Raw genomic sequence first — 49,966 nt, forward strand, 5'->3', positions numbered from 1 at the left:
CGGCACCACAGCGCGCCGACGCCCAGCACGCAACGTCTGAAAAATCGGATCAGCGATCGATGACGACCATGTCTCTCTTGCTATAAGTAAGCTGTGATCAATTGAGATCGAGGTAGCGTGTTTAGAAAAGGAATGAACGAAAAATGGCTCGGACCCCTAAAGTAGACAAGCCCAAGTCCCGTATCGCTTCTTACATCGAGAAGAAGATCGACGCGATTGCGGCCTACAAGTCCCAGAAGGACATCGCCGAGCAGGCCGGCTACGAGAACCCCTCCATCATCTCCATGTTCAAGCGTGGCGATGCGAAGGTGCCCCTCGATCGCGTCTACGACCTCGCCAAGGTGATCGAAGCCGATCCTCGGTATATGTTCCGCCTCGCGCTGGAGCAGTATTGGAGCGGCAAGAACATCGATGAGGCGTTCGCCAATATCTTCGGGACCATCGTGTCCGCGAACGAGGTCGCCCTACTCGAGACGGTGCGCAAGGCTGCAAACGACGCTGACCCCGTATTCACGTCGGCCCAGCTCGAGCAGATCGCCGCTGTCGTCTCTGGTGGTGCGACCAAAGCCGCCCGCACGGCCTGATCCGGCCTACCACGCTACCTCGTAAGGGAGCCGCTACGCGCGGCTCTTTTTCACAATGCCGTGATAAGTAAACGCTTGCTTATTCCCGATAGGCAGGCTCCAGAAATCAAGACCATAGGTGACTTTCGCATGAGCAATGGCATCCAATCTTCCGCGAACCCCGACGACTTCTTCGCGGAAGTCTCCTTCGAGCAGGCATATGCGCTCGCAGAAGAAATCCCCGACGCCGTCATCAAGGAAACAGCCGAAACGAAAGTCGTGTCGGGGACTCACCCGACCCGTGGAGCCATCTACATTGTCATCCCCTCGTTCGGGAACTCGATGGTGCTCAAATCCTACGTGAAACCAGTAGTATTCCGCGATCTCGAAGCGTAAGTTACAGCTTACTTACTTTAGAGAACAAAGAAGAAACGGAGATCGGAATGAACCGCAGGATCGTAGAGCTTCGCGAGGCCATCACCAAGCTCGTCCAGCTTCTCGCTGGCAAGGGCCTGCGCGTCACGCAGATCGGCTCGCAAGCCTACGTGAAGACCGATCCCCGGACGCTGAAGCCCATCAGCGTCAACATCCCGAACATTCCGGACAACGCATCCGACGAGCTGATCGCGGCCATCCAGGGGTTCGTGGATCACGAGTGCGCCCACGTCCTCTTCACCGACTGGTCGATCGTGCTGCGCGCCTACGACTTCGATCGCCGCAAGGAGGGCGCGCGCAAGGGCGGGCGCATGGCCTCGCTCCACAACATCATGGAGGACTCCTTCATCGAGCGCCGCATGGGAGAGACCTTCCCAGGCGCCAAGTTCAACATCGCCCGCACCGGCCGGTTCTTCCTCGAGAAGGTCTCGACCCCTAACACGGCCGCGGCGATCGCTAAGGGCGATCAGAATACCGCGTTCGGCTACATCATGGTTCCGATGATGCGCGCGATCGCCGGCCAGGACGTCTTCCAGGAGTGGATGGACGACAATGGCTACTGGCAGCACCCGCACGCGATCAAGCTCCTCGCCGGCATGTCCGACGAGCTCAAGCGGAAGATCCCCCTCACCCGCACGTCGTCCGAGGTCTACGCGCTCGCCGAGGAGGTCTACGCGATCCTCTACCCTGAAAAGCCGCCCGAGCCGCAGGGCAAGGGCAAGGGCGAGAAGGAGCACCAGGAGGATAGCGATCAGGCGTCCGGCGACGAGCCCAGCGACGACCAGGCCGACAACGACGAGACGTCGGAAGCCGAGGGCGAGACCGGCGAGGGTGAAGAGCCCCAGGACGAGGGCCAGTCGGGCGATGCGACCGACGAGGATCAGGACGCCGACGAGGCGGAAGAAGCGGAAGGCTCGAGCGAGGATGCAGCGGAAGAAGACGAAGGCGACGGCGGCTCGGCGGACGAAGAGGACGACGACGAGGACGGCGCCGACGATGAGGACGAGGGAGCTTCGGGCAATGGCGACGAGTCCGACCCCGACGCTCCGGAGACCGACGAAGGGTCCGCTGGCGATGACGATGGCAAGGATGAGGGCGATCCCGACGAAGGCGAAGCTCCTTCGGCTGGCGATGGCGAGGATGAGGATGACGCCGACGACGCATCAGATCAGGATGCGGGCGCCGGCGATGATGACGAGGCTGACGACGAAGCTTCGGCCGGCGCGTCCGATGACGACGGCGACGACGAAGAGGTAGACGAGCCGGACGCCAGCGAGAACGAGGCCGCGGCCGGCAACGAGACCGACGAGGACGACGGCTCCAAGGCGAGCTCGGGCTCCGACAGCTCGGATGATGAGGCCGGCGACGAAGAGGATGGCGGGGCCGACGAGGAAGAGGGTGACGACGAGGCCGAGGGCGGCGGCAACAATGTCGAGCAGAACCGCGCCGACATGGACGAGGAGCCCGACCAGCCCGAAGAGGACAGCGGCTACGGCGAGAGCTTCTCGCCCGAGGAGGCGCCCGAGCTCGCCGGCATGGATCTCGCCAACCAGGTCGCCGAGCACATCCAGGAAGCGGCTATGCGCTCGATCGACGAGGCGACCTACTCCGTCTTCACGACCGACTTCGACATCATGGAGACGCTCGAGGTCGAGGCGCTCGCCTACCAGGACGAATGGCTCGTCTCGATGGACGAGCAGACGCGCACGATGATCGGGCAGATGCAGAAGGACGTCGAGCGCATGATGGCCTCGCGGTCGCGCTCGGTGAACGTGCCAGGCTTCCGGTCGGGTCGTATCCATTCGGCGAACCTGCACCGCCTGATGGCCGGCGATGATCGCGTCTTCCGCAAGCGCGAGGAGCACCGCTCGAAGGCGACGGCCGTCTCGCTCGTGTGCGATCTCTCCGGCTCGATGGGCGGGCCGAAGTATCAGACCGCGATGATCGCGGCCTACGCACTGGCGCAGACCCTCGAGCGCGTGAACGTCGCGAACGAGGTCATGGGCTTCACGACGGCCGGCTACCAGCAGATCCCGCAGAGCCTCATCGACGCCATCAACTACGAGGCCGGGCGCGGCATTCACTACTCGCGCCAGGTGCCGATGTGGTTGCCCCTCTTCAAGACGTTCGAGGAGCGCCTGACGCCGGTCGTGAAGAAGCGCTTCGCCTACGCTGCGAACCAGCAGCCGGGCATGGGCGGCAACGTCGATGGCGAGTCCATCGAGCGCGCGGCCGTGCGTCTCCTGCGTCGCCAGGAGGAGCGCAAGGTGCTGATCGTGTTCTCCGACGGTCATCCGGCCGGCGGCGAGCAGAAGGCGTGCGAGTGGCACCTCAAGCAGACCGTCCAACAGCTCGAAAAGTCGGGCGTGGACGTGATCGGCATCGGGATCATGGATGCGTCCGTGCGCTCGTTCTACACCAAGAGCGTCGTGCTCCCGCAGATCAACCTTCTGCCGAAGGTCGTCATGAACGAACTGAAGGCGATCCTCCTGAAATAGGGCTCGAGCGGTCGGCGCGTCCCGATCGAACACCCCGCTCGATCCCGTCACTTGCTCGCTTGCGTCCCATCGCGTCAGCAAGTAAACACTTACTTATCAGCAACAGCGCAGCGCACGAAGAAGGAGAAATTCGATGACGCAGGAAGCCAAGCAGGGCGACAAGATCACCTGCCATGTGGACGGTATGCTCGTCCACGTCATCAAGCGCCACCTCGAGAAGCACCATCCCGAGTGGACGATCGAGCGCTACCAGCAGACCTATCCGGGCGAGCCGATCCTGTCGGCCTACGCCGAGCAGGTGATCGCCCAGGAGCGCGCCAAGTCGCAGACCGCAGCCGCGACGCATTCCGTCACCGATGCGAACGCGGGCTCGATGCAGTCGGTCATGTCGACCTTCCGCGAAATTTTCGGCCTGCCCGACGTGCCTGCCGCCAAGAACGTGCGTGGCGAGGACATCAAGCTGGAGCGCTTCGAGAACCACAACGAGGAAGACGCGGCCATGGTGCCGGACGTCGATCCTCGCTACGTCTTCAACATCGATCTCACCAAGAAGATCATGGCCGGCATCCGCCTGCGCAAGAACGTCTACCTCTGGGGCCTGCACGGCTCCGGCAAGACGACGGCGCTGGAGCAGTATTGCGCTCGCACCGGCCGGCCGTTCTCGCGCGTCCAGCACACGGCCAACACCGAAGAGAGCCACATCCTCGGCCAGTATGTCGTGCGCGACGGCCAGACCGAGTTCCAGCTCGGCCCGCTGCCGATGGCGATGATGAACGGCTGGGTCTACTGCGCCGACGAATACGACTTCGCCATGCCCTTCGTGATCGCGGTCTACCAGTCGGTGATGGAGGGCAAGCCGCTCGTCATCAAGGACGCACCGCCCGAGTTCCGCATCATCCGCCCGCATCCCGAGTTCCGCCTCGTCGCGACCGGCAACACGAACGGCTGCGGTGACGAGACTGGCCTCTACCAGGGCACGCAGATCCAGAACGCCGCGAACTACTCGCGCTTCGGCGTCACCGAGGAGGTGAAATACCCCGAGAAGGACGTCGAGGCGTCGATCGTCTCGAGCCAAGCGCGCGTGAAGAAGCCCGAGGCCGTCAAGATCGTGGAGTTCGCCAACAAGGTTCGCGACGAGTTCCGCGAGGGCCGCTGCTCGATGACCGTCTCGCCGCGCGAGCTGATCACGGCCGCGGAGCTGGCTGTCGCGTTCGGCAACGACTGGAAGCTCGGCCTGCGCCTGGCCTTCACCAACCGCCTGTCGCGCATCGACCAGCAGGTCATGGGCGATTTCATGCAGCGGATCTGGGCGTAAGGGGCTCGCGATGCAGCGCTACGAGGACTCCAAGAAGGACATCACCTCCTTCGCCTGGAAGGTGCTGCGTCGCGCCCATGCGGCCGGCGCGCGCACCATCACGCTCGAGGACATCGTCTCCGAGCTCGGCATCGCCTGGTGCGAGGCCGCAAAGCGGTTCGATCCGACGGCCGGCGCCAGCTTCCGCACCTTCCTCTGGAACGGGATGCGAATGCACATCAACCGCTGGTTCGAGACCGAGGTCACGCGCCGGCACGGTGAAGCGGTCGCCGCGTCCATCGACGCATCCCAATCCGACGCCGATGATGGCCCGACGCTCGCCGACATTCTGGCGTCCGACGATCTCGATCCCGAACAGATCGCGGCGCGCGAGACCTTCTATGCCGCTGTCCTGCGCCAGCTCTCCGAGCGTGCGCGCCTCTTCGTCGTGATCCTGCGCGAGGAGCCCGAAGAGGTCATGGCCGAGGTCGATCGCCTGCGCGAGCGAGCGGACTTTGCCAAGTCCCGCGGGATCACGCAGCCCTTCTACAATCGCCTGACGGCCGCGCTCGTCTTCGACCTGATGGATGCGTCCGCGCCCGAGCGCAACGCGATCCAGGCCGAGATCCGCGCCGCGTGCGCAAGGCTTTAAGCAAGGAAGTAAGTAAATGCTTACGCAACAGCAACCGTCCGTCGATCTCGCGCCTGGCTGCTACGGCTCGGCGCTCGCCTTCAAGAGCGAAGCCGCGGCTTGCGCCTCCTGCATCTTCAAGGAGCGCTGCGAGCCGCAGTCCGTCGCCAATCTGACGGCCCTACGCGCGCGTTTGGGCGTGACGGGTGCTCCGCGTCGCAAATCGCCCGAGAAGAAGCCCACTGCCAACCTCGCCGGCCAGATGACCATTTCCGGCGCGGTGCGGGAGATGGCCGAGAAGATCGACGGGATGAACCTGTCGATCGTCCGCAACATGCAGGAGGGCATCAACCCCTTCCTCAAGACCAAGCTCGGTTCGATGCGCGTCGCGGCCGACGTGATCATGGGTCAGCGCGGCCCGCTCGCCGAGACCATGCTCATGGCCGCGTTCAAGACCTCGCTCGGCATGGACGAAGAGGGCGCAGCCAAGCGCGCCCGCACCGCAATCCAGATCCTCCAGCACGTCGGCGCCGTCGATGTCCGCGAGGGCTTCATTTCCATCAGGAGAGCCTGATTTGCATACCGCGCTCGCAGTCCGCACCGATTTCTCGATCGGCGAGTCGATCCTCAACCCCAAGGCCGCGGTGAAAGCCGCCAAGACGGCCGGGCAGAGCGTCATCGCCATCACCGACACCATGAGCGTCACCTCGATGATCGCGGTGACGAACGCAGCCAAGGACGCCGGCATGAAGCCCGTGATCGGGTGCCGCGTCATGCTGGTCGACGACCACACCTGGAAGAAGTCGAAGGAGCAGAAGAACCGGCCGGAGTTCTACGCGACCGTCTACGTGAAGACGAGCGCCGGCCTCCTCATGCTCTACCGGCTCCTGTCGCTCGCCAACTCCGACGAGCGCTTCTACTACAAGCCGCTCCTGTCCTTTGGCGACCTGATGGACGCGCTCGGCACCGTCACCGGCGATGACGTCGCGGTCACGACGTCCGACACCCATTCGTTCCTGCGCCACCCCGAGGCCGACCAGATCGTCGGCGAGCTCGTGCGCCTCATCGGCAAGGAGAACGTCTACGCCTCGATCATCGGCGCCCGCTCGGCCTATTTCGACGCGGTGAACACGATCGCCGGCGAGATGGTCGAGAAGCACGGCATCCAGCCCCTTGCGGTGCGTCCCGCGATGTATGGCAACGGCTCCATGCAGGCATCGGCCCGCGAGGTCATGGGCGCGATCACGAACAACAACAAGCTGTCGGACCCCTGGCACAAGAGCCCGTTCAACCGGGACTTCTTCATCATGGAGCAGCCGCTCTTCACGCAGGAGATCGTCGCAGCCGCCAAGCGCATGAAGCTGCGCGGCCGGGGCGATGCGGGCACGCTCGCCAAGGCAGCGATCGCCAACACGCAAGTCCTGGTCGACTCCGTCTCCTTCGAGTGGTCGAAGTCCCCCGTCTCGCTGCCGCAGATGGCGCCCGACGAGTTCGAGGCGGTGAAGGCCGAGTGCAAGAAGGGCTGGGCTACGCGCTTCACCCGCGAGACCTTCGGCCACTGCCCGACGCGCGACGAGCTCCTCGAGGTCTACAAGCCCCGCCTCGCCTACGAGCTCGAGGTGCTGAAAGCCCTGAACTTCTCCGGCTACTTTCTCCTGGTGCAGGACATCGTCGTCTGGGCGAAGTCGCAAGGGATCATGGTCGGCCCCGGCCGCGGCTCCGTCGGCGGCTCGCTCGTCGCCTATCTCATGGGCATCACCGAATGCGATCCGATCCGCTTCGACCTCATGTTCGAGCGCTTCATCAACCCGGATCGTATCGACCTTCCCGACGCCGACCTCGACTTCATGCGCGATCGGCGCCACGAGGTCTTCGACTACATCATCCAGAAATACGGGCAGGAGCGCGTGGCCGGCGTGTCGAACTTCGGCAAGCTGGGCGCTGCGTCCTCGATCCGCGACGTCATGCGCTCGTTCAATCGGCCGGAAGCGGAATACCGCTGCTCGAAGTATGTGCCCGACAACCATGGGCAGAGCGTGACGCTGGCTGAAGCCCTCGCGGCCGTCCCCGAGATCCAGGAGATGAAGGGCAAGAACGAGAGCGCCTGGACGATCATGGAAGCGCTCGAAGGTTCGATCCGCAACATGAGCCAGCACGCGGCCGGCGTCGTCGTCGGTGGCTGCGATCTCACCGAGCGCGCGGTCATCGAGCGGCGCAAGGGCGCGTCCGTCGTGAATTGGGACAAGCGCATCGTCGAGGAGCAGGGGCTCGTCAAGATCGACGTTCTCGGCCTCGCCACGCTCGACCAGATCATGCTGACGCTCGACTATATCCGCGAGCGCCACCCCAAGGTGCCCGACATCACCGCGATCCCGCTCGATGACGAGAAGGTGCTGGCGAACTTCGCGGCTGCGCGCACGATCGGCATCTTCCAGTTCCCGAAAAGCGGCGCGCGCAAGCTCCTGCGCGAGCTCGGCAAGGACGGCTGGATCACCTTCAACGACGTGACGGCCGCGTCCGGTCTCAACCGTCCAGGCCCGATCGAGGCCGGCCTCACCGAGAGCTACTATCGCCGCAAGCAGGGCGTCGAGGACGTCGAATACGATCACCAGCTCATGGAGCCGATCCTGAACACGACGTTCGGGGTCATGGTCTACCAGGAGCAGATCATGAAGATCTCCGTGGTGATCGCCGGCTACACGCCGGCCGAGTCCGACAAGCTGCGCAAGATCATGGGCAAGAAAGAGCCCGCGGAGATGGCGAAGCAGCGCGACAAGTTCGTCGCGGGCTGCGTGAAGACCGTCGGCTCGACGGAAGCCTGGGGCGCCGCGCTCTTCGACAAGATCGAGGGCTTCGCCGGCTACGGCTTCAACCTCTCGCACTCGGTCGAATACACGCTGATCTCCTACCAGGCGATGTTCCTCAAGACCTACTACCCGGTCGAGTTCTTCTCGGCCGCGCTGACGATCCTCGACGAGGCGGATCTTCCCGCGATCATCGACGAGGCCGAGCGCATGGGGATCGAGGTCGACGTGCCGGACGTCAACAACTCGACCGCGCGCTTCGAGATCGTCACCGACACCCGGCTCGTGATGCCCTTCCAGCGCGTGAAGGGTCTGACGACGCGCTCGGCCGACGCCATCGTGACGGCCCGCGAGTCCCTGCCCGGTCGCCGGTTCGAGGACATCGCGCAGTTCGAGAACGCGGTGAACAAGCGGCTCGTCAACAAGGCGAAGATCGAGACCCTCAACCAGATCGGCGCGTTCGCGCGCATCGAGCCGGGCCAGGTGCCGTCGAACGACCCCTCGCGCATCAAGGCGCAGATCGAGAACCTGCCCGGCCTCATCACGGCCGCGATGCCGATCGACCGCGATCTCCAGAACGACAAGGACACGCGGCTCGCGATCCTCGGCGTCGTCGCGGACTACCAGGGCCAGTTCGGCTTTGCCAACGAGGACGGATCGGACGGCGTGCCGGTGAAGCCCTTCTTCGGCAAGAAGGCCGGCGCCATGGTCATCACGGACGCACCGAATTGGGAGGAGGAGCAGCAGGGGCAAATGTCGCAGTCGAAGTCCTCCCGCGCGATCCTGACCGCGCTCGAGAACAACGAGCTCGACCGCGCCGACGTCTACTGGACCGGCCTCATCAAGCGGCCGAAGGAAGGCAAGCAGGTGAGCCCCGAGGAGATCGCCCGCTACATGCCGTTCCTGCGCCAGGAGATCGAGCTCCTCAAGCCGCCCGTGATCGCGCTCGTCGGCTCCCAGGCCGTCCGCACGTTCATGCCCGACTTCAAGGGCAAGGCGTCCGACGTCGCCGGCAAGGTCGTCTACTCCAAGGAGTTCGACTGCAATTTCGTGATCGGGTTCAACCCCGGCGAAATCTTCTTCGCGCCCGAGAAGGCCGACGAGATGGACAAGGTTTTCGCGTCCGTCCGGAAGCTGATCGGGCGCTGAAAAATAAGCGCAAATCCGTTTGCGATTGCGCTATAAAGTAAGTAAGCACTTACGCAACAAGCGAAGAGAGCCAATGAGCGACACAGCCGAACCCAACGAAACGCAAGACACGGGCGTCCCTGCAATCCAGGTGCGTCCCCTGATCGACGCCGCCCAGCTCAAGAAGGACATCGCCTACTCGACGACCGATCTGTCGACCGCGATGTCGAACCAGGCGTCCCTGTTCTCCGACTACGGCGTGATCGCGGCCAAGGCGTCGTTCCAGGTCAACCGCATCGAGACCACGCTCAAGCAGGTCGAGAGCGTCGTCTACCGCAAGCTGCGCGACGAGGCGTCCCAGGCGGGCACCAAGATCACCGAGGCGCAGCTCACGGCCAACGTCGCGATCCATCGCCAGGTGCGGGCCGTGAAGGGCGCGCTGAACGAGGCCAAGCAGATCGAGACGATCGCCAAGCACGCCGTCGAAGCCTTCCGGCACCGGCGCGACATGCTGATCCAGGAGGGCCTGATCTCCCGCGAGGAGATGAAGGGCGAACTCACCATCCGGCGCAAGAACATCGCCGAGGAAGAATCCAAGACCCAGCGCGACCAGGTGCTCGAGCGCCTGCGTCAGGCCGGCCAGGTCGACTGATCCGCGGCGTCCGGCGGCTCCGGACGCACCCAACATCCCAACCCTGTCTTAGGAGACTACCCATGGGCTCTGCCCTTCGTTCCCTCGCCTCCCTGTTCCGCCGTCTGACCGCTCGCCAGAGCGTCGAGACCATCACGGCGCCGTTCGCCAAGATGGCTCGTGACCTCGAGATCCACGCGGCGTCGCAGACCGAGCAGGCCAACCGCGACGAGGCGTTCGCCCTCGACCTGCGCATGTCGGCCGCTGACCGCAAGAAGGAGGCTGAGCGCGCCTTGAACCTTGCCGGCGCGATCGGAGGGCTGGCGCGTTGACTGGCAACGCCTTCTTCGCCCCGACCAAGAGCCGGGTGAAGGTCGGCATCGTCGCGCTGATCCTCCTGTGGGTCGGCCTCGCTCTCGGCGCCCTCGCCGCGACCGTCACGCACATCGTCGTGTGCATCCAGACCTCGAGCTGGATCCTCCTCATCATCGGGCTCTTCGCGTTCCCGGTCGGCTGGATCCACGGCGTCGGCACCTGGCTCGGGTTGTTCTGATCCCGAGCGACTATTCGACGAAAACCTCTGCTCGTCTTGCTATATAGAAATCGCGAAATCGAGAAATCTAGATTTCTAAGCTCGACGAGCAGCACCAAGTCAAAAGCACCAAGCGCTAAGCGCATGTTTGAAAAGGAACTACCCGAATGTCCGCATTGCCCGCAGAACTCCAGAGCCTCGTCGCCAAGGGCCGCGCCAAGTATGGTCAGAGCGGCTCGCGCGTGAAGCCGAAGGACGGCCGCAACCGCTACCGTCTCCTGCTCAACCCCACGAAGCCGTGGGTCGATCTCGGCGTTCACTGGATCAAGCCGGAGAAGGACGCCAAGCCGATCGCCGTTGTCGGCTGCGAGAGCGTCGTCCACGACAAGCCCTGCCCGATCTGCACGGCCGTCGACCGCGCCATCGGTGCGGCGATCGATGACGAGTCCAAGAAGTTCTACGAGGAGTGGAAGGTCAAGAAGTCGGTCATCATCAACGCCCTCGTCCGCACCAAGGGCGAGGAGTCGGATGACCCGCAGATCCTCGAGCTCACCCCGACGACCTTCGACCAGGTGCTCGCGATCGTCCAGTCGCACGCCGAGGAGGGTATCAACCTCTTCGACCCGAACGAGGGTATCGACATCGTGATCGAGAAGTCCGGTCGCGCCATGAACACCAAGTATCTGGTGCAGCCTGGCGCCGGCACGTCGAAGCCGGTTCCGACCGAGGCGATGAAGAAGCTCCACGACCTCGAGGCTCATATCGAGAAGGAGTTCTTCCGCGGCGACGAGACCAAGGCGCTGAACGCCATCGCGGCCACCGCGGGCGTCTCCGTTGCCGGCCTGCTCGCTTCGTCTCCGAAGCCGAAGGCGATCGCAGCTCCGTCGGCCACCAACGCGGCCGGCTCGAGCGTCGCCGAGGACGACGAGACCGAGACCACCGCACCTGCCACGCCGTCGGCGCTCACGGGCGCCACGCGCACCAAGCCCAAGCCTGCTCCCGAGCCGGAGCCGGAAGTTGTTGAAGAGGAAGACGAGACGGTCGAGGCCGAACCGGAAGCTCCGGTGAAGCCCGCCGCTGCGAAGCCGGCCGTTGCGCCGGCCGAGGACGACGGCATGGCCGACATCCTCTCGCAGCTCGACGACCTCTAAGCGTCGGTCGGCCCGGTTTCTCCGACGGGCCGATACCACAAAGAGCGACGGGGTTTCTCCTTCCCCCGTCGCTCTTTTCGTCTCCAGCACCGGCTTGAAAGGCATTCCCATGACGATGTTTCTCGTCGAAGCCGAGCACCCGACCGTTCCGGGCATCGTTCGCTCGCTTCATCACTCCCACACCGGCGCGCAGACGGCCGCTGGCGAGCTTTGCGACCAGATCGCAGCCGACATCGGCATCAAGGGCTGCACGGCCGTCAACGGTCTCGAGACCATGCAGCGCTGGATCGATGAATGGTGCGAGCGCGACGACGCCGACGCCGAGGACAGCGCCTACGTCTACATTCTCCCTCTCGTCCCGGCCGACTGATGCAGAAGACCTACATCGTCATCGACGGCAACTCGATCGGCCACGCCGCGCAGGCGTCCACCAAGCTCAAGGTCGGCGCCCAGGAGGTCCAGGCGATCTTCGGCTTCCTCCGTTCGGTTCGCCCGCTCTTCGTTCGCTACCCGTCGGCGCATCCCATTGTGCTCTGGGACGGCCGCTCGTGGCGCAAGGACGCCTTCACCGAATACAAGGCCAACCGCGATCGCGAGGAGACCAAGTCCGAGAAGATCGCAGCCGCAGAGAAGGCAGCGTTCCAGGTCCAGCGCCCCTACATCGAGAAGGCGATGACGCTGCTCGGCGTCCCGCAGCTCAAGGCGATCAACATGGAAGCCGACGACCTCGCCGGCATCCTGGTCGAGAAGTTCGAGCGTGAGGGCCACAAGGCGCTCCTCGTGTCGGGCGACAAGGACTGGATCCAGCTCATCGGGCCGTCCGTGACCTGGTTCGATCCGATCCGTGACAAGCGAATCTCGCCGGCCAACCTCCTCGAGAAGCACGGCGTCGCCACGCCCCGCCAGTTCCTCGAGATGAAGGCGCTGATGGGCGACACCGGCGACAACATTCCGGGCGTCGGCGGCATCGGCGAGAAGACGGCCGTGAAGCTCCTTTCTGAGTTCGAGAGCGTCAAGAACCTGTCGAACCTCATGCTCGAGGGCTCGCTCCCCAAGCAGGGGAAGATCGTGGAGCGGTTCCTGCGCGAGGGCCTAGAGCTTTTCGCGCGCAACGTCTCGCTGATGGACCTGCGCTCCGGCCCGCATCGGCCGGCGCCGATCAACATGCGCTTGAAGAAGGAAGCTCCGAACCTCGAGAACTTCCGCATCTTCTGCGAGCGGCTCGTGTTCCGCTCGATCCTGCGCGACTTCGACAACTGGTGCGCGCCGTTCTGCGGCACGCTTTTGGCACGCGAGGCAGCATAAGTAATGACTTACGTATCCGAGGACAAAGGGCGCAAGTCGGCGATCGAAACGGCCGTGCAGCGGGTCGCGACCGGGATCGCGGGCTTCTCCAAGACCGTCACCAAGCTCGGCATGAGCGTCGAGGACGTGGACAAGGTGTTCGCGCACTTCCAGCGCACGCTCTCGATCGCCCACGCCAGCGCCCGCGCGCTCGCCGGCGCATCCGAGGCCGCGAGCTTCTCGCTCGACGCGCTGATCCCGCCGCCCGTCGCCGGCCCGAGCGTCCTGCCCCCTCCCCTTTCGCCCGCGCCACCGGCCGGGCGCCCGCCAAACCTGACCGGCGTCCAGCGCTACGGCGGTCAGGAACGCCTCGTCGGCCAGCCGAAGACCGGCACGCCCGACGACATCGACTTCATCGAAGACGACGAATAGGAGAACCTCACATGGCATCTGCCAAGAACATCGCCGGCCTGCTCGCGGGTATCACGGGCGGCAACGACGAGCCGTCCACCGTCACGCAGTTCCTCTCGGTCGGCTTCCCGCCGCTCAACCACGCCCTGACGCACTCCTACGACGGCGGCTTGCCGGTCGGGCGCTGCGTCGAAATCTACGGCCCCGAGTCGTCGGGCAAGACCGCGCTCGCCACGATGGCGATGAAGGCCGCGCAGGACATGGGCGGCTTTGCGGGCTTCTCGGACCACGAGCGGTCCTTCGAGTTCGACCAGGCGGAAAGCATCGGCCTCGATACGACCGGCGCCTTCGTCTACAAGAAGCCCAAGACCTTCGAGGAGTCGATCGCGCTCTGCGTCTCGGTCTGCTCGCAGGTCCGCAAGGCGAAGGTCATTCCGGACGACGCCCCGATCTGCTGGGTGTTCGACTCCCTCGCCACGATGGTCCCGGACTCGGCCTACTACGACCAGAAGACCGGCAAGGAGAAGACCCCGGATCAGCGCTCGATGCACGACAACACGGCGCTTGCCCGCGCAACGTCGGCGCACTTCCCGGCCTTCGTGCAGCACTGCGAGGAGCTCGGCATCTGCGCGATCTTCCTCAACCAGATCCGCATGAACATCGGCGTCGTCTACGGCAACCCGGAGACCACGCCGGGCGGCAAGAGCCCGAAATTCTTCTTCACGCAGCGGATCTCGCTGTCCTCGCAGAAGATCACCAAGGGCTCGGGCGCGGACGCCGAGGTGCTCGGCTCCGTCATCAAGGCCAAGGTCATCAAGAACAAGGTCTCCCGGCCGTTCGAGACCGCGGAATATCGCTTCGAGTTCCAGGACGACGGTTCGGGCAAGTTCGCGGTCGCCCGGTCCCTGATCGAGTTCCTGATCGGCGAGAAGATCCTCAAGCTGTCGGGCGCCTACGTCGAGTGGATCGACGGCAAGAAGTATTATCGCGGGCCGCTCGCCGACAAGGTCGAGGCCGAAGGGCTCCTGCCCGAGCTGATCAAGCTCCTGCCGGCCGAATACGAGGCGCCGGTCGCCGTCGAGGAAGACGGCCAGGAAGAAGCGGCCTGACGCTTCGCGCTCACGACGCCGGGGCCTCGAGCTCCGGCGTTTTCCGTTCCGCACCAGCTCCGAAAGCTCGTCATGCCGTCCGAAAACGTCGCATCAGGATTCACTCCCTGCGCACCCGTGACTATACAGATCGTCACGAGAAAGGTTCGTGCGTATGAAGGTCATTTCCATCTGGCAACCGTTTGCGTCGCTCGCGGTCCACGGGTTCAAGTTCTACGAGACCCGCGGCTGGCCGGCGCCCGCCTCCCTGATCGGGCAGCGGATCGGGATCGCGTCCACCAAGAACCTCAAGCCCGAGCAGCGCGCGGCCGTCGAGGACGAGGAGTTCGCGGACTTCTACGCCGACACCAAGCTTCCGCCGCTGGACGAGCTTCCGCTCGGCTGTCTCCTTGGGACGGTCGTCGTGGACGGCTGCGAGCAGATCACCGAGGAGCTCGTCGACCAGGTGACGCGCGAGGAGCAGCTCTTCGGCTGGTGGGAGCTCGGACGCTACGCCTGGCGCCTGCGGGACCGGGAGCTCTACGCCGAGCCCATTCCGGTGCGCGGCAAGCAGGGTATCTGGACCTTCGAGGAGCAGCCGACCAACGTGATCTCCTTCGCTTCGCGGATGCCCGCGCATGGTGAAGGCTTCTTCGCATAAGGTCGAGCTGGTCAAGCGCGGCAGGCGCACCTACGGCGGCATCTACACGCTGCCGACCGGCGATCGGGTCTATCTCGCCCATCGCCGGCTGAAGGAGATCTTCCGCTCCGGCGAGAAGACGATCTCGGACGCGATCCGCAAGGGCGTCGCGTGCTGGGCGATGGACGACGAGACCCTCCTCGTCATGCGGTCCAAGGGCATCGAGTTCGTCGGCGTGAAGCTGCGCGAGACGGACGATGTCTGGATCACCCGGCTCGACTATTTCCGGGACTCCAAGTTCGCCAAGATCATGAACTACGAGAGCCGCGGCGGCGCGCTCCAGCGATACCTGCCGCTCACGTTCTTTCGCCACAAGCCTGGCAATCGCAAGCAGAAGCTCTGATCCCTCGCGCATTCCGATGACGCGAACGCTATAAGATACGTAAGAGCTTACGTTTCATAAGGAGAGACGATGACCTACGGGATCATCAGCGACATCCATTCGCACGACTGGTCGACCATGTCGTCGATCAACGAGGATGGCGTGAACACGCGCCTTGCCGCGACGCTGAAGGAGATCGACCGCGCGGCCGACACCATCGTCAAGGCGAAGGGCCGCGTCCTCGTCGTCGACGGCGACCTCTTCCACTCGCGCGGCAAGCTCGACCCCGAGGTCTTCAACCTCACGCACGACACGTTCGTCGGCATCCTCAAGCGGCACCCCGAGCTCGAGATCGTCGGCATCCCCGGCAACCACGACCTCAAGTCCGACGACACCAAGGAGCTGTCGAACGCCTTCCGCTCGTTCGCCGCGATCGACCCGAACCGGATCACGATCTTCTACCAGGCGGACTCGATCGTCTTCGACCGCGGGCCGCGCCTCGCGTTCGTGCCCTGGCGCAAGCGCCACGAGGATCTGATCGCCGACGTCGAGCGCCTGGCCGACCGGCTCGGCGCCCATATCGACGAGTTCGACCTTCACATGCACGTCGGCTTCGACGGCACGCTCTCGACCATGCCTGATCACGGCATGACGTCCGACTTCTTCGTGGCCTACGGCTTCCGGAACGTGTTCTCGGGCCACTATCACCACTTCAAGGACTTCGGAAACCGGGGCTACTCGGTCGGCGCGCTCACGCATCAGACCTGGGGCGACGTCGGAACGCGCGCAGGCTTCGTCCTCGTGAAGGGCGACGGCTCGGTCGAACACCGCGCGTCCCACGCGCCCAACTTCGTCGATGTGACCGACCTCGATCCGGCCGACATGGCGCTCGAATGCGACGGCAACTTCGTGCGCTTCCGCGGCGAGAACCTGAAGGAGTCGGAGATCAACCAGCTCCGCGACTTCTTCAAGAAGTCCGGCGCCGTCGGCGTCCATATGGCCGTCACCAAGGAGAAGCCGTCCGCGCGCGGCACCAAGGTCCAGACGTCCACGACGACGCTCAACCAGTCCGTCGCCTCCTATGTCGATCACGCCTTCAAGGAGCGGCCGGCCGACCGTGTTGCGGCGATCCAGGCGCGCGCCGGCGCGATCCTCAAGGACGTGCAATCCCTGTCCGGAGCAGCCGCATGACGACCAAGGGCCTCATTTTCAGCGACGAGCGCACCGAATACTACAGGAAGGGCCGCGAGGTTCTCGAGGTGAAGACTTGCGCGTGCTGCTGCTGCGAAGGCAACTACGACGCCTGGGTCTACAAAAAGGGTGAGCCGGCGCAGAGCTGTGGCGTCTCCCTCTCCTACCTCAAGGACTGGACGCTGATGACCCGCCGCGACGCCGAGAAGCGCGTCGCGAAGATGGGCCACGCACTCTTCCTGGGCGTCATCAACGAGGAATACCGGACACCGGAGCAGAAGCTCTGGGAGCATGTCGCCGGCTTCATCGTGAAGCAGGACATTCACCACTCCGAGACCGTCTACCAGTCCGACCGCGTGATCCAGAACGCCTACGAGTTCGTCGACGGCTGCTGCCAGATCGTCGGTTTCAAACCCATGGACAGGGAGGACGACGACTGATGGAGCTCACCCGACGCCAGCATGGCTCGCAGCGCGCAAAGCGCCCCATGAAGGTGACGCTCGAGCCGAACTTCACCGGCCAGGGCGGCACCAAGCGCCTGACCTTCAAGACCGAGTCCGGCGAATACCTGATGTTCGAGCCGGAGAGCGACGCGGAGATGCGCGAGCTCCTGTCCGAGGTCCACATCGTCCACCACAACTTCAGGGAAACCCGATGAAATTTCCGGAAATCGAGATTTCCAACTTTCTAGCCATCACCGAGGCCAAGCTCGCGCTGTCCGATCGTGGCCTCGTGCTGATCCAGGGCGAGAACCGCGACGACACGTCCGCGCTGTCGAACGGCGCCGGCAAGTCGAGCCTCTTCGATGCCTTGTGCTGGGCGATCTACGGCGTCACGGCGCGCGAGGCGACCGGCGATGACGTCATCAACGACGCGGCCAGCAAGGGCACGCGGGTCGCGGTCACGCTGGACGATGACGGTCAGCTCTACACGATCGCGCGCCATCGCAAGCACAAGGCCAACAAGAACCGCGTCACGCTCCACCTGCACAACGCGGACGGCACGCTCAAGGATCTGACGCTCGGCAAGGACGCGCTCACGCAGGTCGCGATCGACAAGCTGATCGGGTGCCCGCTCGAGGTCTTCGCCGCATCGATCTACGCGGCGCAGGAGAAGATGCCGGACCTGCCGGCGATGACGGACAAGACCTTGAAGCTGATCGTCGAGGAAGCGTCCGGCGTGACGATCCTCGAGGCGGCGCTCACCAAGGCGCGCGAGGAGCTGCGCGCGGCCAAGATCGCCCACGAGGACGAATATCGCCGGCTCGGCTCGCTCCAGTCGCAGATCAACCAGGCCGAGGCCGACCAGAACGCTTCCGACGTCGATCGCGACGCCTGGAACCAGCGCCAGGCCGCGCAGGTCTCGCGCTACGGCGTCGAGGTGCGCGAGGCCGTCCAGGCGGCGCAGGACGCAGCCAAGGACCGCGACAAGATCGACATCGCCAACGTGCGCGCCGGGATCGGTGCGGTCGAAGCGCGAATCTCGTCGGTGAACGAAGAGCAGACGCGCCTTGCCGAGCTGACCCGCGACGCATCCCAAGCCGAGAACCAGGCCGAGCAGCACAAGCGCGACGCCCTCTCGCTGCGGGACACCTTCGAGAAGGGGCAGAAGAAGCTCAAGGACGTCGAGCACCAGGTCGGCTGTCCCTGCACGAGCTGCGGGCGCGACCTGACGGCCGAGGAGATCGCGCCGACCAAGACGCGCATCCAGACGGAGCAGAACGAGACCAAGGAGCTCTACGACAAGTCGCGGGCAGCGTATCAGGCCGCGCAGAAACGCACACAGGAGCTCCAGGAAGCGCGTGATGCGTTCAAAGCGACGATGACAGACCTGTCGGCGTCGATCGCGTCCCTGGCCGCTCTACGCGAGCAGGAGCGCCTTTGGGCCGCGCTCGACACCAAGGTCGAGAACGCCAAGCGCACGGCGCGCGAGGCGGCGCAGAAGGGCAAGGATCTCGCGGCCGAGACGAACCCGCACGACGCGGCCGTCGAGCGCATTACCAAGCGGATCGACACGCTCACTAAGGAGATCGCCGGCGCGAACGAGAAGCTGAAGGATCTCGAGGAAGCGTCCGAGATCGCGTCGGACGTCGTGGCCGTGTTCTCGCCGGCCGGCGTGCGCGCGCACATCCTCGACGAGGTGACGCCGTTCCTCAACCAGCAGACCTCGCTCTACCTGTCCTCGCTGTCGGATGGGAACATCGAGGCGACCTGGACGACGCTGACGAACGACTCCAAGGGCGAGGCCAAGGAGAAGTTCACGATCGAGGTCGTCAACGACAAGGGCGGGAAGCAGTTCAAGAACCAGTCGGGCGGCGAGAAGCGCAAGGTCCGGCTCGCGACGGCGCTGGCGCTCCAGGATCTCGTGGCGCGGCGCGCGTCCAAGCCGATCGAGTTGTTCATCGGCGACGAGATCGACGACGCCCTCGACGGCGCCGGCCTCGAGCGGCTGACGACGGTCCTCGAGGAGAAGGCACGCGAGCGCGGGTCGGTGTTCGTGATCAGCCACGAAGACCTCAAAAGCTGGATTCCCCAGCAGATCCGCGTCATCAAGGAGAACGGAAAGACGTCGATAGTCGAGGAGGTCGGGTAGCGAATGGGCGATTTTGAGCGGACGTTCGGTGCTGGCGCGAACCCAGACATGTTTCTTGGCGACTCGCGAAAGAAACGCACACCGGACATCCGCGCTGTGCAGGTTCGCTTCGCACCAGAGGGGAAGCCCTGTCTGGTTAACTGCTCTCTATCGGTGGAGCTCGGCGACTTCGTCGTGGTAAGGGCCAAAGATCACTTCACGCAGTTTCTTCTTGCCCAAGTCTGCCAGATCGACCTTCGTTCTCGCGGGGAATGCAAGCATTCGGTGGTGTGTCGGCAGGCAGATCAGGAGAGCTACGGTTCCGGCCCAGACCATGTCCGAACTGCTGAACGTCTGGACGTTTTCCTGAAGGACGCGATGAAGTGGCGTTGTTATCCCGTGCGCGACCCGCAGGGGAAGTGGCTTACCGCCTACGTTAGGGGCTATCCCTCCTACAGTCCCGGCAATGTGCAGGCGTTCTACATCATCGCTTTGGGTGCTGATAAAATTGGCAAAACCCGGCCGGGGATCCATCCGGAGGATGGTATGCTGCTTCATACCAAAGACGGCGAGATTACCAATTTGCCGACGATCTTCGCACCTCACTACGAAGGCGCTGACAGATTTTCGCGAGCCGCTGCTTACGCGGAGAGCGTGCTGATCGAAGAGGCTTGAAAACTCGAGACTTCCATTTGCGCTTCGCTATATGAGAAGATAAGCAAGCGCTTACTTTCCAACAGAGGGCCAACATGAGCCAGAAAGACGATCAGAAGGCGGCGGACGTGACTGCCTTCCTCCTCGAGGCCGCTGAAAAGGCGGATCTCACCTTCAACGCGCCGGCCAACGTCAAGCTCGCCATCGAGCGCGAGGACGGATCGTTCCGCAAGAAGCCGACGCTCGGCGGCGAGGAGTTTCTGCTCCAGAAGGTCCGCATCGGCGCTCGCGGCAAGCCGATCTTCCGCTTCGAGCCGGCCGACAAGCAGGACTATGTCGCGGCCGAGGTCGAGCTGGGCAAGGTCGGCGATGAGATGCCCGGCTTTGCGGACTGGATCGTGCAACTCGCCGAGTCCCACGGCTCGCGCTCCACGACGCTCAAGAGCGCCTATGCGTTCCTCGAGCTCCAGGCCGCGAAGGTCGCCGAGCAGACGGCAGAGCGCGCCGAGCAGAAGCGCATCGAGAAGGCCGCAGAGGACTACGCCGACAACCCGAACTTCGGGATGTTCTGATGCGCAGCCTCAAGATCGCCGGCCTCGACGTCGCGCTCTCCAACTACGGGATCGTCAAGCTGACGCTCGACCTCGAGCCTCTCAAGATCACGGTGGACGACATGCGCGTCATCCAGACCGAGCGCATGGTGTCGAAGGAGGTCCGCAAGAACTCCGACGACCTGCGCCGGGCGCTCGAGATCGTGGACGGCCAGCGCGACTTCATTTCCGACTGCGCCGTCGCGTTCGCCGAGGTGCCGTCCGGCTCGCAGTCCGCGACCGCGTCCTATGCGCTGGGCGTCGCGACCGGGGCGCTCGCGTCCTGTCCGGTCCCGATCATCCAGGTCCAGAATTTCGAGGTGAAGCTTGCGGCCGTCGGCACCAAGACCGCCTCGAAGGAGGAGATGATCGAATGGGCCGCCGAGAAGTATCCCGACGCCCCGTGGCCCAAGCGCGGCAAGAAGGTGATCAAGGGTCAGGCCGAGCACCTAGCCGACGCGATCGCCGCTGTCCACGCCGGGCTCAAGACCCAGCAGTTCAAGCAGCTCCTCGCCATCATGCGGCACCAGACGCGGATCGCCGCCGAAAGTTTTGTCAAGGCTGTTAAGTAAACGCTTACTTTGCTACCCTGACCGACCGCCTACCCTCCAACATCACAGGCTCCCATGCTTTTCAAAGAACAGGTCGCGCGCAAGCCGAACCTCTACCCCTGGACGCAGACGGTCATCGACCGGATGTGGGCCGGCTTCTGGACTCCCAACGAGTTCGATTTCCGTGCCGACTACAACGACTTCAAGGTCGTCCTGAACGATCAGGAGCGCCAGATCGTCACCCGCACGCTGTCGGCGATCGGTCAGATCGAGATCGCGGTGAAGACCTTCTGGGCGCGCGTCGGCGACCACTTCCCGCACCCGGCCATCAGCGACCTTGGCTATGTCATGTCGCAGTCCGAGGTGATCCACAACATCGCCTATGAGAAGGCGCTCGACACCTTCAACCTCAACGACGTCTTCCAGGCCAACCTCAAGGAGCCGGTCGTCAAGGGGCGTGTCGCCTACCTGCGCAAGCACCTCAAGACGGTCTACGCGCGCAAGTCCCGCCGCGGCGTCCTGCGCCTCTACGACAAGCTGCGCGAGCGGTTCTCGCAGACCTACCGCGACCAGGTCGCGGCCGAGGACGAGCAGATGGCGCGCAAGCAATACGTCTACTCGATCATCCTCTTCACCCTCTTCGTCGAGAACGTGAGCCTCTTCTCGCAGTTCTACGTCATCCTCTGGTTCAACCGCTTCTACGACCTGCCGGGCGACCGGAAAGACCCGGTCCTGAAGGACACCGCGCAGCAGGTCCAATACACGCGCAACGAGGAGATGCTCCACGCGCAGGTGGGCATCATGCTCATCAACACGCTCCGCAAGGAATATCCGGAGCTCTTCGACGAGGAGCTCGAGGAGATCGTCGTCCACGAGTGCCGCGAGGCGTTCAAGGCCGAGAGCCGGATCATCGACTGGATGCTCGGCGACTTCGACCGGCCGGGCCTCAACGCGCCGCTCCTCAAGACCTTCATCCAGAACCGCCTCGAGGAGAGCCTGCGCTCGATCGGCTTCACGCCGGACTTCGACCTGCCGGTCAGCGAGGAGCATCTCGCCGCGACGCTCTGGATGGACGAGGAGACGCTCGGCAACAACGTCGTGGACTTCTTCCATAAGAAGCCCGTCGATTACGCAAAGAAAACAAAGGTTTACACGCGCCAAGCGCTGTTCGGGGATCGCAATGCTGCAACGGCTTAACACCAACTCGGCCTATTGGCTGAACGACGACGCGCGCACCTTCCTGGAGCGCGGCTACCTGGCGCCGGGCCAGACGGCCGAGGATCGCATTCGCGTCATCGCGGACGCTGCCGAGCGCATCCTCAAGATCGACGGCTTCGCTGACAAGCTGGAGCGCTACATCCTGAACGGCTGGATTTCGCTCGCCTCGCCCATCTGGTCGAACTTCGGCCTGGCGCGCGGCCTGCCGATCTCCTGCAACAACTCGCACGTCCCGGACGACACGTCGGAGATCCTTCGCAAGGTCGCCGAGGTCGGCATGATGACCAAGCACGGCGCCGGCACGTCCGCGTTTCTCGGCGAGCTGCGTCACCGTGGCGCGACCATCAACGGCGGTGGCGAGAGCCAAGGCCCGGTTCACTTCATGGAGCTGTTCCAGGCCGACATCAACGTGATCTCGCAGTCCAAGGTCCGGCGCGGCAACTGCGCCTGCTACCTGCCTGTCGAGCACCCGGACATCATGGAGTTCCTCGACTGCCGCGAGGAGCATTCCCCGATCAAGCACCTGTCCATCGGCGTCTGCATCACCGACCAGTGGATGCTGGACATGCTGAACGGCGACGAGGCCAAGCAGGACATCTGGGTCCGCATCCTCGAGCACCGGAACGACGACGGCTACCCGTATATCTTCTGGACCGACACGGTGAACAACGCCGCGCCCGACGTCTACAAGGCGAAGGGCCTGCGCATCAACGGCTCGAACCTGTGCTCGGAGATCGCGCTCGCCTCGACGGCGGACGAGAGCTTCGTGTGCGACCTCTCCTCGCTGAACCTCCTGCACTACGACGACTGGAAGGACACCGATCTCCCCGAGACGCTGACCTACCTGCTCGACGCGGTGATGACCGAATACATCGAGAAGACGGCCGGCATTCCGTTCCTCGAGGACGCGCGCCGGTTCGCGATCAACCAGCGGGCGCTCGGCATCGGCACGCTCGGCTGGCACTCCTATCTCCAGAGCCGGATGATCCCGTTCGAGGATCTCGAAGCGCGCAAGCTCAACATCGAGATCCACAAGCTGATCCAGGAGAAGACGCTCGCCGCGTCCCGCGAGCTGGCCCGTCTCTTCGGTGAGCCGCCGCTGCTCAAGGGCTACGGCCGGCGCAACGTCACGCTCATGGCGATCGCCCCGACCAAGTCCTCGAGCTTCATCCTGGGCCAGGTCTCGGCGTCGATCGAGCCGATCGACTCCAACTACTTCACCGCGGACCTCGCCAAGGGCAAGTTCGGCTACCGCAACCCGTATCTCCAGGCGCTCCTGGCGACCTACGGCCGCGACAACGCCTCGACCTGGCGCTCGATCCTGCTCGCCGGCGGGTCGGTGCAGGGCCTCGACTTCCTGACCGATCGCGAGCGGGCCGTCTTCAAGACGTTCGACGAGATCCGTCCGGACGAGATCATCACGCAGGCCGCGCACCGTCAGCGCTACATCGACCAGGCGCAGAGCTTGAACCTCAAGATCCGCGCCGACATGCCGGTGAGCGAGGTCCACGACCTGATGATCAAGGCATGGCGCATGAAGGTGAAGACGCTCTACTACCAGAAGGGCACGAACCCCGCGCAGGATCTCGTTCGCGACCTCATGTCGTGCGCGGCCTGCGAGGCATAACGAAAATGGCACTTGCGCTCGGCCTCGGGAATAAGTAAGCGCTTACTCACAGAGACGCCGAGCGCATTCCCAGACGAAAACCTCTGCGAATGACGCTATACAAGACAAGTAAGCGCTTACTGACAGACGCACTGTCGAGCGCGAGAGCGAATGTCGCCCGATCACTTCGGAACCAAGGAGGTCTGCATGGTGCGCTGAAACGCTTCGACCCTCGCATCAACCCTCATCGTCAATCGGGAAGAGCCCAGGAATGGGCCTTCCCTCTTCTCCCTCTGGAGGACGACATGAACAGCCGTCGCATCGAGCAGAACGCCCCGAAGGAACGCCGCGAGGACAACCTCAAGCACCTGGCCGGCGTCATCGGGCGCCTTTCCTTCCGCGAAATGCGCAAGGTCGCCGAGACGCTCTCGGCCCAGCTCGCCGGCAAGGATAGCGTCGATCCCGACGACATCGCGGTCTCGCTCCTCGAGACCTCCGACAAGCTCAACGCCGAGCCCGCGGCGTGAGCACCTCCCCGGTTCGCTGCCCGCAGCTCATCCGGGATGAAATGGTCGAACGGCCCGGCGTGCCGGAAGCCGTTCAGACCGTCCCCAACGAGATTGCGATCGCGCTCCTCGTTGCCAAGATCCACTCCGAAACGGAGGAGATCGCCCGCGATCTCACCAATCCCGAGGAATATGGCGACGTCCTCGACGCGCTGTTCGCCCTCGCCCGCCGAAACGGCGTCTCGATCATCGACATCCAAGACGCCCGCGCCCGCAAGCTCGCCGACAAGGGCGGCTTCGAGCAGCGTCTCTTCTGGTCGCCAACCTCTGTCATGGAGCCCGCAGCTTGAACGCGCACGCACCCAACATCGCCGGCCAGCCCTGCTCGCTGCGCGACCTCGCCAAACCGATCTCCGAAGCCATCCGCGACGGGCGCAAGCTCCTCGCCTGGGAGCTCGACAGCCCGGACGTTCCGAGCGTCATCCATTGGGAGACCTACGACGAGCTGGCCCAGATCGCCACCGGCGACAGCGGCTATTGGGCCTACTCGGAAGAGATCATCGCCGACATCGGCGGCGTGCCCGAGCCGGTCTGCTTCGTGGAGCTCGGCACGGTCGATCCCTCGCAGTTCTGATGACCGAGCCCCTCGTCGCCCAACACGGCGATCTGGTCCGTCTGAAATCGGGCGGGCCGGCCATGACCGTCGAGTTCGTCTCCCACGACCAGCTCGGCACCGTCTGGTTCGACGGCGCGACGCTCTGCCGAGGCGACTTCAAGGTCTCCAGCCTCGAGGCCATGCCCGAGCCCGTCGTCATCCACTGGTATCCCGATCCGCATCACGCGCGAACGCTCGCAGCCTTCGACAGGCTCAAACGCAAAGGACCACTCGTTGCAGACTTTCACCGTTAATGGCGCGACGGCCGGCGTCGTCGCTCACTCGATCTCGCCCGAAGGCATCGAGTTCAAGACCGTCCAGGCACGCTACCCGCGCATGGTTCACGCCGACGCCAAGACGCATCGTGTGATCCGCGGCTGGCACGACGAGATGCTGGAGATCCACCACGACCTCTCGCTCCTCGCCGACGAGAATCTCTCGCGCAACGGTCGCTCCTCGCGCGCGGTGCCGTTCGACAAGCTCCTGTCGGAGACCTTCTCGGACCCCTACGTCCCGCACTTCCTCAAGAACAAGCCGGGGATGGTCGCCAGCGAGGAGTTCGACGAGCAGCAGCTCGCCTATCTCCAGGCTCGCTGGAAGCGCCTGGCCGAGGTCGTGTGCCGCGAAATGGCCGTCTTCGCCGAGGCCGGCGTCCATAAGCAGTGGGTGAACCGCCCGCTCGAGGCGTTCGGCTACATCGACGTCCTGATCTCCGGCACGGATTGGGAGAACTTCTTCCACCTGCGCGACGAGGCCGGCGCCCAGCCTGAGGTGCAGGATCTCGCCAAGGCGATCCGCATGGCGTTCGACGCCTCGACCCCGAAGCTCTTGCAGCCCGGTGACTGGCACCTGCCCTACGCCGATCGCGACGAGGACTTCGAGGCCGCGTGCGACTTCGTGCGCGAGGGCTCGCGTCGTATTGTCCTGCGCCACGAGGCACTGCCGATCCTGCGCAAGCTCTCGGTCGCCCGCTGCGCGCGCCTCACCTACGCCCCGTTCAACGGCGAAGGTTCGATCGAGGCCGAGATCAAGCGGCACGACACGCTCGTCGTCTCGCAGCCCGTCCACGCTTCGCCGGCCGAGCACCAGGCCACGCCCGACAAGCGCAACCGCTACGACTTCTCGGGCCACCTGATCGAGAACGAGGAGGAGCGCGAGTGGGGAGAGCCGGAGCTGCACGGCAATCTCCGCGGCTGGATCCAATACCGCAAGCTCCTGCCGAACGAAGCCATCGCCGGCTGACGCCAGAAACACCCAACCGACAACCGCACAAAATTCGCGCATATTGCTACAGAAGTAAGCATTTACTTCCTGTTGCGTTTCGAGGAGAACACCACGCATGTTTCATGAGCACAACACGGCCGACGCGGTTCCTGCCGACGGCCTGATCCTGTCCTTCTTCGAGGCCGATGCCGGCGACGAGAATCTCGATCCGGGCTTCTACTTCTACGAGGCACTGATCGGCGACGACGACCGCGTCATGGAGATCGACGGCGAGGACGTCGAGGCCTACGGCCCGTTCGGCACGATGGAGCTGGCGCAGCACTTCGCGCAGCAGGCGATCGACTACGGCCTCCTGCCGGCCGGCCCGATGGAATACGAGCTCCTGTGCATCGTCCAGGCGATGATCGAGGATGCGATCGACGACCGCCTCGAGGACGACGGCGAGTTCGACGCTTCCGATCCCAACCAGTCGGTGCGCTTCAAGAAGCTCCATCCGGACGCCGTGATCCCGACCTATGCGACGCCGGGCGCCGCAGGCTTCGACCTCTATGCGGTCGAGGATACGATCATCGAGCCGGGCCAGCGCAAGCTGATCCGCACCGGGCTCGCCGCTGCCATCCCGGAAGGCTTCGAGATGCAGATCCGTCCGCGCTCGGGCCTGGCGCTCAAGAACGGCATCACCGTCGTCAACTCGCCCGGCACGATCGATAGCGACTATCGCGGCGACATCGGCGTGATCCTCCTCAACACGGATCTCGACTACACGCCCGGCGCCTTCTCGAACGGCGGCTCGATCCATCCGGGCCGGGAGTTCCGCGTGAACAAGGGCGATCGCATCGCGCAGGGCGTCATCGCCTTCGTGCCGCAGCTTCCGCTGGTCGAGGTTGAGGAACTCGAGGAAACCGAGCGCGGCGAAGGCGGCTTCGGTTCGACCGGCACTTCCTGATGCTGATTGGCCTCTCCGGGGCGCACCGCTCCGGCAAGACGACGGTCATGGAGTCATTGCGCTCCATGACCGGAATGCCGACGCTCAAGACGTCCACGGCCAAGCTCGTGGAACGTCTGGGCATCGATCTCGCGAAGCCGATGACCCTCGTCTCGCGCATCGAGTTCCAGACGGCCGTCTTCGAGAACTACGTCGAGGAGATCGGGAAGGCTCGATCGGGCGGCGCGTCCCTCATTGTCGACCGCACGCCCGTCGATATGGCCGCATACCTCCTCGCCGAGGTCGGCATGTCGTCGCATAAGGCGCTAGGCGATCGGGGCATCCAGGCGGTGAACGCCTATGCCGAGCTCTGCCGCGACTACCTGCGGGAGAACTTCGCCTTCGTGTTCGTGCTGCGCCCGCTGCCGGTCTACGAGGTCGAGCCCAACAAGCCGGCGCCCAACTTCGCCTACCAGCAGCACTACCAGATGGTGATCGAGGGCTTCCTCGCCGCGCTGCAAGGCCAGCTCGACTACGCCATCGTGCCGTTCACGGACCACGACTCGAGGGTCGCCGCGATCAAGCAGATCATGACCAAGGTCGCCGACCAGGTCGCCAAAAAGGGGAAGCGCGCGACGCTGCACTAGCCGCGCGTTCCCTCCCGAAAACCACGACGCGAGCAGCTATATTGAAAGCGTGATCGAAACGAGATCGCGAATAAGTAAGAGGTTGCTTATCATGTCGATTCTGGATTATGTGGGTCTCTTCCTGGTCGCCTTCGCCGCAGTCTCCGTGTTCACGGGCGGCGTCCTCTATCTGAAGGGTGAATGACCATGACCTACCGCCCCACCGCTCGCGCCGCCCTTGATCGCGGCTACCGTGCCCTTCGCGGCTACAACGAAACGCCCGAAGCCCGCCGGATCGCCTTCGACAGCATCCTCGATGCGATGATCGCCATGGGTGGCGACGAGAACGGCGCCGCAGCGCGCGAGATCCGCGCACAGATTGCCCGGCTCGACGAAGAGATCGCCGCGCAGGAGTTACTGATCGCCGCTTGAGCTCCAAACGCTCGCAAGCGAATGTAAGTAAACACTTATTAACGAAGGAGAAACGTCGATGGAAGTCAGCCAGATCAAGGAGCTCGATACGCACGCCATCGTCGGCGGCGGCAAGGCCCAGGCGTTCGGCATGTCGGACTCGGCCGAGTTCTACACCGTGCTCTCGGACACGCTCTACCGCGACAAGAAGCTCGCCGTGGTGCGCGAGGTCATCTGCAACGCCTGGGACGCACACATCATGGTCGAGAAGACCGATGTCCCGGTGAAGATCACGCTGACCGACGAGGCGCTCGTCATCGAGGACTTCGGCCCCGGCATCCCGCCCGAGCTGATCGGCCCGGTCTACTGCGTCTACGGCGGCACGACGAAGGTGAAGGACGAGCGCCAGACCGGCGGGTTCGGGCTCGGCTGCAAGGCGCCCTTCGCCTATTCCGACCATTTCACCGTCATGAGCTGCCACGCCGGCATCAAGACCCTGTGGGCGATCAGCCGCGGCGGGTCCGAGACCGACGGCAAGCCGGACTTCCGGCCGATGGTGCAGGTGCCGACGAAGGCGACCGGCATCACCGTGTCGATCCCGATCCGCGATCCGGCCGATGTCGAGGAGTTCACCAAGCTCATCCGGCGCGTCGTGCGCAACGGCGGGATGCTCGCCACGCTGAACGACAAGCCGCTCGACCGCTTCGACTACGAGGGCGCGCGCAAGGCGGGCTTCTGCCTGGTGCAGAACGGCCATACGGTCGGGCTCGGCGAGTCCAAGGTCTACGTCCTCTACGGCACGGTCCTCTATCCGGTCATGACGAGCGACCAGACGGTCATGCACCTCGTCAAGGAGCTCTCCAACCACGTCGAGTCGTGGGCCGTGACGGTCCTCATGGCCCCGCCCAACACGGTCGGCGTCGTGCCCTCGCGCGAAGGTCTGTCGTTCTCCGAGCTGACGACGAAGACCGTCACCCGGCTCCTCAACGAGACGATCGTCAAGCTCAAGCGCCACGCGGCGCCCGTCGCCAAGCGGACGATCATCGAGCGGGCCGAGAAGCAGAAGCGCCGCTACGCGCTCAAGCTCGATGTCGGCGGCTCCATGCTCTCTCACGGGCATGGTCTCCTCGACGATCCGAAGGTGATCGCCGAGCGCGCGGTCCAGGGCAATCTCCAGGTCTACCTGGCCGGCCGCAACCACACGCGCTGGATCTTCAACACGTTCGCCAAGACCTTCCGCGACGATCGCCGCACGTTCCGGCGCGCGCGCACGAACCGCTACGGCACTGGCTTCGACTTCAACCATGAAGCCTACCGGCACTCCTCGCGCCTCTTCCGGCGCATGGCCGCAAAGCTCGGGATGCTGGATCGCCTGTTCGCGTGCCACACGGACGCCTACGCCAACCCGCGCTACCTCCTGACGCCGTTCTCGAACTTCAAGGGCTCGGGCGAGGTCGAGCCGCTTCTCGTGATCTCGCCCAACCAGCGCGACGCCTCGAAGTGGATCAAGGATCTGAAGGGTCCGAACAGCTTCAGCAACGACAAGCGGCCGGTCATGGTGATGGTGGTTCACAGGGCCACCGACGAGCTCCTGACCAACATCCTCGAGGTCGCCGAGAGCTACAAGATCGACACCGAGCTCCTCGATTTCCCGAAGCGCCAGAAGGGTCGAAAGGTCCGGCCGGCCGACAAGTTCACCGACCTCTACTCGCTCAAGTTCCGTCACTCCGACTCCACCTGGGGCGAGCCCTCGCTCGAGGATCCCGCCTTCTTCGTGCGCTTCCGCGGCCGTGACGGGTCGCGCGTCCCTTACTCGGTCCATGAGCACCTCGAGACCCTCAAGGAGCTCTTCCCGAAGGTCGCGGTGATCATGACGGCCGGTCAGCAGGCTAAGGTCGAGAAGCTCGGCGCAAAGCCGCTCCTCCTCGGGATCATCCAGGCGTTCGAGAAGAGCTCCAAGTCGCGCGACGCCCAATACGCCGCGATGATCGCCTCGGGCGATTTCGTGAGCGGCTCGGCGCGCTGGGACGCCGCTGCGACCCGGATGCGCGACCTCTGCAAAGGCTCGGCCGAGATCGCCAAGATCCTGTTCCCCGATCGCGCGACCGCAAGCGAGAAGGCGCAGCTTTCGGCGACGCTCAACACGATGCTGACGGAGATCAAGTTCGACCACGTCGACCAGGCGCTCCTCGACAAGATGACGCTGGCGCTCCGGAAGCTCCGCGCGGACGCCAACGCGACCTTCAAGCACCTCGTCCTGAAGGCTCACGACGTCAACGAGCGCTACGGCTACCTGCGCATGGCCGGCGACTTCAATCCGACCAACCCGGCCGACGAGCAGCTCGTGGTCGAGTTCGTCCGGCACTTCGAGCGCCGGCGCATCAAGGCCGAGAAGGAAGCCGCGGCGCTCGCCGCGGCCGAGGCTGCAAAACCCGCCGTCCAGGACGGCTCCAACGACAACACCCCGAACTCTGACGCCCTCAAGGAGGCCGCATGAACAAGGTCCGCATCTCCGCTGCGATCGCATCGAAGACTGGCATCACCCTCTACCTCGAGAACGGGGAGGAGATGAACCTGCCCAAGGACTCGTGGCGCACGAAGGCCATCATGGACGAGGCGCTCGAGCCCCTCGCCCGTCACGAGATCGTGGAAATCGACCTCGACACGTTCTCGGTCCACACCCGGATCGAGAAGAAGACCAACGGCCTGGTGCGCTTCATGCGCGGCGCCGTGTCCAAGATCGCCTCTGCGCTCGGCATCACCAAGGACGAGCCGCCCGCACAGAAGCCCGTGGAGAGCGATCCCGTCGATCCGGAGCGTCCGTGCGCTCATACCGGCGCAAGCGCGCCTGTGACGACTCCTGCGCCCGTGGAGCCCGATCCTGTGCCCGCTCCGACGCCGGTTCCGGCTCCTGCGCCTGTTGTGCAGACGGCCGATCCCAAGGCGCCGCCCGAGAAGCCCGAGGAGGAAGAGCTCGTCGCCATCGTCGAGACGCCGGCCGGGCCGAAGATCATTCCGGGCGTCGAGGCGCTGGAGAAGCAGATCGAGCGCGCGGCCTACAGCGGCAACGCCGTCGGCTTCGAGCGCTTCATGCAGCGGATCGCGTCCGTGATCGACACGCGCGGCCACTCGGTCAAGGAGCTCCTCAACTTCATGAAGAAGGGCGACCTGCCGATCGCCGATGACGGCTCGATCGTCGGCTACAAGGTGCTCAAGACGCTGAACGGGCGCATCGTCGACTGCCATTCCGGCAAGGTGCCGCAGCGCGTCGGCTCGCGTGTCTCGATGGCCGAGAAGCTGGTCGATCCGAGCCGGCGCACCCAATGCTCGACCGGCCTGCACATCGCGCGCCGCGGCTATCTCCACGGCTTCTCCGGCGACGTCATCATGTTCGTGAAGGTCGCGCCGGAAGACGTCATCGCGGTGCCGCACGGCGAGCCCGACAAGATGCGCGCTGCCGCCTACCACATCGTCGCGCAGATCCCCGGCGAGTTCCACGGCACGCTGCGCGCGAACCGTCCGATCACCGGCGACTCCACCGCTGCCAAGATGCTCGCCGACGTCATCGCCGGCCACCATGCGCCGATCATCGAGAACGTCGTCATCGGTGCGGCCTACGGTGGTGACGTGCGGGTCACGCCGGTCGCTTTCGAGAAGGACGAGCCTGCCGAAGCCAAGCCCGACAACGGATTTGCCAAGGCGCTGGACGACGAGCAGGAGGGCCTGTCGGTCAAGGAGCTGAACGAGCGGATCAACGCGGCGATCGACACGACGCAGGCTGCGGCCGAGGTCGTGGAAGAAGCCGCCGAGGAGCTCGAGGACGAGATCGCCGAGGAAGAGGCTGACGTCGAGAACGGCGAAGACACGATGAACGAGGCGCTCGTTCCCGAGGTCGAGGAAGCGCCGGCCGCTCCGGAGCCTGTGGTCGAGACGCCTGCCGAGCCGGTCGAGACGAAGGCCGAGCGCGACGCACGCCGCAAGCGTGAGAAGCGGGCCGCGGTTGCGAAGACCAAGGTCGATCGCATCGCGGAGAAGACCGACAAGGACGTGAAGGCCCGGCCGGCGCGTCAGAAGGCTCCCGCCAAGGCTGCGACGGCGGCTCCCGCTACTGCTCTCGATCCGGCGTCCAAGGAAGGCCAGCGCGCCATGAAAGACGAGGCTGCGCGCAAGCTCTTCGCCGAGGGCAAGTCCCTTCGCGAGATCGAGAAGGAGCTGAAAATGTGCCGCAAGCGTCTCGGCAAGCTCCTCAAGCCCTGATCGACGCCACGAATGGGTAAGTCGTTACGCGGCAACGTAAGTAACGACTTACTTCCCACACGAAAACCACCTGCATCGCGTCTATAGTATTCTTAGAAACAAACGAAAGAAACGCAGATGAACGCGCATCACATGCAAAGCAACGACGTGCGGGAGGTCGACATCGACACCACCCGTCTGCTTCTTGATCGCCACGGTCGCGAGCGTGTCGGCCGCTACATGCACACCGCAGCCGGAACCAAGTGGTTCCCGTTCGACGTCCGCGCCGACGAGGTTTCGATCGAGACCATCGCGCACCAGCTCGCCGGCCAGAACCGCTGGCAGGGCGCGGTCCAGCACCGCAAGTTCAAGACGCGGATCTTCTACTCGGTCGCCGAGCACTCGGTCTATTGCTCGCATGAGGTGCCCGACGAGTTCGCCCTCGAGGCGCTCATGCACGACGCCTCGGAAGCCTACATCGGCGACCTCATCCGGCCGCTGAAATACGATCCGTCCTTCCGCGCGCCCTTCAAGGTCGTCGAGGACGCGCACGAGAAGGCGATCGCCGAGCGCTTCGGTCTCGCCTGGCCCTGGCCGAAGTGGGTGAAGCGCGCCGACAACCTGCTCTGCGCGGCCGAGAGCCGTCAGATCGTCGTCCGCTCGCCGGACGAGGAATGGGAGAGCGGCAAGCTCCAGGACGAGAGCGAGTGGGCCGACGTGGAGATCGAGATGCTCCACCCCTACCAGGCGAAGGAGGCGTTCCTCATGCGCTTCCACGAACTCTATGACATCCACCGGAACGTCCGGCGATGATCGGGCTCTTCGGAGCCGCCGCGATGCTCGCATCGATGTCCGTCGCCGCATCCCACGGCGATGGACACCACCGGCGCGCAGCCGCGCGCATCGTGAAGACCAATCCCAAGAAGCAGGCTCGCCGGGCGAAAGCCCAGGCCGGCCGTCGCGCAGCCCAGAAGACCAGGAGGACCAAATGAGCCAGGCCGCTCCCGCCACGCAGACCCTCACCGTCGTCGCCGACACGAAGCCCGTGCAGCGTCTTCTCCAGGAAGCCAATCGCCGGATCGACGATCTCCTCGAGGCGAACAACCGCTACCTCGAGGAGGCGCGCGCCGCGCGGCGCGAGCGTGACGCCACGCGCGTCTCGATGGACGCCATGATCCGCGGCGCGTCGGACGAGCGCGGGCTCGACCTCACGACGCTCTCCGTCTCGATCCTCTGCTCGGCCGCGCTCGGCGCTGCCGCGATGTTCTGGGTGATGGCATGAGCGAGTTCTTCATGTCCGGCCCGGAAGAGGGCGACGTCATCGACCAGCAGGTGTTCGTCTGCGCGCCGGACGGCACCGAGATCCTTCAGGTGCTCGATGTCGGCACGCTCGAGGAGGACAAGGAGTTCGGGCGCCTGGTCGCACGGCTCCTCAACGACGACGCCCAGAACAAGCGCGAGCGGCTGCGCAACGCTTTCCGGGACAGCTTCATCACTGCAACGAGCGGCGACGGCTTCGTCATCAAGGCAAGCTTCCCCGATCTCGTCACCATGCAGGTCGCGCACAACGCCTTGTCCGAGGCCCTCGCGCCGACCAACCAGGCTGAGACCATCGTGCGTGCGGCCAACATGCACCACGGCGTCATCTACGACGTGCCCCAGCCCGGCCGGCACGGCAACGTCATCCGCATGATCTCCGATCTCGGCCTGTGCAGCCCGTCCGATCCGGTCGTCGATGAAGGCGGGTTCCTGACCTCGACCGGGCGCTACGTCGATCGGCGGGAAGCCTGGCAGATCGCAGAGAAGGTCGGCCAGCTCCTCGAGCGCGCTCCGACCGACAAGCGCGGCGGCTTCCTCTATTCGGAGGACGTCTGGTGAGCGTCACGCAGCGCGTCATGTTCCTCCTCGACCTTCGCGACGGCACCTATGGCCCCCTCCCCCAGGAGGCCAAGGACGCGATCAGCCGCTACCTCGACACCGACGAGGGCGAGACCGACCCGAGCGGCTACCAGCGTCGCTATCGCCGGGCGCACCCGCAGTCCGCGATGGGCAAGTCGTTCACCAAGGCGCACGCCGAAGGCTGGAAGCTCGTTGCCTTTAACCGCGACGGCTACCCGATCTTCCGCGAAAGCACCCTCTCCTGGCTCAAGCGCCTCATCCGGCGCCAGCCGAAATTCTCCTCGGAGTAGACCATGACCATCGACGAGATCCGCGAGATCGTGTCGGCCATCACCTACAAGCCCGGCTGGACCCTGTCCGTCGGGCTTGATGGCAACAGGCCCTTCATCCAGGCGTCCGTTTCGATCGAAAGTGATCTGACGGCTGATCCCACGCGCAAGACCACCGAGCGCACGCCCTGGAAGTCGGGCAAGCGCTACCTGTCCACCTTCATGTGCCGGCAGGAGATCGTCGGCGCCGTGTTCGGCATGATCAAGGACGCCGAGGAGCATGAGGTGCGCGAGTGGTTCCGCTACCGGAACGCCTCGATCTTCAATCCGCACCTCGATCCGGACGTGCTGGTCACGATCGCGCGCAAGGCGGCGAGCTTCAACGTCCGCGACAACGCCATGAGCATGAGCGAGACCCCGCAAGACATCCAAGCTGCGTGATGCGATAAGTAAGCTGTTACTGACACAGCAGAAGGAGACGCAAATGACATTCGTGAAGAGCAACGAGACCCTGGTCGAGACCTACTACGACGAGGATTTCAAGCGGGAGGTTCGCCGCGTCTGGCCGACCGGCGTCGAGCGCTCGGTCTCCGAGATCCTCAAGGGTCGGCACGAGAACTCGGTGCGCTTCTTCATCGCCGAGGACGGCTTCCAGCGCGACGTGACCGACCGCCTGGCGCTCGCCTGGTGCGACATCAACCTCTCGCACGAGAACGTCCACGTTCCCGGCCCCGAGTTCGTGGCGATGTCCCCTGCCCTCGACCACGCCCTCTTCGAGCTGTTCACCGACCGGCGTCTGCGCGGCGAGAACCAAGCCGAGATGGTTCGCGACCTGGCGCGCGACGAGTGCGCCTTCCTGGCCGCATGAGCCATCAGATCGTCGAGGACGACAGCCTGCAATGGCCGAGTTTCGCAGAGGAGCTCGGCCGCAAGGCGCTCGACGCCATCCAGAACCTCATGCGCAGGCACAAGGATGGCGAGATCACCCGCGACGAGCTGAAGGTCGCAGCCGGCGCCATCTACGACACGATGTCGGGCCTTGCCCGGCGCGAGGACACGGAGATCCTCTCCGCCGTCTACAACAAGCTCGCCGGCACCGACAAAAAGCGTTCGTGACAGCTTGCGCATAAGTAAGCGTTCACTTATTAGGACGCATCCGCAGGAGAATCCAATGAGCTACACCGAGCATTTCGGCGAAGGCCGGCCTGTGCCCATCGACGCCTTCGTGAAGACGCTGCGCATGGACCGCTCCGAGACCGGCTGGGAAGGCGCCTTCATGGTCGACTGGTCCTGGATAGGTCACGACACCGACGTCATCGGCTACAAGGTGGCCGGGCCGCTCCGGACGATCTGGCTCTCCCTGCGCCTCAAGTTCGGCGATCGATGAACGCGCCCTTCAACAAGGACGCCTGGATCCTCGACGCCATCGCGTGCGGCTACATCAGCCCGAAGCGCGACGGCACGATCATGCGCCGCAAGTCTGCCTCGCGCGACGGCTCCAACTTGAGCGCCGAGTGGGCGCTGGTGAAGCAGCAGACACACAAGGCGACGGGCCGCGTCTATTTCAACATGACCTGGAAGGGCCTCACCAAGTCCGTCCTCGTCAACCGTGTGATCGCGCTCCGCTTCCTCCCGAACCCCGACAACCTGCCCCAGGTCAACCACGTCGATGGCGTGAAGGCCCACAACTACCTCTACCAGCCGACGCCCGAGCTCGTCGCCAAGTGGGGCAAGTTCCAGCTCGAATGGTCCTCCGGTCAGGACAACGAGAAGCACGCGCACCGCACGGGACTCAAGACCGGCCGCGGCACCTCAAACGCCAACAACAAACTCTCGGTCGAGCAGGTGCTCAAGATCCGCGAGCTCGGCCCAACGACGCCGATGGATGACCTGATCGCCTTCTTCGGCGTCGGGCGCACCACGATCGCCAACATCCTTCGCAGACGCACCTGGACGCACGTCTAATGACCGGACTTCGCACACATGGAATGACCGGGACTCGGACCCACTCGATTTGGATCCAGATGCGTCGCCGCTGCCGCGAGCCGAACTCGGCGAACTACGCTCGCTATGGCGGGCGCGGGATTTCGGTCTGCAAGCGCTGGGATGAGTCCTTCGAGGCGTTCCTTCAGGACATGGGCGAAGCGCCGGCCGGCATGTCGATCGAGCGCGAGGACAATGACGGCAACTACGAGCCGGCCAACTGCTCGTGGGCGACGCTGGAAACGCAGAACAACAACCGCCGATCCAACGTGATCGTCGAGTTCAACGGCCGATCCCAAACGCTCAAGCAGTGGGCGCGCGAACTCGGCATCAACTACCGGACCCTCCACACGCGCTACCGCAACGGTCGCCGCGGCGCGGAGCTCCTGTCGACCACTCAACTCCCCTACCCCGATCAACGCAAAGCACGGAGCTCGTCATGATCCCCTGGCGCTACCTCGTTCCGCGGAAATCCATGTTTCGCGAAATCCGGATTTCCAGATTGTTCCCGGAGCTGAAGCCGCACATCGACGCCATCGCCCTCTACAAGCTCGGCGAATACGGCGTGATCGCGTTCGCTGCCCAGGTCGGCTTCCCGATCGCCGCGATCTGCGTGCCGGCGATGTGGGTCTACCAGAAGATCACCGGCCGGGATCGCTTCTACGCGCCCGACTACGGCTCCCTCGCGCAGGAGGAGATCCGCGAGATCCACAAGCTCGTGCCGTGGAAGACCCTCCAGAAGGCCATGCGCGAGGGCACCCGATGAAGGTGGAGCGCAACGGCTACCTCAAGCTGCGTGGCGAGGACGGCGAGGAGCTGACCGTCCGCTACGACAATCGCGGCGACCCGTATCGCGAGGGCACGACGATCTCGCTCGACCTGCCGGAGCGCTGGGAGAACATATCGTCGGTGTTCCTCGAGACCCGCGAGGCGATCGAGCTCCGCGACCTCCTGAACAAGCTCTACCCGCCGAAGGTGCCCTGATGCCCTTCGCTGCCCGAAAGCACGACGACGGCACCTGGCGCCTGTGCAAGCGCATGGGCGACACGCTTCTGACGGCGACCTTCGACGACGGCACGGTGCTCGCCATCGGCCCCTTCCCTTCGCAGGCGAAGACCAAGGCGTGCGCCGACGTCCTGAACGAGCGCTGGAAGGACTACGAGCGCGCGGTGAAGAAGGGTGAGTTCTCGGACGAGCTGGCGACCTGGCTTATCCAGACCGTCCGGGACCACGACGGTCTCGAAAGCGCGAAATCCAGAAATCCAGAAAGCGAGAAATCCGGAAAATGAGCAACCGCGTCCTTCTCTGCGGCTACGACACCGAGACGACCGGCCTAGAGCCCGGCGATCACCGCTTCGTCGAGGTCTATGCCGGCCTGTGGGATCTCCACACGCGCAAGCTGGTCTTCGAATTCAACCAGCGCATCGACCCGCAGCGCGCGATCTCGGCCGACGCCCAGCGCATCCACAAGATCAGCGCGTCCGATCTCGTCGGATGCCCGACCTGGGACACGGTCGGTCCCGCCCTGGCGAAGGTGCTCATCAAGGCCGACGCCATGGTGATCCACAACGCCGAGTTCGACATGAAATTCACCCGGCACGAGTTGAGCCGGATCGGCCTGACGACGCCCGAGCGCCCGATCACGGACACGATGATGTCCACCTGGGCGACGCCCGACGGCAAGAAGCCGACGCTCGGCGAGCTCGCCTTCGCCATGGGCGTTCCCTACGACCCGGAGAAGGCCCACGCCGCCGACTACGACGTCAAGGTGATGATGGCCTGCCTCTTCGCAGCGATCGACGAGGGCTACATCGACATCGCCAAGATCGAGGGAAGCATCGCGCCGCTTGCACAAGCCGCGTGATCCCTGCCGCAATCCAACATCGCAGAGCGTATAAAATAAGTGTCGATAACGACTTAGCGAAATTGTTGAAGGAGAAAGCAACAATGTCCAACGTGCAGAACAACGTCTCCGGCGTTCCGTCGGCCACTCTCGCCAACATCGATGCGCTGCTCGATGACCTCGACCTCGACGCCGCGAGCGACGAGACGATCGAGGCGGTGGAGATGACCTCCCAGCTCGCGGACATTGTCGAGGAAGCCAACGAGGAGCCGGAGATCCTCGAGGGCGAGATCACGGAGCCGGAGACCGTCGAGGCGTCCGAGCAGGAAGCGATCGAGGCGAGCAGCGACGTCCTCGACGAGCTGGAGCTCACCGCGTCGCCGGCCGACGAGGACATTTCCGACGACCTCCTCGATGCGGTCGAGGCGCAGGAGACGCGCGACGAAGCCTATGCGGCCCAGACGGGCGGCGAGGTCGGCGACGTCGGCGAGGCTCCGGCCGCGGAAGCCAAGAAGACCTCGAAGATCCGCTCGGGCGAGAAGAACGCTTCGACGCCGCGCACGAACAAGGACATGGGCGCCCTGCCCCTCGAAATGTTCCTGCTCACCAACGGCCAGCCGGCCGGCGACCTCGAGGCGACCAAGGCGGCGTTCATGAGCGCGATGCCGGCGACCAAGAAGGTGATCGAGAAGATCGAGAACGTCATGTGCGCCATCGGCGCCGAGAAGCTCCCGAGCATCTACGTCCAGAAGGCGTTCGCGGCGCTCGACGCCAAGGAGACCGTCACGTCGTCCGATCTCGTCGGCGTCTTCAAGGCGGACTACTCGGAAGGCACGAGCCGCAGTCAGGCCGGGCAGATGATGGCCCTGTTCTCGTTCCTCAAGATCGCTGACCGCGACGGCAAGAACCTGAAGATCCGCAAGGACTCGACGCTCGCCGACCGGCTGCGCTCGATCATCGCCAACACCCAGGCGGCACCGGCGGGCGCGTAAGCGCCCTCCTCCCCAACACGGCGCGTCCCCTCGCGCCTGGAAATCGAGAAATCTGGAAATCGCGAAATGTCGAAATCCGAACCCGAGGTCTCACTCTCGGTCCACCGGCACATGCGGAACCTCGAGACGGCCGGCCGGTCGTTCAAGGTCCGCATCGTGGCCCACGGTCTAGATCAGGTCTTCGAGCCGCTCGCCCACAGCGAGACGATCTTCCTCGGCAAGCGTCGTGGCAGCGGCTCGAACCGGGCCGTGTTCGTGAACCTCGCCAACGTCACCCTCATCGAAGTTCTGGAGGACTGATGACCCACGCACCGTTCCAGGTCGAGCGCGCGCCGACCTACTCCGTCCCGTTCTTCGCGACGGGATTCAACACCTGGAAGATCCGCGTCGTCGGTGCGCCCGCAGACGAGCGTCCGTTCTGCGAGGTCTCGTTCCAGGACGCCGACACCAAGCACCCGGAATACGCCGCCTACATGCAGGGCGTGCAGGAGCGCGTCGAGCACGTCGCGGCCGTCATCAACGCCGGGCTCGAGGCGCAGGCCAAGCAGCGCGCCGCGCTCGACATTTGATCGGGACGGCCGATGAAGACGATCCTCGACAACGAGGGCAATCGGCGCCTCTTCCAAGGCTGCGCCGCCCAGCCTGACACCCGGCACGGCTTCACGGTCCACGTCTGGCGCAAGAGCGGATACAGCGCCGGCTTCCAGCAAGGCGGCGACAATGTCCGCTCGCCGGCCGCGTTCAGCGCGCCGCACTTCCGAGCCGGCGTCGGCTACCGCGTCCGCGTGATCCCGAAAGCCCCACTCGACCCCGACCTTCTCGAAATCTGGAAAGCGAGATTTCCATGCAAGACACCGAACGTCCCCTCAAGGAAGGGCAACGCATCCGCATGGTCCGGATGGAAGACGATCCGCATCCGATCGAAGCGGGCACGGAAGGCACGGTCACGAGCTACGCCCACTTCTACGCGGGTCGCTGGACGATCGGCGTGAAGTGGGACGACGGCCGGTCCCTGTCGATCGTCCACGGCTTCGACCAGGTGGTGCTCCTTTCCGGAAATCCGGAAAGCTAGAAAGCGAGGTTCCCATGGGCGAGATCACCGGCAAGCGCCGCTACCGCACCCAACGTCGCTGGTTCCGATCGGACATGCTCGTCCTTCAGGTCGAGTTCCACGACGTCTCCTACATCGGCCGGTCGATTGAGCCGTGCCTGTCGTGGCGCGACGCACGCGTCGAAGACCTGATGACGATCGAGGCGAGCCACCGGCCGTTCCCGATCGCGAAATCTCGAAATCCGGAAAGCTAGATCCATGGCAGAGCTAAGCGCAGGCAAGCTCGGCGTCGCCGTCGTCCACCTCAAGATGGCGCGCGACTTCCTCGAAGAAGGCGGCGCCGGCCAGAAGACGCGCGACCAGGTGCGAAAGGCGCTCAAGAGCGTCGAGAAGCTTCACGGTCAGGCGAAGAAGGAAGAGGCGCGCGGATGACGATCGAGGTCTACACCGACGGCGGCTGCTCGCCCAATCCCGGCCCCGGCGGCTGGGGAGCGGTGATGCGCTGGAAGGGCCACGAGAAGGAGCTCTCGGGCGGCGAGCACGACACCACGAACAACCGCATGGAGCTGACGGCCGTCATCAAGGCGCTGGAAGCCGTCACACGGCCCGGCGTGCCGATCGAGGTCTACACGGACAGCCAGTATGTGCGGAACGGCATCCAGAGCTGGACGAAGGCGTGGATCAAGAACGGCTGGCGCAAGAAGGACAAGAGCCCGGTCCAGAACGCGGATCTGTGGAAGCGCCTGGTCGAGCTGACCAAGGTCCATCAGGTCCATTTCAATTGGGTGCGCGGTCACGCCGGCAACCCGATGAACGAGCGGGCCGACCGGCTGTCGCATCGCGACCGCCCTCGCCTCACCGCCTAGATTTCCGGAAATCCAACATTCGCGATTGCTCGCTTTCCTGATCGTCCCTCCCGCATTCCAGCGCGAGCGATGCGATAAGTAAGCAGTTGCTTTAGAGCGTCAGGAGACAAAATCAGATGACGAACGACACGAACGCGAACGCCGCCGAGACCGAGTTCGAGGTCACGGTCGCGGCCGACTACCGGCTCTTCGCGACGACGAAGGTCAAGGCGCCGAGCAAGGAAGCAGCCCTTGAGATTCTCAAGCGCCAGGCCGCGGCGAAGGTGAATTTCATCGCGGCCGACATGCCCGACTGGCGCTTCGGCGACGGCGAGCTGATCGGCGGGATCACGCTCGTCGCGATGGATCACCAGGAGGAGACCGTCCTCGAAGACGTGGAGCTCCTGGACGAGGACGCCGGCCGGGCGAGCTTCGAGCAGCTTCAGAGCATGGTGGACACGATCGCCGGCCTGAAGTCCTCGCACGACCTCATCCGCTACCCGCTGACCGATGACGAGCCGGCCGAGCTCGCCATCATCGCCGAGCAGCACGAGCACGACACCGGCGACGGCCTCGATCTCCTCGACACGCTGATCGTCGAGGCGCGCAAGTTCTCGATCGTCCGGCCGGATGGCTACGGCGGTCCTGCGGACTTCGAGGAGCCCGAGGCCGAAACCACGAGCTGACAGTTCGAAATCCATCAATCCGGAAATCTCGAAATCTGGAAATCGCGAAATGAACGCCATTGTCCCGCGCGCGACGATCGAGGAGATCGTCGGCCACCGTAACCGAGCGGTCGCGCTCTACACCGACGCCTACGAGCAGGCGGTGCTCGCCGACGATCTCGTCAAGAAGGCGCGCGAGGCGTGGTCCGCGGCGGCTCCCTCGCGCACTGCCTATCACGGCCAGCACGAAGAGGTTGCCGCCTTCAACGCGCTCGTCTCCATCCCGGACATGAGCCAATACGTCCGCACGGCGACCAGGCTGATCGACGCCGGCATCTGGGCGTCCATCATCGAGCGCACGGACCTCGAGCGCCTCATGGACAAGGAGGCCAAGGACAAGTTGCGCGAGCAGATGCGCTACGTCCCGGAGCGGGTCAGCCATCGCACCGGCGAGATCATCAACCAGGACGAGATCGACAAGGGCCTGCCGCCCGTCACCGTCGAGAACGTCGCGGCGACCCTCGAGCACTTCATGCTGGACGCCGAGACGATCTGGCGCCGGGGCATCGCCAACGCCTTCGCCAAGCTCGACCGGCGCTTCCGCTCGCACGACGGCTGGAAGATCGGCTCGCGCGTGATCCTGACCCGCTGCTTCAACGATTGGGGCTCCTGGAGCTCCTATTCCAACGAGCGCGAGACCCTGATCGACATCGAGCGGATCTTCACGATCATGGACGAGGGCGTCACCAAGGCGACCTATGCGACGTCCATCGGGCAGATCGACCAGGAGCGCAAAGGCGTCCACGCGCCGGCGCAGACCGAGGTCGACACGACCTACTTCAAGATCCGCATCTTCAAGAACGGGAACGCGCACCTCTGGATGAAGCGCGACGACCTAGTCGAGAAGGTGAACAAGCTGCTCGGCGAGTATTATGGCGACGCGATCGGCGACCACGAGAACGTGCCGACGGACGAGGACGTCCTCAACAACCCGAAGACCTCGCTCGCCAAGAATATGGGCTTCTTCCCGACGCCCGTCGCGGTCGGCGAGCGCGCGATCGGCAACGCCAAGCTCTACGCCAACAAGGACGGCCCGCCGCTGCGCATCCTCGAGCCGTCGGCAGGCGAGGGGAACATCGCCAAGCTCCTGGCCCGGCCGCTGACGCTGGAGTCCAAGTGGGAGTGGGACGAGAAGGCGCGCGAGCGTGTCGAGATCGTGCTGGCGTCGCAAAAGCCCATCGTCCATGTCGTCGAGCTCCATCCCGGCCGGGCGAACGAGCTGAAAGGGCAGGGGCTCTACGAGAAGGTCGTCCAGAACGACTTCCTCCTGGTGCAGCCGCACCCGTCCGCGCTCTACGACCGGATCGTCATGAACCCGCCGTTCGACCGGGATCGCGACATCGATCACGTCTACCACGCGCTCAAGTTCCTCAAGGAGGACGGGATCCTCGTCTCGGTCATGTCGGCCGGCGTCGAGTTCCGGACCACGAAGAAGGCGATCGCGTTCCGGGAGCTCGTCGAGAAGCGGGGAGGGTGGTTCGAGGATCTGCCCGACCGCTCATTCGCCGAGAGCGGGACCAACATCAACACGGTGCTTTGCATCATCGGTCGCAAGACCCGTTGGTAGACGGCGCATCCCGATTTCGCGATTTCCAATTTTCCGGATTTCGCGAAATCGTGACCGAAAGTAAGCGCTTGCTTTACGCAGGCGAATCCATCATCCACCCCGATCGTAAGGAGACCCGCCCATGCACTTTCTCGCCCGCCTCTGGGATCAGATGACCGATACAGCGACGCGCCGCGTTCTGCTCGTCTTCTGCACCTTCCTCGGACCCGTGTTCTGGTTCCTCGAGGACGGCACGGTGCGGCCCTACTGGTCGTATAGCCATCGCACCTCGAACTCGATCGCGGAGATCCTGACGCCCGGCGCGATGATGCTGGCTGTTCTCGCCGTCTTCGCGCTCCTCGAACTCCTCAATCTCACGCAGAGCCGCTGGAAGGACCGATCGTTCGTGCTGGGCTTTGCGGCGTCAGCGATCTTCGTCCTCTACATGACCTTCTCCTATCGCTTCGCCCAACCGTGGGCCTACAGCCGCCTCGACTTCGACGACTGGCTGGAAATGCTCCGTCAGTCGCACCTGATCGTGACGGTCGGCGTCCTCGGCCTGTGGGGCACCTGGCTCGTCGCGGTCGTGTGTTGGCGCTTTATGTTCGGCAAGCGCTCCGTCGAGCAGCGCTCCTGATGGGCGCTTCCCCGACGCTCTGGGCGCAGATGACCGACACGGTCCTGCGGCGCCTTCTTCTCCTCGCGGCCGTCCTCATCGGGCCGGCCGTCTTTATCCAGGGCGAGATCATGATCGCCAACAACCCGGACCCGGTTGGCTTCACCACGCACAACCTTCCGCTCATTCGCGTGCTTGCGCCGATCCCGGCGATGCTTGTCATCCTCGCCACCTGGGCGACGCTCGAGCGCCGAGGCTTCATTCGCGGGCGCTGGAAGGACTGGTTCTTCACGGCGGCTCTCGTCTCGACGGCCTACCTTCGCGTGAGGGAACACGTCTTCCCGTATGACGCCTGGGACGAGGCCCTGTTTCAGGTGCTCCGCACCTTCGAGAAGGTGATGAGCAGCCATATGGGTCTCTGGCTCTTCCTGCTCGTCGTCCTCGCCACCTGGCGCTGGGTGTTCGGAAAGCGCGAAACCGCGAAAGCTGGAAATCCGGAAATCTAGAAATCCACACAGAAGCTCGCTGACGCGCGTTCTGGCCGGGAGCGCAGGGTTTCACCTGCGACCCTCACGGATCGCGTCAGCGGCCAAGCCTGACGGTCAGAGAGCGCGCCAGAGCGCGCCTCCCGCAATCCAACGCTCGAACTGCGAGAGTGAAATCTCAAAACGCAGCAAGAGAGCGTGCAGATGGGAATTTGCTACAGCGAGGATCGTGTCGCAGGCGGGACCGCAACGCCCGTGGGCACCTGGGACGGCACGAAGCACTACCTCAAGCACTACGCGAACTCGCTCTACCTCGCCTTCATCGCGAAGAGCACCAAGGACGGCGCCGAGCGGCGCCAGGCAGAGTCCGAACTCGCGATCGCCGAGCGCAAGATGGCGTATTGGCGCCGACATCCGAACTACGTCCAGGCTGACGCCCTCAAGGGGATCGCCGACCTCAAGAAGCAATGGAACCTCGCATGAGCGGCATCGCGCGCAAACACCGGACGGTCTCGCTCAAGAAGCGGGGCCAGGCGCTCGTTCGCCAGCTCGAGGAGCAGGATCGCCGGGCCGCAGAAGAGCGCACGCGCCAGATGGACGAACTCTATGGGCCGAAGGGCGAGAAGGGAGGGCGCTGCAACCGCACCGCCTGCCAGCGTCCGCTCAAGGGGTCGTCCAACTGGTCGATGCGCAACTTCATGGTCGAGGGCGGTCGGCTCTACTACTGCGACCCGTGCGCCGAAGATTTCACCGCCTGGGACAAACGCTCGGGCGATCCCATTCGGTGCGAAATTATCGAAGCCGATCGGGTGGACCCGTAAGTAAGGGTTCGCTTATAAGTTGCTCGATCACGGCGGAAATCAGACTGAAATACGAGGAGACGCCCCATGAACGCCCTAATGATGACCGTGCAGCTTCTCGCGGCTGACCCGTGGGTGGATGTCGGCCGGCCGATGGTCGTTCCGGTCCCGATCTGCCGGGAGAGCGCGGCGCGCGCGGCGCGCAACATCGAGCCGGGGAAATCGACGCGCGCAGGCGTGGCGATCATCCGCGAGCAGGTGGTCTGCACCCTCATCAACGAACGCGACATCGAGGACTACACCAAGAGCTACGAGCGGGCCGAGGAGATCAACAAGGAGCGCGGCTGGTAATGCAGGAAGCCACGATCGCGCGCCTCACCGCCATCAACAACGTGCTCGTGGAATATGGACTGGAGATGCCGTCCCCTCCGCTCAAGGTCTTCCTCGAGGTCGCCGAGAAGCCGGGGATCACGCATCGCGACATCGTGGAGCGCACGGGCATTCCCGGCGCGTCGGTCAGCCGATACGTGTCCATCTTGAGCAATGGAATGACCTGGGGCGGCGCCGGCGCGCTGGATCTGGTCGAAGCTGCGCCCGATCCGAACAATCGTCGCTCGCAGCTTGTGAAGCCGACCGAGAAGGGTCAGGCGCTCATGAAGCGGCTCGGCGAGATTCTGGAGGCGTGATGGATCAGACAACGGTGAATGCCGCGGCCGATCTCTTCGACATTCTGGAGAGGGAAGGGGTCTCGGAAGAGGCCCAGGGCGCGATCAAGCGCTTGCGCGAGGCTCTGCTCGCCGATGGCATCGATTTCGTTGACGAGGAGGATAGAGACCACGGGTCGACGCTCGACCTGACCCGGCTCCACCCTCCAAGCCGGTCGAGTCAGTAGATCGGCAGGTAGCGGGCGCCGTAGATCAGGACGTCGTTGCACACGTCCATAAGCTCGAAGGATCCAAGTTCCTCCGCGCGGTCCAGGTTGATCGCGATGTCGGCTTTGGTTGCGTATTCGAGGATAGCGTTCTCGATGACGTCCTTGAGTTCACCACGGACCTGGAAAAAATCGCGTGCCATTTTGCTGCCATGCCCTCTTGCTGCGGCGCTTGATACGCTTGCCGCCAACCAAATTCGATGCCTCGGTATGAGGGCTTCATAAAAGGTGAATTGACGCTCCGGTCAAGCAAAACTTTCCGTTTCGTCAATAGCTTGTGAACCGGCCCGTTCATCTACCGTTCAGGTCCATCGCAATGGTCGGACCAATCGGTTTCTAGACTGGTGTGCGCCGTGCATGTCTTCTTCGCACTGCGCCCAAGTGACTGCGCCGTATCGAAAGAGATGCTCTGCCGCGGCTCACATAAATTCCAATCGTCGCTCTGCTATACTCTATGCAGCGCGATCACAACGACGCAGCACACACAATGGAGACACGACTTGAACGACCAGAATGCCATTCTTTCGCCTGAAAATCTGCCGCACGACGCGGATCTGCTGGTGAAGGGCGACGCCGGGATCATCATCAAGGAGGACGGCTCGTTCCGCGCGTTCTCAATCTCCGGTGGTGAGCCGGTTGATCCTGCGACCATGAGCGAAGGCAAGAAGCGCCAGGGCGCCATCATGCTCGCTCTCTCGCTCGCCGTGCAGACACCCGAGATCCTCAACATGCTCCTGGATCTGCTTTCCGATCCCGAAGTCGCGAACCAGGCGAAGGTGGTCGATTATGGGACTGCGCACTGAACTCCAGGCCGTCCTCGCTGCGCGCGACACGGTCGATCCCGACGAACTGATGGATCTGATCCGCGAGACGATCATCCAGGACGAGACCGCGATCGGCGAGCTCTTCCCAGATGACGTCTACTCGGTGACGATCCGCTGCAAGCGCACCGGGATCGGCATCCATCACCAGCTCGCCAAAGCGAACCGCGCCTCGACCGAGGCCAAGCGGAAGGCGCGCAACGACAAGTGGGCCGAGGTCGTCACCTACCTGACGTCGCACGGTCTTCTCGATTTGCCGCGTCGCGAGCAGGCGATCCGCCTGAACGCATCGAACATCAAGCCGCCAAAGGGCGACGCCTGGAACCGGGACAAGGTGCAGCGCTTGCTAGGCGCGTCCGAGGACGAATCTGGCTTGCCTGATAAGTAAGCGTTCGTTTAAGGAAGACCATGAACCGATACACCAGATCCAGGGCGCAGTTCGGCGCAGCCGTCTTTCTGTCTGCCATGCGTCGCGAGTGGGTGAAGCTTCATCCGGATCGCGAATGTCCGGTGAAGGCGCTCGACGCCTACGACGAGGACAGCCGGAATGCCCTGGTCTCGGCGTGCCTGTCGGTGATGAAGGCGTCAAAGCCCGAAAGCGATGTCGCCTACCTGGGCTTCATGTCCGAGCGCGAGGAGATGGCCGATGGAGCCGCATAAGTTCGCCAAGTTCGATCCGGACAACCCGCTCTTCCAGGAGAAGGCGTCCGAGATCATGGCGCAGGCCGTGGCCTCGATGGAATGGGACATGCACGCGGCTCTCATGGGTGTGCGGGCGGACACGATGGTCCGCGACTTCCTCGCGACCTCACGCCAGGGGGCCGAGGAGGAGGGCATGACGGAAGCCGAGACCGTCGAGCACCTCAAGGCCCACGTCCACGAATGGACGGACGACGACATGATCGCCGCGAAGGAGACCTTCTACGGCGACAGCGAGATCGAAACGGAGATCCGTGAGCGAATTCGCGCGGAGCGGCGCCGGCGCGAGATCGTTCGCGAATGCTCCGAGAACGAGAATTTCGGCATGTTCTGACCGATTTCGCTTGCCTCACATAGTAAGTAAACGCTTACTCACATCGAAAGGAACCGCCATGACGCCCGCCGACCTCATCCGTAACGTCCAGATTCTCGGCCTCATCGCCATGGATCAGGGCTTTCTCGAAATCCGGGAAGACCGCACGCACTGCCGCCTCATCGTGAAGGTGCTCGGCGCGCGCATCCCGATCGCCACCTACCAGAAGCAGAAGGATCTGAATGCCGTCAGCAACGACCAGCCCGCAGCCGAACCCGCGACCGCGACCGCCCCGAAGCACGAGCCCCCTCGTCTTAGAATCGTATGACGCCGACACGACCTTCGCCCGCGTCTTCATCGACGAAACGGCGTTGGTGAAGGGCCTGTCCGGCTACCTCGACGAGGCGATCGAGGTCTTCAAGAAGAACGTCCGGCCCGGCGACCTGCCACCTGGCTTCGGCCTGACGATCAAGACGCAGGACAAGGCCCTCTACGAGCGCGTCTCGATGGGCGTCTACGCCGAGATCTCCGAGCGGTTCATGCCGGTCGATCCGGACGAGCCCTGCGAGCTCCTCGAGGCGTTCTGCGCCACCCGCTAAAACGAGACGCCTACGGGCGTCTCCCTTCCTCACGACGAAGGAGAGCGTCCGTGAAGCCCTTCCAGCAGGAGATCAATCTCCAGCAGCCGACCCTGGCGCTGGTGCGCGATCTCGTCCACGCCTTTCGCCTGTCGGACACGCCCGATGTCTCGAGCCGCCTCGAGCGCCTCGATGCCGACCAGACCGAGGCCATCCTCTATTCCAACGTCGTCCTGACGATCGCACGGGCGAACCTGCCCGACACGCTGGTCGTCCACGCGCTGCGCACCATCGCCGGCTCGTGCAAGGAGCGCCTCGACGCGCTAACGGCTGAATACGAGGAGAAGGTCGCCGGCGAGGTCTACTACGCGACCCTCCCGACCTACGCGATGTTCTAGAAATCCGGATTTCGCGATTTCCATGGCCCTTTCCCTTCGCATGTCCGGCGTCGTCGACGTCCTGATCGACCACGTCCTCGCCAACAACACGCAGCGCTTGGAGCTCGACGTGCGCCAGCTCGCGCCGCGCCAGCTCGCCAGCCTCAACGTCGAGGAGGAGGTCCGCGCCTACGTCGTGTCTGTGAACCGCTCGGAGCACCCGAACTCGGTGGCGTCATCCATTCTCCAGGTAGCGGCCAAGGAGCGGGATCGACGGGAGGCCAGCGAAGAACGCCGGCGCCGCAACCGCGAAGCCTTCGAGCGGGACAAGGCGATGCGCGCGGCCGAGGCCGCGATCGCAGCCAACGAGGTCACGACGGCGCAGTCGAACGAGACGTTCGGCATCTTCTAAACGCCGCGCTCTCCCGCGTGTAATCCACTGATATTACTGAGATATTTGATTATCGAAGCGACACAGAGAGACGACGACATGAACGTCACCCGACAGCAGCACACGATGATTTCCTCGCGCATCGAGAGCGCCCTTGCGGATCTCGGCAAGGAGCTCGGCTTCCAGTTCACCGCGGCAGGTGGACAGTATGGTCTCGAAGCCTTCATCAAGATCGCCGCACGCCCGATCGACGCGAACGGCAAGGTCGCCGATCCGGAAGCCGACAACTTCGCGCTCTTCTGCGGCACCTACGGGCTCAAGCCGACCGATCGCGGGCGCACCTTCGCCTCGAACGGTATCCGCTAC

General features: G+C 64.2%; 77 protein-coding genes (1 of these 77 cut by a window edge). 76 read left to right on the forward strand and 1 reads right to left on the reverse strand.

Features of this window, described 5'->3' with window-relative positions:
- Window positions 1–143: 143 nt before the first annotated feature.
- The 67 genes from AUL32_RS22355 (at window position 144) to AUL32_RS22680 (ending at window position 46,382) form a co-directional block, all read left to right on the forward strand.
- On the forward strand, window positions 144–584 hold the full coding sequence (locus AUL32_RS22355) for a transcriptional regulator (protein ID WP_062120179.1): 441 nt from the start codon (window positions 144–146) through the stop codon (window positions 582–584).
- A 129-nt stretch (window positions 585–713) separates the two neighbouring features.
- Window positions 714–959, forward strand: coding sequence for a hypothetical protein (locus AUL32_RS22360; RefSeq protein ID WP_156421578.1), 246 nt, complete (start codon window positions 714–716; stop codon window positions 957–959).
- A 47-nt stretch (window positions 960–1,006) separates the two neighbouring features.
- The gene (locus AUL32_RS22365; protein WP_062120185.1) at window positions 1,007–3,496 is read left to right on the forward strand and encodes a cobaltochelatase CobT-related protein; all 2,490 of its coding nucleotides are present in this window, start codon (window positions 1,007–1,009) and stop codon (window positions 3,494–3,496) included.
- 133 nt (window positions 3,497–3,629) lie between these two features.
- On the forward strand, window positions 3,630–4,811 hold the full coding sequence (locus AUL32_RS22370) for an AAA family ATPase (protein ID WP_062120188.1): 1,182 nt from the start codon (window positions 3,630–3,632) through the stop codon (window positions 4,809–4,811).
- Between the two features lie 10 nt (window positions 4,812–4,821).
- Window positions 4,822–5,442, forward strand: a complete 621-nt coding sequence (locus AUL32_RS22375; RefSeq protein ID WP_062120191.1) for a sigma factor — start codon at window positions 4,822–4,824, stop codon at window positions 5,440–5,442.
- Between the two features lie 16 nt (window positions 5,443–5,458).
- On the forward strand, window positions 5,459–5,995 hold the full coding sequence (locus tag AUL32_RS22380; protein ID WP_062120193.1) for a hypothetical protein: 537 nt from the start codon (window positions 5,459–5,461) through the stop codon (window positions 5,993–5,995).
- Between the two features lies 1 nt (window position 5,996).
- Window positions 5,997–9,374, forward strand: a complete 3,378-nt coding sequence (gene dnaE / locus AUL32_RS22385; RefSeq protein WP_062120196.1) for a DNA polymerase III subunit alpha — start codon at window positions 5,997–5,999, stop codon at window positions 9,372–9,374.
- A gap of 73 nt (window positions 9,375–9,447) precedes the next feature.
- The gene (locus AUL32_RS22390; protein ID WP_062120199.1) at window positions 9,448–10,005 is read left to right on the forward strand and encodes a hypothetical protein; all 558 of its coding nucleotides are present in this window, start codon (window positions 9,448–9,450) and stop codon (window positions 10,003–10,005) included.
- Window positions 10,006–10,067: 62 nt separating this feature from the next.
- Entirely contained in the window at window positions 10,068–10,316 is a 249-nt protein-coding gene (locus AUL32_RS22395) for a hypothetical protein (RefSeq protein WP_062120202.1), read from the forward strand.
- The gene (locus tag AUL32_RS22400; protein WP_244498020.1) at window positions 10,313–10,537 is read left to right on the forward strand and encodes a hypothetical protein; all 225 of its coding nucleotides are present in this window, start codon (window positions 10,313–10,315) and stop codon (window positions 10,535–10,537) included. Before AUL32_RS22395 ends, AUL32_RS22400 begins: the two co-directional genes overlap by 4 nt.
- A gap of 146 nt (window positions 10,538–10,683) precedes the next feature.
- Window positions 10,684–11,667: a hypothetical protein gene (locus AUL32_RS22405; protein ID WP_062120205.1), complete on the forward strand. Its 984-nt coding sequence runs from the start codon at window positions 10,684–10,686 to the stop codon at window positions 11,665–11,667.
- A gap of 109 nt (window positions 11,668–11,776) precedes the next feature.
- Window positions 11,777–12,037, forward strand: a complete 261-nt coding sequence (locus AUL32_RS22410; protein WP_062120208.1) for a hypothetical protein — start codon at window positions 11,777–11,779, stop codon at window positions 12,035–12,037.
- Entirely contained in the window at window positions 12,037–12,972 is a 936-nt protein-coding gene (locus AUL32_RS22415; protein ID WP_062120211.1) for a 5'-3' exonuclease H3TH domain-containing protein, read from the forward strand. The genes AUL32_RS22410 and AUL32_RS22415 overlap by 1 nt, the downstream gene beginning before the upstream one ends.
- 3 nt (window positions 12,973–12,975) lie before the next feature.
- Window positions 12,976–13,383, forward strand: coding sequence for a hypothetical protein (locus AUL32_RS22420; RefSeq protein ID WP_062120213.1), 408 nt, complete (start codon window positions 12,976–12,978; stop codon window positions 13,381–13,383).
- 11 nt (window positions 13,384–13,394) lie between these two features.
- The gene (locus tag AUL32_RS22425; RefSeq protein WP_062120219.1) at window positions 13,395–14,471 is read left to right on the forward strand and encodes a hypothetical protein; all 1,077 of its coding nucleotides are present in this window, start codon (window positions 13,395–13,397) and stop codon (window positions 14,469–14,471) included.
- Window positions 14,472–14,625: 154 nt separating this feature from the next.
- The gene (locus AUL32_RS22430; protein ID WP_062120222.1) at window positions 14,626–15,111 is read left to right on the forward strand and encodes an ASCH domain-containing protein; all 486 of its coding nucleotides are present in this window, start codon (window positions 14,626–14,628) and stop codon (window positions 15,109–15,111) included.
- The gene (locus AUL32_RS22435) at window positions 15,089–15,493 is read left to right on the forward strand and encodes a hypothetical protein (RefSeq protein ID WP_156421579.1); all 405 of its coding nucleotides are present in this window, start codon (window positions 15,089–15,091) and stop codon (window positions 15,491–15,493) included. The genes AUL32_RS22430 and AUL32_RS22435 overlap by 23 nt, the downstream gene beginning before the upstream one ends.
- Window positions 15,494–15,562: 69 nt before the next feature.
- Window positions 15,563–16,663: a metallophosphoesterase gene (locus AUL32_RS22440; RefSeq protein ID WP_062120228.1), complete on the forward strand. Its 1,101-nt coding sequence runs from the start codon at window positions 15,563–15,565 to the stop codon at window positions 16,661–16,663.
- Window positions 16,660–17,103: a hypothetical protein gene (locus AUL32_RS22445; protein ID WP_062120231.1), complete on the forward strand. Its 444-nt coding sequence runs from the start codon at window positions 16,660–16,662 to the stop codon at window positions 17,101–17,103. Before AUL32_RS22440 ends, AUL32_RS22445 begins: the two co-directional genes overlap by 4 nt.
- Complete coding sequence (locus tag AUL32_RS22450) at window positions 17,103–17,321, forward strand: hypothetical protein (RefSeq protein ID WP_062120234.1); 219 nt, start codon at window positions 17,103–17,105, stop codon at window positions 17,319–17,321. The genes AUL32_RS22445 and AUL32_RS22450 overlap by 1 nt, the downstream gene beginning before the upstream one ends.
- On the forward strand, window positions 17,318–19,255 hold the full coding sequence (locus AUL32_RS22455; RefSeq protein WP_062120237.1) for an AAA family ATPase: 1,938 nt from the start codon (window positions 17,318–17,320) through the stop codon (window positions 19,253–19,255). The genes AUL32_RS22450 and AUL32_RS22455 overlap by 4 nt, the downstream gene beginning before the upstream one ends.
- 3 nt (window positions 19,256–19,258) lie before the next feature.
- Window positions 19,259–19,909 (forward strand): hypothetical protein, encoded by a 651-nt coding sequence (locus AUL32_RS22460; RefSeq protein WP_062120240.1) that lies wholly within the window; start codon window positions 19,259–19,261, stop codon window positions 19,907–19,909.
- 74 nt (window positions 19,910–19,983) lie between these two features.
- Window positions 19,984–20,460: a hypothetical protein gene (locus tag AUL32_RS22465; RefSeq protein ID WP_062120243.1), complete on the forward strand. Its 477-nt coding sequence runs from the start codon at window positions 19,984–19,986 to the stop codon at window positions 20,458–20,460.
- The gene (locus AUL32_RS22470) at window positions 20,460–21,050 is read left to right on the forward strand and encodes a hypothetical protein (RefSeq protein WP_062120246.1); all 591 of its coding nucleotides are present in this window, start codon (window positions 20,460–20,462) and stop codon (window positions 21,048–21,050) included. The genes AUL32_RS22465 and AUL32_RS22470 overlap by 1 nt, the downstream gene beginning before the upstream one ends.
- Before the next feature lie 54 nt (window positions 21,051–21,104).
- Window positions 21,105–22,226 (forward strand): ribonucleotide-diphosphate reductase subunit beta, encoded by a 1,122-nt coding sequence (locus AUL32_RS22475; RefSeq protein WP_062120249.1) that lies wholly within the window; start codon window positions 21,105–21,107, stop codon window positions 22,224–22,226.
- Window positions 22,210–23,874, forward strand: a complete 1,665-nt coding sequence (locus AUL32_RS22480; protein WP_062120251.1) for a ribonucleoside-diphosphate reductase subunit alpha — start codon at window positions 22,210–22,212, stop codon at window positions 23,872–23,874. Before AUL32_RS22475 ends, AUL32_RS22480 begins: the two co-directional genes overlap by 17 nt.
- Window positions 23,875–24,158: 284 nt before the next feature.
- A complete protein-coding gene (locus AUL32_RS22485) occupies window positions 24,159–24,380 on the forward strand; it encodes a hypothetical protein (protein WP_062120255.1) in 222 nt (73 codons plus the stop codon).
- Between the two features lie 41 nt (window positions 24,381–24,421).
- Window positions 24,422–24,709, forward strand: a complete 288-nt coding sequence (locus AUL32_RS25365) for a hypothetical protein (RefSeq protein WP_062120257.1) — start codon at window positions 24,422–24,424, stop codon at window positions 24,707–24,709.
- The gene (locus AUL32_RS25370; protein WP_062120260.1) at window positions 24,706–24,993 is read left to right on the forward strand and encodes a hypothetical protein; all 288 of its coding nucleotides are present in this window, start codon (window positions 24,706–24,708) and stop codon (window positions 24,991–24,993) included. The genes AUL32_RS25365 and AUL32_RS25370 overlap by 4 nt, the downstream gene beginning before the upstream one ends.
- A complete protein-coding gene (locus tag AUL32_RS25375) occupies window positions 24,993–25,268 on the forward strand; it encodes a YodC family protein (RefSeq protein WP_062120264.1) in 276 nt (91 codons plus the stop codon). The genes AUL32_RS25370 and AUL32_RS25375 overlap by 1 nt, the downstream gene beginning before the upstream one ends.
- Entirely contained in the window at window positions 25,249–26,256 is a 1,008-nt protein-coding gene (locus tag AUL32_RS22505; RefSeq protein WP_062120267.1) for a hypothetical protein, read from the forward strand. The genes AUL32_RS25375 and AUL32_RS22505 overlap by 20 nt, the downstream gene beginning before the upstream one ends.
- A gap of 382 nt (window positions 26,257–26,638) precedes the next feature.
- Window positions 26,639–27,184: a dUTP diphosphatase gene (dut, locus tag AUL32_RS26375; RefSeq protein ID WP_082660047.1), complete on the forward strand. Its 546-nt coding sequence runs from the start codon at window positions 26,639–26,641 to the stop codon at window positions 27,182–27,184.
- Window positions 27,184–27,810 (forward strand): AAA family ATPase, encoded by a 627-nt coding sequence (locus AUL32_RS22515; RefSeq protein ID WP_062120269.1) that lies wholly within the window; start codon window positions 27,184–27,186, stop codon window positions 27,808–27,810. Before dut ends, AUL32_RS22515 begins: the two co-directional genes overlap by 1 nt.
- 180 nt (window positions 27,811–27,990) lie before the next feature.
- Entirely contained in the window at window positions 27,991–28,221 is a 231-nt protein-coding gene (locus AUL32_RS22520) for a hypothetical protein (RefSeq protein ID WP_062120272.1), read from the forward strand.
- Window positions 28,222–28,279: 58 nt separating this feature from the next.
- The gene (locus tag AUL32_RS22525; RefSeq protein WP_062120275.1) at window positions 28,280–30,697 is read left to right on the forward strand and encodes an ATP-binding protein; all 2,418 of its coding nucleotides are present in this window, start codon (window positions 28,280–28,282) and stop codon (window positions 30,695–30,697) included.
- Entirely contained in the window at window positions 30,694–32,457 is a 1,764-nt protein-coding gene (locus AUL32_RS22530; RefSeq protein ID WP_062120277.1) for a hypothetical protein, read from the forward strand. Before AUL32_RS22525 ends, AUL32_RS22530 begins: the two co-directional genes overlap by 4 nt.
- Before the next feature lie 117 nt (window positions 32,458–32,574).
- Window positions 32,575–33,249, forward strand: coding sequence for a YfbR-like 5'-deoxynucleotidase (locus tag AUL32_RS22535; protein WP_062120280.1), 675 nt, complete (start codon window positions 32,575–32,577; stop codon window positions 33,247–33,249).
- Window positions 33,246–33,428 (forward strand): hypothetical protein, encoded by a 183-nt coding sequence (locus AUL32_RS22540; RefSeq protein WP_062120283.1) that lies wholly within the window; start codon window positions 33,246–33,248, stop codon window positions 33,426–33,428. Before AUL32_RS22535 ends, AUL32_RS22540 begins: the two co-directional genes overlap by 4 nt.
- Window positions 33,425–33,718, forward strand: coding sequence for a hypothetical protein (locus AUL32_RS22545; protein WP_062120286.1), 294 nt, complete (start codon window positions 33,425–33,427; stop codon window positions 33,716–33,718). Before AUL32_RS22540 ends, AUL32_RS22545 begins: the two co-directional genes overlap by 4 nt.
- Window positions 33,715–34,314 (forward strand): hypothetical protein, encoded by a 600-nt coding sequence (locus AUL32_RS22550; RefSeq protein ID WP_062120289.1) that lies wholly within the window; start codon window positions 33,715–33,717, stop codon window positions 34,312–34,314. Before AUL32_RS22545 ends, AUL32_RS22550 begins: the two co-directional genes overlap by 4 nt.
- On the forward strand, window positions 34,311–34,625 hold the full coding sequence (locus tag AUL32_RS22555) for a hypothetical protein (RefSeq protein WP_062120291.1): 315 nt from the start codon (window positions 34,311–34,313) through the stop codon (window positions 34,623–34,625). Before AUL32_RS22550 ends, AUL32_RS22555 begins: the two co-directional genes overlap by 4 nt.
- A gap of 3 nt (window positions 34,626–34,628) precedes the next feature.
- Entirely contained in the window at window positions 34,629–35,045 is a 417-nt protein-coding gene (locus tag AUL32_RS22560) for a hypothetical protein (RefSeq protein ID WP_062120293.1), read from the forward strand.
- A 43-nt stretch (window positions 35,046–35,088) separates the two neighbouring features.
- A complete protein-coding gene (locus AUL32_RS22565; RefSeq protein WP_062120296.1) occupies window positions 35,089–35,472 on the forward strand; it encodes a hypothetical protein in 384 nt (127 codons plus the stop codon).
- A complete protein-coding gene (locus AUL32_RS22570; protein WP_062120299.1) occupies window positions 35,469–35,720 on the forward strand; it encodes a hypothetical protein in 252 nt (83 codons plus the stop codon). Before AUL32_RS22565 ends, AUL32_RS22570 begins: the two co-directional genes overlap by 4 nt.
- Window positions 35,721–35,775: 55 nt before the next feature.
- Entirely contained in the window at window positions 35,776–35,991 is a 216-nt protein-coding gene (locus AUL32_RS22575) for a hypothetical protein (RefSeq protein WP_062120302.1), read from the forward strand.
- The gene (locus tag AUL32_RS22580) at window positions 35,988–36,569 is read left to right on the forward strand and encodes a hypothetical protein (RefSeq protein WP_062120304.1); all 582 of its coding nucleotides are present in this window, start codon (window positions 35,988–35,990) and stop codon (window positions 36,567–36,569) included. Before AUL32_RS22575 ends, AUL32_RS22580 begins: the two co-directional genes overlap by 4 nt.
- Before the next feature lie 59 nt (window positions 36,570–36,628).
- The gene (locus AUL32_RS22585) at window positions 36,629–37,030 is read left to right on the forward strand and encodes a hypothetical protein (protein ID WP_062120308.1); all 402 of its coding nucleotides are present in this window, start codon (window positions 36,629–36,631) and stop codon (window positions 37,028–37,030) included.
- A 32-nt stretch (window positions 37,031–37,062) separates the two neighbouring features.
- Window positions 37,063–37,353, forward strand: a complete 291-nt coding sequence (locus AUL32_RS22590) for a hypothetical protein (RefSeq protein WP_156421580.1) — start codon at window positions 37,063–37,065, stop codon at window positions 37,351–37,353.
- Window positions 37,350–37,571 (forward strand): hypothetical protein, encoded by a 222-nt coding sequence (locus AUL32_RS22595; RefSeq protein WP_062120314.1) that lies wholly within the window; start codon window positions 37,350–37,352, stop codon window positions 37,569–37,571. Before AUL32_RS22590 ends, AUL32_RS22595 begins: the two co-directional genes overlap by 4 nt.
- A complete protein-coding gene (locus tag AUL32_RS22600) occupies window positions 37,571–37,876 on the forward strand; it encodes a hypothetical protein (protein WP_062120317.1) in 306 nt (101 codons plus the stop codon). Before AUL32_RS22595 ends, AUL32_RS22600 begins: the two co-directional genes overlap by 1 nt.
- Entirely contained in the window at window positions 37,873–38,451 is a 579-nt protein-coding gene (locus AUL32_RS22605) for a 3'-5' exonuclease (protein WP_062120320.1), read from the forward strand. The genes AUL32_RS22600 and AUL32_RS22605 overlap by 4 nt, the downstream gene beginning before the upstream one ends.
- A gap of 83 nt (window positions 38,452–38,534) precedes the next feature.
- A complete protein-coding gene (locus AUL32_RS22610; protein ID WP_062120324.1) occupies window positions 38,535–39,422 on the forward strand; it encodes a hypothetical protein in 888 nt (295 codons plus the stop codon).
- 66 nt (window positions 39,423–39,488) lie between these two features.
- Window positions 39,489–39,722 carry a hypothetical protein gene (locus AUL32_RS22615; RefSeq protein ID WP_062120327.1) on the forward strand — a complete coding sequence of 78 codons (234 nt, stop codon included), beginning with the start codon at window positions 39,489–39,491 and terminating at the stop codon, window positions 39,720–39,722.
- Entirely contained in the window at window positions 39,722–39,991 is a 270-nt protein-coding gene (locus tag AUL32_RS22620; protein ID WP_062120330.1) for a hypothetical protein, read from the forward strand. The genes AUL32_RS22615 and AUL32_RS22620 overlap by 1 nt, the downstream gene beginning before the upstream one ends.
- A gap of 275 nt (window positions 39,992–40,266) precedes the next feature.
- Window positions 40,267–40,494, forward strand: a complete 228-nt coding sequence (locus AUL32_RS22625) for a DUF4314 domain-containing protein (RefSeq protein WP_062120332.1) — start codon at window positions 40,267–40,269, stop codon at window positions 40,492–40,494.
- Window positions 40,495–40,508: 14 nt separating this feature from the next.
- Entirely contained in the window at window positions 40,509–40,727 is a 219-nt protein-coding gene (locus AUL32_RS22630) for a hypothetical protein (RefSeq protein ID WP_062120335.1), read from the forward strand.
- Between the two features lie 4 nt (window positions 40,728–40,731).
- On the forward strand, window positions 40,732–40,905 hold the full coding sequence (locus tag AUL32_RS25380; RefSeq protein WP_156421581.1) for a hypothetical protein: 174 nt from the start codon (window positions 40,732–40,734) through the stop codon (window positions 40,903–40,905).
- The gene (rnhA, locus tag AUL32_RS22635) at window positions 40,902–41,339 is read left to right on the forward strand and encodes a ribonuclease HI (protein ID WP_062120338.1); all 438 of its coding nucleotides are present in this window, start codon (window positions 40,902–40,904) and stop codon (window positions 41,337–41,339) included. The genes AUL32_RS25380 and rnhA overlap by 4 nt, the downstream gene beginning before the upstream one ends.
- Window positions 41,340–41,455: 116 nt before the next feature.
- The gene (locus tag AUL32_RS22640; RefSeq protein ID WP_062120341.1) at window positions 41,456–42,004 is read left to right on the forward strand and encodes a hypothetical protein; all 549 of its coding nucleotides are present in this window, start codon (window positions 41,456–41,458) and stop codon (window positions 42,002–42,004) included.
- A 49-nt stretch (window positions 42,005–42,053) separates the two neighbouring features.
- A complete protein-coding gene (locus AUL32_RS22645) occupies window positions 42,054–43,610 on the forward strand; it encodes a DUF4942 domain-containing protein (protein ID WP_062120344.1) in 1,557 nt (518 codons plus the stop codon).
- Between the two features lie 121 nt (window positions 43,611–43,731).
- Complete coding sequence (locus tag AUL32_RS22650; protein WP_062120347.1) at window positions 43,732–44,226, forward strand: hypothetical protein; 495 nt, start codon at window positions 43,732–43,734, stop codon at window positions 44,224–44,226.
- The gene (locus AUL32_RS22655) at window positions 44,226–44,711 is read left to right on the forward strand and encodes a hypothetical protein (protein WP_062120350.1); all 486 of its coding nucleotides are present in this window, start codon (window positions 44,226–44,228) and stop codon (window positions 44,709–44,711) included. The genes AUL32_RS22650 and AUL32_RS22655 overlap by 1 nt, the downstream gene beginning before the upstream one ends.
- Before the next feature lie 234 nt (window positions 44,712–44,945).
- The gene (locus tag AUL32_RS22660; protein WP_156421582.1) at window positions 44,946–45,173 is read left to right on the forward strand and encodes a hypothetical protein; all 228 of its coding nucleotides are present in this window, start codon (window positions 44,946–44,948) and stop codon (window positions 45,171–45,173) included.
- On the forward strand, window positions 45,170–45,511 hold the full coding sequence (locus tag AUL32_RS22665; RefSeq protein ID WP_062120355.1) for a hypothetical protein: 342 nt from the start codon (window positions 45,170–45,172) through the stop codon (window positions 45,509–45,511). The genes AUL32_RS22660 and AUL32_RS22665 overlap by 4 nt, the downstream gene beginning before the upstream one ends.
- A gap of 66 nt (window positions 45,512–45,577) precedes the next feature.
- Window positions 45,578–45,841, forward strand: coding sequence for a hypothetical protein (locus AUL32_RS22670; protein WP_062120358.1), 264 nt, complete (start codon window positions 45,578–45,580; stop codon window positions 45,839–45,841).
- Window positions 45,841–46,176, forward strand: a complete 336-nt coding sequence (locus AUL32_RS22675) for a MarR family winged helix-turn-helix transcriptional regulator (protein ID WP_062120361.1) — start codon at window positions 45,841–45,843, stop codon at window positions 46,174–46,176. Before AUL32_RS22670 ends, AUL32_RS22675 begins: the two co-directional genes overlap by 1 nt.
- Window positions 46,176–46,382 (forward strand): hypothetical protein, encoded by a 207-nt coding sequence (locus AUL32_RS22680; protein ID WP_062120364.1) that lies wholly within the window; start codon window positions 46,176–46,178, stop codon window positions 46,380–46,382. Before AUL32_RS22675 ends, AUL32_RS22680 begins: the two co-directional genes overlap by 1 nt.
- Here AUL32_RS22680 and AUL32_RS22685 read toward each other — a convergent pair.
- Window positions 46,376–46,564 carry a hypothetical protein gene (locus tag AUL32_RS22685; protein ID WP_062120369.1) on the reverse strand — a complete coding sequence of 63 codons (189 nt, stop codon included), beginning with the start codon at window positions 46,562–46,564 and terminating at the stop codon, window positions 46,376–46,378. The genes AUL32_RS22680 and AUL32_RS22685 overlap by 7 nt on opposite strands.
- A gap of 357 nt (window positions 46,565–46,921) precedes the next feature.
- On the opposite strand from AUL32_RS22685, the gene AUL32_RS22690 reads away from it, so the two are divergent.
- The 9 genes from AUL32_RS22690 to AUL32_RS22730 form a co-directional block, all read left to right on the forward strand.
- Window positions 46,922–47,224: a hypothetical protein gene (locus AUL32_RS22690; protein WP_062120373.1), complete on the forward strand. Its 303-nt coding sequence runs from the start codon at window positions 46,922–46,924 to the stop codon at window positions 47,222–47,224.
- Window positions 47,208–47,630 carry a hypothetical protein gene (locus AUL32_RS22695; RefSeq protein ID WP_062120375.1) on the forward strand — a complete coding sequence of 141 codons (423 nt, stop codon included), beginning with the start codon at window positions 47,208–47,210 and terminating at the stop codon, window positions 47,628–47,630. The genes AUL32_RS22690 and AUL32_RS22695 overlap by 17 nt, the downstream gene beginning before the upstream one ends.
- Before the next feature lie 20 nt (window positions 47,631–47,650).
- Window positions 47,651–47,902, forward strand: a complete 252-nt coding sequence (locus AUL32_RS22700) for a hypothetical protein (protein ID WP_062120378.1) — start codon at window positions 47,651–47,653, stop codon at window positions 47,900–47,902.
- The gene (locus tag AUL32_RS22705) at window positions 47,889–48,275 is read left to right on the forward strand and encodes a hypothetical protein (protein WP_062120381.1); all 387 of its coding nucleotides are present in this window, start codon (window positions 47,889–47,891) and stop codon (window positions 48,273–48,275) included. The genes AUL32_RS22700 and AUL32_RS22705 overlap by 14 nt, the downstream gene beginning before the upstream one ends.
- Window positions 48,276–48,333: 58 nt before the next feature.
- Window positions 48,334–48,582: a hypothetical protein gene (locus tag AUL32_RS22710; RefSeq protein WP_062120386.1), complete on the forward strand. Its 249-nt coding sequence runs from the start codon at window positions 48,334–48,336 to the stop codon at window positions 48,580–48,582.
- Window positions 48,583–48,628: 46 nt separating this feature from the next.
- On the forward strand, window positions 48,629–48,853 hold the full coding sequence (locus AUL32_RS22715; protein WP_156421583.1) for a hypothetical protein: 225 nt from the start codon (window positions 48,629–48,631) through the stop codon (window positions 48,851–48,853).
- Window positions 48,854–48,903: 50 nt separating this feature from the next.
- The gene (locus tag AUL32_RS22720; protein ID WP_062120393.1) at window positions 48,904–49,230 is read left to right on the forward strand and encodes a hypothetical protein; all 327 of its coding nucleotides are present in this window, start codon (window positions 48,904–48,906) and stop codon (window positions 49,228–49,230) included.
- Between the two features lie 22 nt (window positions 49,231–49,252).
- Window positions 49,253–49,621, forward strand: a complete 369-nt coding sequence (locus tag AUL32_RS22725) for a hypothetical protein (protein ID WP_062120396.1) — start codon at window positions 49,253–49,255, stop codon at window positions 49,619–49,621.
- Between the two features lie 78 nt (window positions 49,622–49,699).
- Window positions 49,700–49,966, forward strand: the 5' portion of a protein-coding gene (locus AUL32_RS22730; RefSeq protein ID WP_062120399.1) for a hypothetical protein. Its footprint extends 144 nt past the window's final position; 267 of the gene's 411 nt are visible here — the first part of the coding sequence; it begins with the start codon at window positions 49,700–49,702; its stop codon lies off the right edge, out of view.

It is taken from the genome of Aureimonas sp. AU40, from assembly GCF_001463785.1.
Lineage (GTDB): Bacteria > Pseudomonadota > Alphaproteobacteria > Rhizobiales > Rhizobiaceae > Aureimonas.

What these genes read in the sequence shown, in the direction of transcription:
- AUL32_RS22355 (WP_062120179.1), top strand. Translation starts at nt 144, where the DNA reads ATGGCTCGGACCCCTAAAGTAGACAAGCCCAAGTCCCGTATCGCTTCT.
- AUL32_RS22360 (WP_156421578.1), top strand. Translation starts at nt 714, where the DNA reads ATGAGCAATGGCATCCAATCTTCCGCGAACCCCGACGACTTCTTCGCG.
- AUL32_RS22365 (WP_062120185.1), top strand. Translation starts at nt 1,007, where the DNA reads ATGAACCGCAGGATCGTAGAGCTTCGCGAGGCCATCACCAAGCTCGTC.
- AUL32_RS22370 (WP_062120188.1), top strand. Translation starts at nt 3,630, where the DNA reads ATGACGCAGGAAGCCAAGCAGGGCGACAAGATCACCTGCCATGTGGAC.
- AUL32_RS22375 (WP_062120191.1), top strand. Translation starts at nt 4,822, where the DNA reads ATGCAGCGCTACGAGGACTCCAAGAAGGACATCACCTCCTTCGCCTGG.
- AUL32_RS22380 (WP_062120193.1), top strand. Translation starts at nt 5,459, where the DNA reads ATGCTTACGCAACAGCAACCGTCCGTCGATCTCGCGCCTGGCTGCTAC.
- AUL32_RS22390 (WP_062120199.1), top strand. Translation starts at nt 9,448, where the DNA reads ATGAGCGACACAGCCGAACCCAACGAAACGCAAGACACGGGCGTCCCT.
- AUL32_RS22395 (WP_062120202.1), top strand. Translation starts at nt 10,068, where the DNA reads ATGGGCTCTGCCCTTCGTTCCCTCGCCTCCCTGTTCCGCCGTCTGACC.
- AUL32_RS22405 (WP_062120205.1), top strand. Translation starts at nt 10,684, where the DNA reads ATGTCCGCATTGCCCGCAGAACTCCAGAGCCTCGTCGCCAAGGGCCGC.
- AUL32_RS22410 (WP_062120208.1), top strand. Translation starts at nt 11,777, where the DNA reads ATGACGATGTTTCTCGTCGAAGCCGAGCACCCGACCGTTCCGGGCATC.
- AUL32_RS22415 (WP_062120211.1), top strand. Translation starts at nt 12,037, where the DNA reads ATGCAGAAGACCTACATCGTCATCGACGGCAACTCGATCGGCCACGCC.
- AUL32_RS22420 (WP_062120213.1), top strand. Translation starts at nt 12,976, where the DNA reads ATGACTTACGTATCCGAGGACAAAGGGCGCAAGTCGGCGATCGAAACG.
- AUL32_RS22425 (WP_062120219.1), top strand. Translation starts at nt 13,395, where the DNA reads ATGGCATCTGCCAAGAACATCGCCGGCCTGCTCGCGGGTATCACGGGC.
- AUL32_RS22430 (WP_062120222.1), top strand. Translation starts at nt 14,626, where the DNA reads ATGAAGGTCATTTCCATCTGGCAACCGTTTGCGTCGCTCGCGGTCCAC.
- AUL32_RS22435 (WP_156421579.1), top strand. Translation starts at nt 15,089, where the DNA reads ATGGTGAAGGCTTCTTCGCATAAGGTCGAGCTGGTCAAGCGCGGCAGG.
- AUL32_RS22440 (WP_062120228.1), top strand. Translation starts at nt 15,563, where the DNA reads ATGACCTACGGGATCATCAGCGACATCCATTCGCACGACTGGTCGACC.
- AUL32_RS22445 (WP_062120231.1), top strand. Translation starts at nt 16,660, where the DNA reads ATGACGACCAAGGGCCTCATTTTCAGCGACGAGCGCACCGAATACTAC.
- AUL32_RS22450 (WP_062120234.1), top strand. Translation starts at nt 17,103, where the DNA reads ATGGAGCTCACCCGACGCCAGCATGGCTCGCAGCGCGCAAAGCGCCCC.
- AUL32_RS22455 (WP_062120237.1), top strand. Translation starts at nt 17,318, where the DNA reads ATGAAATTTCCGGAAATCGAGATTTCCAACTTTCTAGCCATCACCGAG.
- AUL32_RS22460 (WP_062120240.1), top strand. Translation starts at nt 19,259, where the DNA reads ATGGGCGATTTTGAGCGGACGTTCGGTGCTGGCGCGAACCCAGACATG.
- AUL32_RS22465 (WP_062120243.1), top strand. Translation starts at nt 19,984, where the DNA reads ATGAGCCAGAAAGACGATCAGAAGGCGGCGGACGTGACTGCCTTCCTC.
- AUL32_RS22470 (WP_062120246.1), top strand. Translation starts at nt 20,460, where the DNA reads ATGCGCAGCCTCAAGATCGCCGGCCTCGACGTCGCGCTCTCCAACTAC.
- AUL32_RS22475 (WP_062120249.1), top strand. Translation starts at nt 21,105, where the DNA reads ATGCTTTTCAAAGAACAGGTCGCGCGCAAGCCGAACCTCTACCCCTGG.
- AUL32_RS22480 (WP_062120251.1), top strand. Translation starts at nt 22,210, where the DNA reads ATGCTGCAACGGCTTAACACCAACTCGGCCTATTGGCTGAACGACGAC.
- AUL32_RS22485 (WP_062120255.1), top strand. Translation starts at nt 24,159, where the DNA reads ATGAACAGCCGTCGCATCGAGCAGAACGCCCCGAAGGAACGCCGCGAG.
- AUL32_RS25365 (WP_062120257.1), top strand. Translation starts at nt 24,422, where the DNA reads ATGGTCGAACGGCCCGGCGTGCCGGAAGCCGTTCAGACCGTCCCCAAC.
- AUL32_RS25375 (WP_062120264.1), top strand. Translation starts at nt 24,993, where the DNA reads ATGACCGAGCCCCTCGTCGCCCAACACGGCGATCTGGTCCGTCTGAAA.
- dut (WP_082660047.1), top strand. Translation starts at nt 26,639, where the DNA reads ATGATCGAGGATGCGATCGACGACCGCCTCGAGGACGACGGCGAGTTC.
- AUL32_RS22515 (WP_062120269.1), top strand. Translation starts at nt 27,184, where the DNA reads ATGCTGATTGGCCTCTCCGGGGCGCACCGCTCCGGCAAGACGACGGTC.
- AUL32_RS22520 (WP_062120272.1), top strand. Translation starts at nt 27,991, where the DNA reads ATGACCATGACCTACCGCCCCACCGCTCGCGCCGCCCTTGATCGCGGC.
- AUL32_RS22525 (WP_062120275.1), top strand. Translation starts at nt 28,280, where the DNA reads ATGGAAGTCAGCCAGATCAAGGAGCTCGATACGCACGCCATCGTCGGC.
- AUL32_RS22530 (WP_062120277.1), top strand. Translation starts at nt 30,694, where the DNA reads ATGAACAAGGTCCGCATCTCCGCTGCGATCGCATCGAAGACTGGCATC.
- AUL32_RS22535 (WP_062120280.1), top strand. Translation starts at nt 32,575, where the DNA reads ATGAACGCGCATCACATGCAAAGCAACGACGTGCGGGAGGTCGACATC.
- AUL32_RS22540 (WP_062120283.1), top strand. Translation starts at nt 33,246, where the DNA reads ATGATCGGGCTCTTCGGAGCCGCCGCGATGCTCGCATCGATGTCCGTC.
- AUL32_RS22545 (WP_062120286.1), top strand. Translation starts at nt 33,425, where the DNA reads ATGAGCCAGGCCGCTCCCGCCACGCAGACCCTCACCGTCGTCGCCGAC.
- AUL32_RS22550 (WP_062120289.1), top strand. Translation starts at nt 33,715, where the DNA reads ATGAGCGAGTTCTTCATGTCCGGCCCGGAAGAGGGCGACGTCATCGAC.
- AUL32_RS22560 (WP_062120293.1), top strand. Translation starts at nt 34,629, where the DNA reads ATGACCATCGACGAGATCCGCGAGATCGTGTCGGCCATCACCTACAAG.
- AUL32_RS22565 (WP_062120296.1), top strand. Translation starts at nt 35,089, where the DNA reads ATGACATTCGTGAAGAGCAACGAGACCCTGGTCGAGACCTACTACGAC.
- AUL32_RS22570 (WP_062120299.1), top strand. Translation starts at nt 35,469, where the DNA reads ATGAGCCATCAGATCGTCGAGGACGACAGCCTGCAATGGCCGAGTTTC.
- AUL32_RS22575 (WP_062120302.1), top strand. Translation starts at nt 35,776, where the DNA reads ATGAGCTACACCGAGCATTTCGGCGAAGGCCGGCCTGTGCCCATCGAC.
- AUL32_RS22580 (WP_062120304.1), top strand. Translation starts at nt 35,988, where the DNA reads ATGAACGCGCCCTTCAACAAGGACGCCTGGATCCTCGACGCCATCGCG.
- AUL32_RS22585 (WP_062120308.1), top strand. Translation starts at nt 36,629, where the DNA reads ATGCGTCGCCGCTGCCGCGAGCCGAACTCGGCGAACTACGCTCGCTAT.
- AUL32_RS22590 (WP_156421580.1), top strand. Translation starts at nt 37,063, where the DNA reads ATGTTTCGCGAAATCCGGATTTCCAGATTGTTCCCGGAGCTGAAGCCG.
- AUL32_RS22595 (WP_062120314.1), top strand. Translation starts at nt 37,350, where the DNA reads ATGAAGGTGGAGCGCAACGGCTACCTCAAGCTGCGTGGCGAGGACGGC.
- AUL32_RS22600 (WP_062120317.1), top strand. Translation starts at nt 37,571, where the DNA reads ATGCCCTTCGCTGCCCGAAAGCACGACGACGGCACCTGGCGCCTGTGC.
- AUL32_RS22605 (WP_062120320.1), top strand. Translation starts at nt 37,873, where the DNA reads ATGAGCAACCGCGTCCTTCTCTGCGGCTACGACACCGAGACGACCGGC.
- AUL32_RS22610 (WP_062120324.1), top strand. Translation starts at nt 38,535, where the DNA reads ATGTCCAACGTGCAGAACAACGTCTCCGGCGTTCCGTCGGCCACTCTC.
- AUL32_RS22615 (WP_062120327.1), top strand. Translation starts at nt 39,489, where the DNA reads ATGTCGAAATCCGAACCCGAGGTCTCACTCTCGGTCCACCGGCACATG.
- AUL32_RS22620 (WP_062120330.1), top strand. Translation starts at nt 39,722, where the DNA reads ATGACCCACGCACCGTTCCAGGTCGAGCGCGCGCCGACCTACTCCGTC.
- AUL32_RS22625 (WP_062120332.1), top strand. Translation starts at nt 40,267, where the DNA reads ATGCAAGACACCGAACGTCCCCTCAAGGAAGGGCAACGCATCCGCATG.
- AUL32_RS22630 (WP_062120335.1), top strand. Translation starts at nt 40,509, where the DNA reads ATGGGCGAGATCACCGGCAAGCGCCGCTACCGCACCCAACGTCGCTGG.
- AUL32_RS25380 (WP_156421581.1), top strand. Translation starts at nt 40,732, where the DNA reads ATGGCAGAGCTAAGCGCAGGCAAGCTCGGCGTCGCCGTCGTCCACCTC.
- rnhA (WP_062120338.1), top strand. Translation starts at nt 40,902, where the DNA reads ATGACGATCGAGGTCTACACCGACGGCGGCTGCTCGCCCAATCCCGGC.
- AUL32_RS22640 (WP_062120341.1), top strand. Translation starts at nt 41,456, where the DNA reads ATGACGAACGACACGAACGCGAACGCCGCCGAGACCGAGTTCGAGGTC.
- AUL32_RS22645 (WP_062120344.1), top strand. Translation starts at nt 42,054, where the DNA reads ATGAACGCCATTGTCCCGCGCGCGACGATCGAGGAGATCGTCGGCCAC.
- AUL32_RS22650 (WP_062120347.1), top strand. Translation starts at nt 43,732, where the DNA reads ATGCACTTTCTCGCCCGCCTCTGGGATCAGATGACCGATACAGCGACG.
- AUL32_RS22655 (WP_062120350.1), top strand. Translation starts at nt 44,226, where the DNA reads ATGGGCGCTTCCCCGACGCTCTGGGCGCAGATGACCGACACGGTCCTG.
- AUL32_RS22665 (WP_062120355.1), top strand. Translation starts at nt 45,170, where the DNA reads ATGAGCGGCATCGCGCGCAAACACCGGACGGTCTCGCTCAAGAAGCGG.
- AUL32_RS22670 (WP_062120358.1), top strand. Translation starts at nt 45,578, where the DNA reads ATGAACGCCCTAATGATGACCGTGCAGCTTCTCGCGGCTGACCCGTGG.
- AUL32_RS22675 (WP_062120361.1), top strand. Translation starts at nt 45,841, where the DNA reads ATGCAGGAAGCCACGATCGCGCGCCTCACCGCCATCAACAACGTGCTC.
- AUL32_RS22680 (WP_062120364.1), top strand. Translation starts at nt 46,176, where the DNA reads ATGGATCAGACAACGGTGAATGCCGCGGCCGATCTCTTCGACATTCTG.
- AUL32_RS22685 (WP_062120369.1), bottom strand. Translation starts at nt 46,564, where the DNA reads ATGGCACGCGATTTTTTCCAGGTCCGTGGTGAACTCAAGGACGTCATC.
- AUL32_RS22695 (WP_062120375.1), top strand. Translation starts at nt 47,208, where the DNA reads ATGGGACTGCGCACTGAACTCCAGGCCGTCCTCGCTGCGCGCGACACG.
- AUL32_RS22700 (WP_062120378.1), top strand. Translation starts at nt 47,651, where the DNA reads ATGAACCGATACACCAGATCCAGGGCGCAGTTCGGCGCAGCCGTCTTT.
- AUL32_RS22705 (WP_062120381.1), top strand. Translation starts at nt 47,889, where the DNA reads ATGGAGCCGCATAAGTTCGCCAAGTTCGATCCGGACAACCCGCTCTTC.
- AUL32_RS22710 (WP_062120386.1), top strand. Translation starts at nt 48,334, where the DNA reads ATGACGCCCGCCGACCTCATCCGTAACGTCCAGATTCTCGGCCTCATC.
- AUL32_RS22725 (WP_062120396.1), top strand. Translation starts at nt 49,253, where the DNA reads ATGGCCCTTTCCCTTCGCATGTCCGGCGTCGTCGACGTCCTGATCGAC.